Annotated in this window: 50 protein-coding genes (1 of these 50 running past the window's edge); 28 read left to right on the top strand and 22 right to left on the bottom strand. The window is 51.6% G+C overall.

The window, feature by feature from the left end:
- A protein-coding gene (porW, locus tag B036_RS0109280) for a type IX secretion system periplasmic lipoprotein PorW/SprE (RefSeq protein ID WP_169435042.1) crosses the window boundary here: on the top strand, positions 1 to 528 show its 3' end. It extends 2,466 nt beyond the left edge of the window; 528 of the gene's 2,994 nt are visible here — the last part of the coding sequence; its start codon lies off the left edge, out of view; it ends in the stop codon at positions 526 to 528.
- A 274-nt stretch (positions 529 to 802) separates the two neighbouring features.
- Here porW and B036_RS31855 read toward each other — a convergent pair whose 3' ends face one another.
- On the bottom strand, positions 803 to 2,158 hold the full coding sequence (locus B036_RS31855) for a lytic transglycosylase domain-containing protein (RefSeq protein WP_020568432.1): 1,356 nt from the start codon (positions 2,156 to 2,158) through the stop codon (positions 803 to 805).
- Between the two features lie 400 nt (positions 2,159 to 2,558).
- Here B036_RS31855 and B036_RS31850 point away from each other — a divergent pair, with 400 nt between their 5' ends.
- Complete coding sequence (locus B036_RS31850) at positions 2,559 to 3,593, top strand: RHS repeat-associated core domain-containing protein (RefSeq protein WP_020568430.1); 1,035 nt, start codon at positions 2,559 to 2,561, stop codon at positions 3,591 to 3,593.
- A gap of 3 nt (positions 3,594 to 3,596) precedes the next feature.
- Positions 3,597 to 4,142, top strand: coding sequence for a hypothetical protein (locus tag B036_RS28720; protein ID WP_020568429.1), 546 nt, complete (start codon positions 3,597 to 3,599; stop codon positions 4,140 to 4,142).
- Positions 4,143 to 4,423: 281 nt separating this feature from the next.
- Here B036_RS28720 and B036_RS0109255 read toward each other — a convergent pair whose 3' ends face one another.
- Entirely contained in the window at positions 4,424 to 4,858 is a 435-nt protein-coding gene (locus B036_RS0109255; protein ID WP_020568428.1) for a Coq4 family protein, read from the bottom strand.
- A gap of 531 nt (positions 4,859 to 5,389) precedes the next feature.
- On the opposite strand from B036_RS0109255, the gene B036_RS28715 reads away from it, so the two are divergent.
- The 9 genes from B036_RS28715 (at position 5,390) to mscL (ending at position 15,600) form a co-directional block, all read left to right on the top strand.
- Positions 5,390 to 6,283 (top strand): tetratricopeptide repeat protein, encoded by an 894-nt coding sequence (locus tag B036_RS28715; protein ID WP_020568427.1) that lies wholly within the window; start codon positions 5,390 to 5,392, stop codon positions 6,281 to 6,283.
- Between the two features lie 186 nt (positions 6,284 to 6,469).
- Positions 6,470 to 7,639, top strand: a complete 1,170-nt coding sequence (locus B036_RS0109245; protein WP_020568426.1) for a hypothetical protein — start codon at positions 6,470 to 6,472, stop codon at positions 7,637 to 7,639.
- A complete protein-coding gene (locus B036_RS0109240) occupies positions 7,636 to 8,643 on the top strand; it encodes a vWA domain-containing protein (protein WP_020568425.1) in 1,008 nt (335 codons plus the stop codon). Before B036_RS0109245 ends, B036_RS0109240 begins: the two co-directional genes overlap by 4 nt.
- Before the next feature lie 201 nt (positions 8,644 to 8,844).
- Positions 8,845 to 9,345 carry a hypothetical protein gene (locus B036_RS0109235; RefSeq protein ID WP_044102258.1) on the top strand — a complete coding sequence of 167 codons (501 nt, stop codon included), beginning with the start codon at positions 8,845 to 8,847 and terminating at the stop codon, positions 9,343 to 9,345.
- A 174-nt stretch (positions 9,346 to 9,519) separates the two neighbouring features.
- Positions 9,520 to 10,545, top strand: a complete 1,026-nt coding sequence (locus tag B036_RS0109230; protein ID WP_020568423.1) for a VWA domain-containing protein — start codon at positions 9,520 to 9,522, stop codon at positions 10,543 to 10,545.
- 93 nt (positions 10,546 to 10,638) lie between these two features.
- Positions 10,639 to 11,436, top strand: a complete 798-nt coding sequence (locus B036_RS28710; protein ID WP_044102305.1) for a tetratricopeptide repeat protein — start codon at positions 10,639 to 10,641, stop codon at positions 11,434 to 11,436.
- Between the two features lie 199 nt (positions 11,437 to 11,635).
- Complete coding sequence (locus B036_RS0109220; RefSeq protein WP_020568421.1) at positions 11,636 to 13,375, top strand: BatD family protein; 1,740 nt, start codon at positions 11,636 to 11,638, stop codon at positions 13,373 to 13,375.
- 525 nt (positions 13,376 to 13,900) lie between these two features.
- Positions 13,901 to 14,881, top strand: a complete 981-nt coding sequence (locus B036_RS0109215) for a hypothetical protein (RefSeq protein ID WP_044102256.1) — start codon at positions 13,901 to 13,903, stop codon at positions 14,879 to 14,881.
- A gap of 257 nt (positions 14,882 to 15,138) precedes the next feature.
- Positions 15,139 to 15,600: a large-conductance mechanosensitive channel protein MscL gene (gene mscL / locus B036_RS0109210; protein WP_020568419.1), complete on the top strand. Its 462-nt coding sequence runs from the start codon at positions 15,139 to 15,141 to the stop codon at positions 15,598 to 15,600.
- Between the two features lie 7 nt (positions 15,601 to 15,607).
- Here the strand turns inward: mscL and B036_RS28705 are convergent, their stop codons facing one another.
- Positions 15,608 to 16,723, bottom strand: coding sequence for a M42 family metallopeptidase (locus B036_RS28705; RefSeq protein ID WP_157472096.1), 1,116 nt, complete (start codon positions 16,721 to 16,723; stop codon positions 15,608 to 15,610).
- Positions 16,724 to 17,072: 349 nt separating this feature from the next.
- Between B036_RS28705 and B036_RS0109200 the strand changes: the two genes are divergently transcribed.
- Positions 17,073 to 17,396 carry a hypothetical protein gene (locus B036_RS0109200; RefSeq protein ID WP_020568417.1) on the top strand — a complete coding sequence of 108 codons (324 nt, stop codon included), beginning with the start codon at positions 17,073 to 17,075 and terminating at the stop codon, positions 17,394 to 17,396.
- A gap of 226 nt (positions 17,397 to 17,622) precedes the next feature.
- Here B036_RS0109200 and B036_RS0109195 read toward each other — a convergent pair whose 3' ends face one another.
- Positions 17,623 to 19,833: a patatin-like phospholipase family protein gene (locus B036_RS0109195; RefSeq protein ID WP_157472095.1), complete on the bottom strand. Its 2,211-nt coding sequence runs from the start codon at positions 19,831 to 19,833 to the stop codon at positions 17,623 to 17,625.
- A 312-nt stretch (positions 19,834 to 20,145) separates the two neighbouring features.
- Between B036_RS0109195 and tsaE the strand changes: the two genes are divergently transcribed.
- The 4 genes from tsaE (at position 20,146) to B036_RS0109175 (ending at position 24,388) form a co-directional block, all read left to right on the top strand.
- Positions 20,146 to 20,559 (top strand): tRNA (adenosine(37)-N6)-threonylcarbamoyltransferase complex ATPase subunit type 1 TsaE, encoded by a 414-nt coding sequence (gene tsaE, locus B036_RS0109190; RefSeq protein WP_020568415.1) that lies wholly within the window; start codon positions 20,146 to 20,148, stop codon positions 20,557 to 20,559.
- A gap of 201 nt (positions 20,560 to 20,760) precedes the next feature.
- Positions 20,761 to 21,996 carry an alanine dehydrogenase gene (locus B036_RS0109185; protein WP_020568414.1) on the top strand — a complete coding sequence of 412 codons (1,236 nt, stop codon included), beginning with the start codon at positions 20,761 to 20,763 and terminating at the stop codon, positions 21,994 to 21,996.
- A gap of 130 nt (positions 21,997 to 22,126) precedes the next feature.
- Positions 22,127 to 23,512 carry a hypothetical protein gene (locus B036_RS31845; protein WP_020568413.1) on the top strand — a complete coding sequence of 462 codons (1,386 nt, stop codon included), beginning with the start codon at positions 22,127 to 22,129 and terminating at the stop codon, positions 23,510 to 23,512.
- Positions 23,513 to 23,704: 192 nt separating this feature from the next.
- A complete protein-coding gene (locus B036_RS0109175; RefSeq protein ID WP_020568412.1) occupies positions 23,705 to 24,388 on the top strand; it encodes a Crp/Fnr family transcriptional regulator in 684 nt (227 codons plus the stop codon).
- A 182-nt stretch (positions 24,389 to 24,570) separates the two neighbouring features.
- Here B036_RS0109175 and nadB read toward each other — a convergent pair whose 3' ends face one another.
- The gene (gene nadB / locus B036_RS0109170) at positions 24,571 to 26,169 is read right to left on the bottom strand and encodes an L-aspartate oxidase (RefSeq protein ID WP_020568411.1); all 1,599 of its coding nucleotides are present in this window, start codon (positions 26,167 to 26,169) and stop codon (positions 24,571 to 24,573) included.
- Between the two features lie 414 nt (positions 26,170 to 26,583).
- Between nadB and trmB the strand changes: the two genes are divergently transcribed.
- The 3 genes from trmB (at position 26,584) to B036_RS0109155 (ending at position 31,113) form a co-directional block, all read left to right on the top strand.
- Complete coding sequence (trmB, locus tag B036_RS0109165) at positions 26,584 to 27,327, top strand: tRNA (guanosine(46)-N7)-methyltransferase TrmB (RefSeq protein ID WP_020568409.1); 744 nt, start codon at positions 26,584 to 26,586, stop codon at positions 27,325 to 27,327.
- A gap of 89 nt (positions 27,328 to 27,416) precedes the next feature.
- Complete coding sequence (locus B036_RS0109160; RefSeq protein WP_020568408.1) at positions 27,417 to 29,816, top strand: 3-hydroxyacyl-CoA dehydrogenase/enoyl-CoA hydratase family protein; 2,400 nt, start codon at positions 27,417 to 27,419, stop codon at positions 29,814 to 29,816.
- A gap of 124 nt (positions 29,817 to 29,940) precedes the next feature.
- Positions 29,941 to 31,113, top strand: a complete 1,173-nt coding sequence (locus tag B036_RS0109155; protein ID WP_020568407.1) for a thiolase family protein — start codon at positions 29,941 to 29,943, stop codon at positions 31,111 to 31,113.
- Positions 31,114 to 31,215: 102 nt separating this feature from the next.
- Here B036_RS0109155 and B036_RS0109150 read toward each other — a convergent pair whose 3' ends face one another.
- From B036_RS0109150 to B036_RS0109135, 4 genes are all read right to left on the bottom strand, one after another.
- Positions 31,216 to 31,470, bottom strand: coding sequence for a hypothetical protein (locus B036_RS0109150; RefSeq protein ID WP_020568406.1), 255 nt, complete (start codon positions 31,468 to 31,470; stop codon positions 31,216 to 31,218).
- A gap of 76 nt (positions 31,471 to 31,546) precedes the next feature.
- On the bottom strand, positions 31,547 to 31,798 hold the full coding sequence (locus B036_RS0109145; protein WP_020568405.1) for a hypothetical protein: 252 nt from the start codon (positions 31,796 to 31,798) through the stop codon (positions 31,547 to 31,549).
- Between the two features lie 58 nt (positions 31,799 to 31,856).
- Positions 31,857 to 33,473 carry a GMC family oxidoreductase gene (locus B036_RS0109140; protein WP_020568404.1) on the bottom strand — a complete coding sequence of 539 codons (1,617 nt, stop codon included), beginning with the start codon at positions 33,471 to 33,473 and terminating at the stop codon, positions 31,857 to 31,859.
- Positions 33,474 to 33,612: 139 nt separating this feature from the next.
- Complete coding sequence (locus B036_RS0109135; RefSeq protein WP_020568403.1) at positions 33,613 to 34,383, bottom strand: glucose 1-dehydrogenase; 771 nt, start codon at positions 34,381 to 34,383, stop codon at positions 33,613 to 33,615.
- A 234-nt stretch (positions 34,384 to 34,617) separates the two neighbouring features.
- Here B036_RS0109135 and B036_RS0109130 point away from each other — a divergent pair, with 234 nt between their 5' ends.
- The 6 genes from B036_RS0109130 to B036_RS0109105 all read left to right on the top strand — a co-directional run bounded on the left by B036_RS0109130 (position 34,618) and on the right by B036_RS0109105 (position 41,114).
- Positions 34,618 to 35,316, top strand: coding sequence for an SAM-dependent methyltransferase (locus B036_RS0109130; protein ID WP_020568402.1), 699 nt, complete (start codon positions 34,618 to 34,620; stop codon positions 35,314 to 35,316).
- A 280-nt stretch (positions 35,317 to 35,596) separates the two neighbouring features.
- Positions 35,597 to 36,739: a cyclic dehypoxanthinyl futalosine synthase gene (gene mqnC / locus B036_RS0109125; protein WP_020568401.1), complete on the top strand. Its 1,143-nt coding sequence runs from the start codon at positions 35,597 to 35,599 to the stop codon at positions 36,737 to 36,739.
- A 235-nt stretch (positions 36,740 to 36,974) separates the two neighbouring features.
- Positions 36,975 to 38,306, top strand: a complete 1,332-nt coding sequence (locus B036_RS31840; protein WP_020568400.1) for a LamG-like jellyroll fold domain-containing protein — start codon at positions 36,975 to 36,977, stop codon at positions 38,304 to 38,306.
- A gap of 523 nt (positions 38,307 to 38,829) precedes the next feature.
- A complete protein-coding gene (locus B036_RS0109115; protein WP_020568399.1) occupies positions 38,830 to 39,120 on the top strand; it encodes a YiaA/YiaB family inner membrane protein in 291 nt (96 codons plus the stop codon).
- A 99-nt stretch (positions 39,121 to 39,219) separates the two neighbouring features.
- A complete protein-coding gene (locus B036_RS31835; RefSeq protein ID WP_020568398.1) occupies positions 39,220 to 40,149 on the top strand; it encodes a DUF302 domain-containing protein in 930 nt (309 codons plus the stop codon).
- 125 nt (positions 40,150 to 40,274) lie between these two features.
- Positions 40,275 to 41,114 carry a sulfurtransferase gene (locus B036_RS0109105; RefSeq protein ID WP_020568397.1) on the top strand — a complete coding sequence of 280 codons (840 nt, stop codon included), beginning with the start codon at positions 40,275 to 40,277 and terminating at the stop codon, positions 41,112 to 41,114.
- Positions 41,115 to 41,434: 320 nt separating this feature from the next.
- On the opposite strand, the gene B036_RS0109100 is transcribed toward B036_RS0109105, so the two are convergent.
- The 11 genes from B036_RS0109100 to recG form a co-directional block, all read right to left on the bottom strand.
- Positions 41,435 to 42,340 (bottom strand): nucleotidyltransferase family protein, encoded by a 906-nt coding sequence (locus B036_RS0109100; protein WP_020568396.1) that lies wholly within the window; start codon positions 42,338 to 42,340, stop codon positions 41,435 to 41,437.
- A gap of 89 nt (positions 42,341 to 42,429) precedes the next feature.
- Positions 42,430 to 43,089, bottom strand: a complete 660-nt coding sequence (locus B036_RS0109095; RefSeq protein WP_157472094.1) for a hypothetical protein — start codon at positions 43,087 to 43,089, stop codon at positions 42,430 to 42,432.
- Positions 43,090 to 43,567: 478 nt separating this feature from the next.
- Positions 43,568 to 45,286, bottom strand: a complete 1,719-nt coding sequence (locus B036_RS0109090) for a GMC oxidoreductase (protein WP_020568394.1) — start codon at positions 45,284 to 45,286, stop codon at positions 43,568 to 43,570.
- 124 nt (positions 45,287 to 45,410) lie between these two features.
- Positions 45,411 to 46,124 (bottom strand): phosphoribosylformylglycinamidine synthase subunit PurQ, encoded by a 714-nt coding sequence (gene purQ / locus B036_RS0109085; protein ID WP_020568393.1) that lies wholly within the window; start codon positions 46,122 to 46,124, stop codon positions 45,411 to 45,413.
- A gap of 61 nt (positions 46,125 to 46,185) precedes the next feature.
- Positions 46,186 to 46,794, bottom strand: a complete 609-nt coding sequence (locus B036_RS0109080; protein WP_020568392.1) for a hypothetical protein — start codon at positions 46,792 to 46,794, stop codon at positions 46,186 to 46,188.
- Positions 46,795 to 46,902: 108 nt separating this feature from the next.
- Entirely contained in the window at positions 46,903 to 48,066 is a 1,164-nt protein-coding gene (locus tag B036_RS0109075) for a prolipoprotein diacylglyceryl transferase (protein WP_020568391.1), read from the bottom strand.
- Between the two features lie 148 nt (positions 48,067 to 48,214).
- Positions 48,215 to 49,396, bottom strand: coding sequence for a thioredoxin family protein (locus tag B036_RS28685; RefSeq protein ID WP_211217384.1), 1,182 nt, complete (start codon positions 49,394 to 49,396; stop codon positions 48,215 to 48,217).
- Positions 49,397 to 49,452: 56 nt separating this feature from the next.
- Entirely contained in the window at positions 49,453 to 49,704 is a 252-nt protein-coding gene (yidD, locus tag B036_RS28680) for a membrane protein insertion efficiency factor YidD (protein WP_020568389.1), read from the bottom strand.
- Positions 49,705 to 50,152: 448 nt separating this feature from the next.
- Positions 50,153 to 50,995: a metallophosphoesterase gene (locus B036_RS0109060; RefSeq protein WP_020568388.1), complete on the bottom strand. Its 843-nt coding sequence runs from the start codon at positions 50,993 to 50,995 to the stop codon at positions 50,153 to 50,155.
- 193 nt (positions 50,996 to 51,188) lie between these two features.
- Positions 51,189 to 52,013 carry a prohibitin family protein gene (locus B036_RS0109055; RefSeq protein ID WP_020568387.1) on the bottom strand — a complete coding sequence of 275 codons (825 nt, stop codon included), beginning with the start codon at positions 52,011 to 52,013 and terminating at the stop codon, positions 51,189 to 51,191.
- 297 nt (positions 52,014 to 52,310) lie between these two features.
- The gene (recG, locus tag B036_RS0109050) at positions 52,311 to 54,440 is read right to left on the bottom strand and encodes an ATP-dependent DNA helicase RecG (protein ID WP_020568386.1); all 2,130 of its coding nucleotides are present in this window, start codon (positions 54,438 to 54,440) and stop codon (positions 52,311 to 52,313) included.
- A 121-nt stretch (positions 54,441 to 54,561) separates the two neighbouring features.
- Here recG and nadC point away from each other — a divergent pair, with 121 nt between their 5' ends.
- A complete protein-coding gene (gene nadC, locus B036_RS0109045; RefSeq protein WP_020568385.1) occupies positions 54,562 to 55,431 on the top strand; it encodes a carboxylating nicotinate-nucleotide diphosphorylase in 870 nt (289 codons plus the stop codon).
- Between the two features lie 235 nt (positions 55,432 to 55,666).
- Here nadC and B036_RS31830 read toward each other — a convergent pair whose 3' ends face one another.
- Positions 55,667 to 56,161, bottom strand: coding sequence for a single-stranded DNA-binding protein (locus B036_RS31830; protein WP_020568384.1), 495 nt, complete (start codon positions 56,159 to 56,161; stop codon positions 55,667 to 55,669).
- A gap of 65 nt (positions 56,162 to 56,226) precedes the next feature.
- Positions 56,227 to 56,679, bottom strand: a complete 453-nt coding sequence (locus tag B036_RS28670; protein ID WP_020568383.1) for a single-stranded DNA-binding protein — start codon at positions 56,677 to 56,679, stop codon at positions 56,227 to 56,229.
- A 512-nt stretch (positions 56,680 to 57,191) separates the two neighbouring features.
- Between B036_RS28670 and B036_RS28665 the strand changes: the two genes are divergently transcribed.
- Positions 57,192 to 57,671 (top strand): Ser-Thr-rich GPI-anchored membrane family protein (locus tag B036_RS28665; RefSeq protein ID WP_044102246.1); only part of this gene is annotated, 480 nt, incomplete at its 3' end.

Here is a 57,671-nt window from a genome sequence, read left to right as displayed (position 1 = left end):
GGCAACACTCAGGGGCGGCAGGCCTACATAAATGAGCTACGCCAAGTGGTTTCCCAGTTTGAGAATACCCCCGAGCAATCCCGCGCCCGGGAGATCCTGCGCCTGCTGGGGGAGAGCGGCGCCCGCATCCCCGGCCAGGCTGGTGGTGCAATAGGTGGTGGTTTCAAAGAAACAATGAAGGAGTTACACTATATTCTCATTGTATTTGATGACTTCGATACGGACCTGAACGAAGCGAAGATCAAAGTCAGCGAATTCAACGTGAAGTACAACAAGACCGATCGTCTGAGAACTACCAATGTGTACCTCGGGGCCGATAACAAGACGCCGGTTTTGGTCGTCCGCAGACTTAAGTCAGGTGAAACCGCCAAGGCATATGTCGACAACGCGATAAGCAGAGAGAAGGAATTCCTTAATGCTGGCAAGTTTAATTACAAAGTCTACGCTGTCTCCCAAAGCAACTACCGGGAAGTGCTCAAGGCTCGTACGGTGGAAGGGTATGATGAGTGGTACCGGGAGAATTATTAGGGTTCAGTTTTCAGGATTTAGTTTTTTTTGGGCGCGGCCGCAGGATACAGGGGGAGGTTTTTGAAGAGCAAATTACTTCTCTCCCAGGGCTATCATGCACCTCTCCCTCGGTCTCTCTCCCCCGGAGAGGGATGACCCAAGCATCAGTGTTTTCAGGTAAAAGAAAGATGCTCCGTAGCCCAAAACGCAAGTAAAATCTACAGGACTAAGCTAATTAGGCAGATACAGCAAAGCAGTAGCCGTAGGTTAGCCTTTTTTCCTATCCAACATACACCTACTTAAACCGCCCCTTAATCCAGTCCATCAGACCAGCTTTTTTCTCCAGAGTCGCAGGTAATGGTGGGCTTACCGGCGGCAGCCATTCCCCTGGATGTCGGTTAGGGATCCTCACCGGAGTTGCGGGCAGGTTGGCGATGGTTGGCGGAGCTGGGGGGGTGTTGCGGTCCCGCGGGTCGTAGGGTAAATAGGTCCCAACCCGGTAGAAATAAAGGCTGGTGAACTGCTCCAGGCTGTCGAATTCCCCCTGATTACTCCATACTGCGAGTTGGTCTACCGGTAACTGGTAGTTATTGGCCACCTGGCGAAGGGCCGTGTCCTGGCTACCGGGGACGGTATGAAACTGTTCGTAAAAACGTTCCGAGTGTAATTCTCCCCGGTTCAGACGGGGGCTGCTCCAGGGCAGGTTGGCGGCCGTTTCAGGTTGGTCTGCCGAATGCAGAGATAGATAGGTCCGCATGGCGGGCATTACCCGGCTGGGCAGGCGCAGGCGGTGCCCTCCGGGCAGCCCGGGCAGGTAGCCGGCCAGGTATTGCGCGTTGAGCTCAACGACTACATCGGGGCGCAGCCCCGTCACCTGCGCCACCCGGTACAGGCTTAGTTTTCGGTACACGGTGATGGCTTCGGTTAGCTGCATATCCAGGTCCATCGGCGCGGGGACCACGTCGTGGTGGTGGTGAAAAGCCATCACGTAGGTAGCGGCAATGATGTTGGGGAGGTAGTTCCTGGTTTCGCGGGGGAGGTGCTTGCGGATCGACCAGTAGTCTCGTCCGCGGCTGCGCCGCAGCGCTTTGTTGACGTTGCCGGGGCCGCAGTTGTAGGCGGCCAGGGCGAGGGCCCAGTCTTCGTATCGTTCGTACTGAATTTTAAGGTATTCGAGGCCGGCAACGCAGCCCAGTTCGGGGTCGAGGCGCTCGTCCAGGATGTCATTCACCGTAAGGCCCAGCTCGCGGGCGGTACCCGGCATAAGCTGCCACAGGCCGCCGGCGCCGGCATGGCTGGTGGCGTAGGGGCGCAGGGCGCTCTCCTGCACCGTAACGTACTTGAGGCCGAGGGGCATACCGGCGGTGGCCAGTTGCTGCTCGAAGATGGGGAAGAAGCGGGCGGAGCGCGCCAGCAGGCGCGCGGAGGTAATCGGCCAGTTCTCCACGTAATTTATGATGCGTCGCTTCACCGCATCGTCGTAGCGGTGCTCCATGATGGAACTGTCCAGCAACGCCAGCCGGGCTTTGACCATGGAGTCGGCCACCTCCATGATGTGCTCCGCCCGCGCTTCGGCGGGGGAGGCGGCAAAAGCCGTCGTGCTGCAGGTTAGTAGCAGGAGTAGGTAGACAATCCGAAGGGGTAAGCTCAAAATAAGACTGGGGTAAGATTTTGGCTAAGATAGGGTTTGGGGAGGAGAGTGACTCTGAGGGAACCATCAATGTAATGGGCCGTTAAGTAGATATGGGTACAAGCATGGAAATAATCAAGACTGTAGTCCTCGTTGTCATTAGTTGGTTCGCTTCGTTGTTCGTTACCATCTTTGGGGGGTATTTTATCTTCGGCTATCAAGGTTCTGCCACCATGGATAAGTATGAATGGGTTGCCCACCTATTTCATTATGGCTTTTCTATAATATTAATTGGGGGAGGATGCCGTATTTTTCAGCTTCGTATTATTTGGGCTTTAATGCTGTTATTAGTATTATTAATCATTGAATGGTTGTTTTTTTATTGATTTTCAGGTAGTAATGATTGCCTGTTTTTAATCGCATGGAAAAAGTCCACAATAGTTTTAACCATCCCCGCATGATGTTCGCAAACAAAGACAACGATGGCATTATCGAAGAAACAACTGGGGAAATTTTACAGGAACACCACTATTATCCCTTTGGCCTGGAACTCAACGGCCCATGGAACAACTATGGAGGTGACGACTCTCGGTATCGGTATAATGGGAAGGAGTTTTCTGAGGAGTTGGGGTTGTATGATTATGGGGCGCGGTGGTATGATCCGGCGGTGGCGCGGTGGAGTAGCATTGATCCTTTAGCTGAGGAATACGTCGCATACTCTCCATATAATTATGTTTTGGGCAACCCGATTAGGTATTTAGATCCCGATGGAATGAGAGTCGAAGGGGTTTCTAAAGACGATGCTGAACAAGTTGTGAATGACCTGCACGATATTTTTGCGGGTGATAAATTCTCTAATCTTCGAGCTCTCATAAAACGAACTGGCAAAAAAGGTAAAGGAAGAGCGATCGCAAGTATTGGTAGCGATGACTTAACTGCTGCGTTAAATGGAGTAGAGCTGACCAAAGATGAAGCGGCTCTGGTATCTGAAGTGACAGGCGCAATTAATTCAGAGGATGTTCATAAAGTAGAGTACGTGGATTCTGATGAGAGCCTATCTACTGAGGGAGGCAACGCTTTTGTGGATTACATCAACAGTGTGCAAGAAGGGTTTGGAGATGGAATGAGAGGACCAGATGGGAAAGTTAGTGCTCAGGTAATTCTCAACGGCTTGGGAGGAGAAGGCTTTAATGTCCCAACCGGTAAGGGATCGCATTCATATATTATAGAAGGACCTGGCGCTACTCACTCAGCTGGTAGAAGTACTACTATGGGGCATGAGGTTGTTGGCCATGGTGTAGCCAGTGGCAGGGGAGCTAGCAACCAAGCGAATAATACCCGAGCTATTAGGACAGATAATCTAATAAGAAGAGTCAAAGGTCTTCCAACTCGTGATGGTTCCAATCATGCAGGAGGTAAAGTAGTCGACCCGAACGCGTTACCTAAAAGACAGTAGAATATGTATATCCGTCAACTATTATTATTTTTTACGTTGCTGACAGGCATGACGCTTCTTGGTTGTAGAACAACTACTGAGTTTGATTCTGCTAGTCGTGATTCTATCATTAAGTCTGCTGCGGAGGCTGTAGGTATTGAAAACAGCTATCCGTATTTAGGAATGACCCTATCAAGCGATTGGATTATTCTATTGCATAAGGACACTTCCAACACTTTTGTACAATACTTGTTGAGAAGGTCATCCGATGGGACCATGATAAATTTAGATAGAAAGGTTGTTGTCAAAAAGCAAGAACTTATGACTATTGCATTTGACAGAGAATCGTACCACGATGATTTTATAAGTTTTGAGTCCCCCTTTTTTCAAAAAGGTTATGAATTATCGGTTGGTGGAGAAACATACTTTGTATTCTATGACCATACTGGACGCATGTTGGGAGAAAGCGAACTAACCTTGTTTGTAAAACCAAATCCAATAGACGATAAGGTTTACTACTATCTAGCTAATCAGTTAGTTGAGTCGATTAAGAAGTACTCGGGAGAATAGTCTATACACATGCCTCCCCCCCAATGAATAGCTACTCGCAGGTGCCCTAGCACTTGTCGGGTAGCGGCAATTGGGTGACCTGGCTTTAGTCTCACCCTTCTATGTTCGTCACTAATCCTGGCCGAAAGCGAAAAGCGGCTAAGCCCGCGTAGCGGAATAGACAAGGAGAGTGGGCTTGGCTTAGTCGCGCTAGTAGCAGTCCAGCACATTTAGGGAAGCAATGCCCAACAACCTCATCACTAACTATTTAAGCACCTACCCTTTATTCACATCCAACAGTATCACGACAGCACCTGAATATTAAATTCGTCCCTAATTTCAGCAATCGGAGTATCTAAAAACGGCTGGTACGCTAAAAACGGCCAAGGCTTACGCATCCGTTTTGCCCTGACTATTACTTTTGGAATTACCCATAAGTAGCTAAGTAGATTTCTCAATACATGCTGTACACTGTACATCTTAAACAATGTAAAAGCGCTTACTTCTTTATATCCACGCGTTACTTCCCAGAAGCTCAAGGTTGTCCCAAAAGTTGTCCATATTTTCACTACCCCCTCTCCGTATATGGTGGTATCGCATCCGAAAACAACATGAGCTACATCATGACACCTTATGAACTCCTCCCCTTCTTCAGAATATTTTTTATCGGAGAAATACTTCCCATTCCTTTTACGGAACTGATCGATTCCTTGCTGAAGTGTCGTGTTGTCGTTCATAATTGAGGTGGTTTTATCACTTACCCCCTCAATTTACATTGAAAAAAGCACCCTGCCCATTACAACAGGTCTGCGTGTGCATAACGAAATGCACAACCGGTTAGTAATAGTCACTTAGTGGATGAGTTCGGACGCCCGCAGGTCGACCACCCCCCTCCGCTCCGCTTCACGGTTTGGCCGACGCTACGGGGTCCTGAGCGAGTCTAGGACCCCGTGGTGTCCCGTGCCTGAAGCTGCGTAGCAGTGAGAAGGCTAAGGGCCCCGCGGGCGTCCGGGCCGAAAAGCTTCAATTTGTGCAATTTGTTATGCACAACAGGTCTGCGACAATCATATTGAACGACCTTCGGCGGTCAACCAAGTTGTTCTTCATCGCACCTACGCTCATCAGCGAGTTACAGAATGGTCTTTTTTTTGAAAAATCAATTAGCTACTCCAAGCTTTAAACCCTCATTCACACCCATTAACGTTCATTGACACAATAACCCGGCTGCTCCCGATACCTTCACCGCATCACCAATCAATAGTCCGGAAATGATGCGCTTTAACACCCTACTCGTCTTGTTTTTACTGTCTCTCAACTCCTTCGCCCAGCAAACCTACCTTACTGAAGATAAAGTAACCCACTACTGCGGCCCGGTTACCGAAGCGGAGCTGCGGAACGGCGCGTTCGCCGAGTGGTTTACCGACGAAGACCCTGACTTCACCCTCCCCGATACCGCGCCCGCATGGGCCAGTAACCTCAACGACACCAGGGTTGAAGTCTTCCTCGGCACCTGGTGCCGCGACAGTAAAACCTGGGTTACCCGCTTCCTCAACTACTGGGAAGCGGCCGGCCTCGACACCGACCAACTCAGCTTCGTGGCCCTCTACAACGGCGACGAAAAATACAAGCAAGGCCCCGCCGCCGAGGAAAAAGGCCGGAACATCCACCGGGTGCCCACCTTCATTTTTTCCCGGGAAGGGGAGGAATTTGCCCGCATCGTGGAGCATCCGGTTACGGATCTGGAAACGGACCTGGCGCAAATCGCCCTGGGCCACCCCGTAAGGCCAGCCTACGCCGGGGCCAACGCGATGTGGGAACTGCTGGATAGCCAGCCCATCGACAGCATCTACGCCCACGGTAATAAGCACGTAAATGATATCTACCGGCTGGTCAGCCACAGCACCGAACTCAATACGCTGGGCTACGTCCTCCTCCGGGCCGGGGAGCTGAATAAAGCATCGGTCGTCTTCCACTTCAATACTTTCCTCTTCCGCTACGACCCCAATACGCACGATAGCTACGGGGAAGTGCTGGCGCTTGCGGGGAAGACCGAAGCCGCCATCAAAAGTTATGAAAAGGTACTCGCCTTTAAGCCGGAGGATGAAAATGCGCTGGCGCAGTTGGCGGTGCTTCGGGGGAAGCTGGAGAAAATTGAAGAATAACAGAGGGAGAGAATAATTGAAGGATTAAGGAACAGGTTTCTTGTTCCCCGGCATTTATGCCGGAGCAACACTTTCCGGCATAAATGCCGGGGAACAAACCCACTCTTTTTAAACCAGCTCTGGGAAGCCTGCGCCAAAATCGTTAAGTTTGCCATCCTTTAGGAAACAACAGACTTCCCCAACCGAATGACCTCACGCCTACTCCTCTTCGTCTGCTTACTGGTAAGTCAGTTGCTGCCCGCGCAGCAATCGACCAACGATGGGGTACTGGCGCGCGCCAAGCTCGCCACCAACAGCATCGAAATCGGTGACCAGATCTGGCTGCAGGTCAACATCTCTGCACCTCCGGGCACCACGGTTACGGGCCTGCAGGAGGGTTTCCTCAATACCATCGACGGGATCGAGGCGCTGGAAGAAAAAGCGCTGAATACCGTTGCTGAGACACCCGAGTTGCTCCTGGAGCAACGCTTCCTCATCACTAGTTTCGACACGGGGTACATCGCCATCAATCCATTACCCTACGTTTTTCGTGCTGCCGACGGACAACTGGACACCTCCTACACCAATGACCTGCTGCTGCACGTCAACGCCATCCCCGTTGGCGACGACAACGACCTGCGCCCCATCAAACCCATCATCGAGGAGCCACTGAACTGGCTGGATTTCTGGCCGCTTTACCTCCTTGTTGCTCTCGGCTCCGTCGGTTACGCCCTGTACCTGAACCGCCAGCGGCGGCAACGGCAGGCGCCACCTCCCCCACCTCCTCCGCCAGCGGACGTGATCGCCCTGCGCGAACTAGACGCCCTGGAAGAAAAGAACCTCTGGCAGCAGGACAAAACCAAAGAATACTACAGTGAGCTGACCCGCATTCTGCGCGAGTACCTTGAAGGTCGCTTCAACGTTCAGGCCATGGAAATGACCACCCGCCAGATCACCTCTGCTTTAGGGCAGAGGACGGACTTCGGCCAAAGCCAGGGCAAAGAATTGAGCCAGTTGCTGCAGCTGTCTGACCTGGTAAAATTTGCCCAGGCCCGGCCAGCCGTTGAGCTGCACGCCGAAGGGCTGAACCGGGTGAGAACGTTCGTGGAAGAAACGGGCAAAATACCGGAGCCCGATGAAGAAGTCCTTGCTCCCGCACCAACGGGCCTGGCGCTCGACGTCAACGAAGAAGGCATTGCACTAATTAAAGTAGATGCAGCAGGAAAACCGTTGGACGAAGCAACCTCGCCACCTCGCCCTGCTCCTTTAGTCCCCCCTGCACCTGCGACCGCGCCTGAAGAGTCCGGTAGTAAGAGAGTCAGAGAGTCAAGTAGTCAAACAGGCGACGAGTTAACCCGTAACGAAGAAGAGGAATGATAAGCTGGTGGAATCAATTCGAGTTCGTTTTTCCCTGGCTGCTCCCGCTGCTGGTACTGCCACCGTTGATCTGGTACTGGCGGTTCCGGAAGCAAGATAACCAGGAGGTGAGCTTGCGCCTGCCGAGCACCAAGTCGATCTCCGGCCTGGGCAGCTGGCGTAGTACCCTTCGCCCCTTTTTGCCCCTGCTGCGCGTAGCGGCCCTGTCTGCCCTCATCATCGCCCTGGCCCGCCCCCGGCTGGACCTGAGCGAAGAATCCGTCACGGCCGAAGGCATCGACATCGTGCTAACGCTCGATCTTTCTACCAGTATGGGCGCGACCGATTTTGCGCCCAACCGCCTCGAAGTAGCCAAACAGGTGGCCCGCAACTTCGTGAGTCAACGGGAGTTTGACCGCATCGGCCTGGTCGTTTACGCCGGAGAGGCCTACACGAAATCACCGCTGACGGTAGACAAAGAGATCATCGACCGCTTCATCGCCGAACTGCAGATGGGGGAGATTACCGATGGTACGGCCATTGGCACCGGCCTGGCTACGGCGGTCAACCGCCTCAAGGACAGCGAGACGGCCAGTAAGATCATCATCCTGCTGACCGACGGTGAGAACAACGCCGGCTACCACAGCCCCGAACTCGCCGCCGAACTCGCCAAGGAATTTGGCATCCGCGTATACACCATCGGCGTCGGTAGCGGGCAGGAAACCCTGATGCCCAGCAGCCCGCTGGGTGGCGGTCGGTACACCTTCAAACCAACTCGCGGTACCGTCGACGACAAACTCCTCGCCTACATCGCCGAGACCACCAACGGCCGCTACTTCCGCGCCCGCGACACCGAAGAGTTGGAGTCCATCTACGACTACATCGACGAGCTGGAAAAAACGGAAATCGAAACTACCGTTTTCAAACGCTACGAGGAACAGTTCGGGCGATTCCTGCTGATCGGACTGGGGCTGTTGTTGTTTGAGACAGTACTGCGGTATACGGTGTTGAAGACGGTGCCCTAAGTAGAGTAAATAGTGGATAATGAGTAGTGCTACCGCACGGCTTTGCTCGCTGCGCTCGTATGGCAGGCTTCGTTGTAAATCATTTTCTTCTTTTCTTTGTTGCTCTTCAAGGTGCTCAATTTTGAGGCCACAGGCCAGCTAAATTCTACAGCCATTAATCTCCAGTCAGCTCGAGAGCAACTCCATAACGTTTACGCACTTATGCTCATCGATGGCCGGCCTGGCTACGAGCAGGTGGCCTTTCGGGAGCACACCTTTGAGGAATTGCTCACCTTTCTGGCCATGGTGCCGGTGGAGGGCATTACGGAACTCATTTACCGATTATCTGACGGGGTGCCGGCCATCAAGATTGCCGAGCTGTACAATGTTTTGTGCTGGAGCGCGGAGAACCGTGGGGGTATCGCGCTTGAAGAGATACAGGAATGGTTTTACGGTAAGCAGGCCCGGCGGATCGAAATTGCGCTGCAGGTCGATATTTTTCCGAGCAACAGCATGCAGGAGTGCCAGCGAATTCTGGCGGAGATTGAGCAGAAACACCGCCACCTGAAATACCTGTGCCGGGCCGTCGGCAAAGAAGTGAATCACCGGCTTAAGGAGGAAGAAAGCTGGGCGAAGTACCGCCGGGATACCTTTGAGATGCCTAAGGAGATGACGCCTTCGATTATGGGAATAATTAAGGGGATAAAGAAGGGGAAGGAGTAAAAGAATGGGAAAAGGGAGAATGGGGGATTAGCTGCCGCAAGCGCCCTTCGGCCATCAAACGACCTTGTGGTTGCGTCAGGAGTTCCTCAATAATTGAATCAAACCTTCGTACCTTAGCCTTCCCGAAATTCAAGCCGACCGTTGCAACAATTGCAACCCCTGCAACAACTGCCCATGTTCCGACTCCAAAATCCTGAATACCTCTGGCTTTTACTTGCCGTCCCCGTTGTGGTGGGCATCTTCCTGTGGTACTGGAGACGCCGCCGTGTCGCCCTGGAGCAATTTGCTGACCGGGAGCTGATCGAACAACTCGCCCCGGGCATGAACCGGCGTCTACCCTGGACTAAGTTCCTGCTGGTCCTGCTAAGTATCCCGTTACTGTCTTTTGCCATGACAAACCCGCAGTGGGCCGCCGAGACCCAGGAGGTAAAACGACGGGGCATTGACGTGGTGATCGGCCTCGACGTCTCCAACTCCATGCTGGCCGAAGACGTGCAACCCAGCCGGATGGAACGTTCCCGCTATTTTGCTTCCGCATTAGTAGACGAGCTGGTGGGTAACAACATCGGCGTAGAGCTTTTCACCTGTACTTCCCTGATGCAGGCACCGTTGACGACCGACTACGCCTTCGTCAAGTCCGTCATCTCCTCCGCCGGGCCATACCAGATCAGTGCCCAGGGCACTAACCTGGCCGAAGCCATTGAACGGGCAGAGGAAGCCTACGAAGACGAAAGTGCCAACCACCGCGCCCTGATCCTGATCTCTGACGGGGAAGACCACGACGGCTCTGCCGCCGCAGCCGCCAGTAAGGCGAACGACGCGGGCTTGCTTATTTATACCGTTGGCGTGGGCAAACAGGAGGGCAGCTTTATGCCGTTGGATTTGCCCAACGGCCGCAAAGACTACGTACGTACCGGCAACGGTGGCCCCGCCACCACCAACGCCAACCCGGCCACGCTGGAGGCTATTGCCAGCCAGGGTGGTGGCAAGTACTATCCCCTGTCTGGCGACAGCAAAGCGCTGGCCGAGGCCATCCGCGCCCACGTTGACCGGATCGAAAAACAAGAGTTCGAAAGCCAATCTTTTTCCACTTACGACAGTTATTTCTATTACTTCCTTGCCCCGGCGCTATTGCTGCTGCTCGTTGAGTTCAGCATTGGGCGTAAAGACCGGAAGCGGGCGGCGGAGTTGGAGATTTGAGCGCTGGTGGACGCAGGTCCGGTTGCTCTGGTGAACGCTCAAAGATCCCTGCGGGACACTTTGAGGCCCGTCTAAAATGAAACGATTATGATTATGCAATTTAAAAGGTGGCTTTTCCTACCCATATTCCTTTTAGCCTTTACGCCCTTACTCGACGCTCAAACCAGCCACCGGGCTTTGCGCAATGGTAATAAAGCCTATAAGGATCAGAATTTCAACGAGGCCAAATCCGAATACAACCGGGCCCTGGAAGCGGACAATTCGGCCAAAGGAAACTACAATCTCGGCAATGCCCTGTTCGAAGGCGGTGACTATGAAGAAGCCGCTAAAAAATACGAGGAAGCGGCCAGTCTGAGTACCGACCCCACCATCACCTCCAGTGCTTACCGGAACCTGGGCGACGCCCAATACCAACAAGAGAACTATAAGGAAAGCGTAGAGGCCTACAAGCAAAGTCTTCGCATTAACCCCGACGACAAAGAGACCAAATACAACCTGAGCAAAGCCATTCGCCGCCTCCAGCAGCAGCAACAGCAGGAACAACAGCAACAGCAGAATCAGGATCAGCAGGACCAACAGGACCAGCAACAACAAGATCAGCAGGGCCAGGGGGAACAACAAGACCAACAGCAGCAGGACCAGCAAAGTGAAGGGGAGCAACAGCAGGACCAACAGAGCCAGCAGCAGCAAAACCAGCAGCAGCAGGATCAACAGCAACAGGAGAGTAACCAAAACCAACAAGGCGAACCGCAGCCGAATAAGGACCAACCAAAGATGAGCCGCGAGGAAGCAGAGCGACAGCTGGCCATTGCTGCAGAGGCAGAAAAGGAAACGATGAAGAATTTGCAGAAGGGGGCCCGGTCCGGGTGTAAGGACGGGAAGGATTGGTAGTCGAGGTATCGGGTTGTCAAAGTGTCGAAATATAAAGTTTTCCCGTTCTCTCGTTATCCTGTTCTCAGGACGTTCATAAGATTTCCAGGGTGCGAGACACCTTGACAACCCGACAACTTGACAACTAGATAACCCGACAACCCGACAACTTGATACTCCGACAACTTGACTATAGCTTTGATTTGACTAATTTTGCCCAATGCGTCCAGCTTTATTTATCCTCTTTCTCTTTACCTGTTTTTTCGCTACCAAGGCGAAAGCCCAGCAACACCAGGACATCACCTTCAGCGCGGAGATGGACAAGGAGAAGATGTTACTGAACAGCACCGTTGAGTTCCGGCTGGTCCTGCGCAACGCGCAGGGCTCCGACCTTCAGCCACCGCCTTTTAGGGACTTTAACGTCCTCCGTGGCCCGCTGCGGAGTATGGGGACAACCATCATCAACGGAGTAGGCTCCAGCCACATTACCCATACCTGGCAATTGCAGCCCAAACGGCTTGGCGAACTCACCATCGGCCCAGCCACCATCCGCACCTCAGGGCGAACCTACCGCACCAATTCCCGGAAAATACAGGTGCTGGAAGTTGACGCCGCTGCCGCCTCCTCCTCTCCCGATGATTTTCTTCGGGCGGAGCTCTCCACCGATACGGCCTTTGTGGGCGAACAGATCATTCTTAACCTTAATCTTTACTCCAGCACCAACGTTATTTCCCGCAACCTCGTCCAGGAGCCAGATTTCGATGGCTTTTTCGCCCAACCACGGCGGCAGTATGATGGCCGCCCACGCGCGGTCATCGAAAACGGGCGGGAATATCAGCGTCGTACCCTGGGTAGCCTTGCCCTTTTCCCCACCAAGAGTGGCCGGATCACCATCACGCCGTACCGCATGGTATTGGGTGCGTTGCGGTACCGGAGCAACAGTACCTTTTCCCGTCGTTTCACGGAGCAGATACCACTCAACACCGATAGTCTGTACGTAGTCGTGAGTGAGCTGCCTCAGCCCCGGCCAGCCACCTTCAGTGGTGGCGTAGGTACCTACCGCCTGCAGGTACAGGCCGACCGCGACCAGATGACCACCGACGATGCCCTAACCCTACGCATTACCGTTACTGGCGAAGGCGACATCGAACGACTGGACGCCTTTCCGCCGGTAAGCGATAAAGATTGGGACATTTACGATCCGGAGATCATCCAGGAAGAATTTCTGGACAGTCCTACGGGGATGCTGGGCCGTAAGATCTTCGAGTATAAAGTCGTTCCGAAGCGCGCGGGCAAGTATGCCCTTAAGCCAGGACTCACCTATTTCAACGTCGACAGCGCCCGTTACATCACCGACGCCCCTTCCTCCTTCAACATTACCGTAACGGGAGGAACCGGAGCCGCCACTTATGACGTAGATACCACCGCAATTCTGGAGACCAAGCTGACCCTACTTCCCGTTACCGAGTTACCCAACGGACGGTCTTACGGCAGTGCTCTACCCAGCAGACCATGGTTTTGGGGACTGTTCTTCTTGCCGTTGCTGCTGGCTGGTGGTTTGATTGGCCTTCAGCGCTACCGCAGCCACCTTGACGCCCGCGACCCCATCGAACTGGCGCGGGAACGTGCCGCGAAGGCAGCGACCCAACGCCTCAAATCTGCTAAAATCCACCTGGACCAGGTGCAGGCCCGCCCGTTTTACGATGCCGTTGAAGGTGCCCTGTTCGGTTACCTCCGGGATAAGTTTCAACTACCGATGGCCGAATTAAACCGGCGCAACATCAAGGATCGGCTGACGGCTGCCGGAGCCGACGCTCAACTGACCGATCGCTATGACAAATTGCTCCAACGTTGTGAAATGGCCCTCTACGCCGGGCAAGACAAAGCTGACGATCTCGCCGCTGCCTACGAAACGGCCCGGGAGCTGATTACGGATACGGAACGGCAGACTGGGGCTTAGTCAACAGCCAGCCTGTGCTAGTATTAATCAAGCGCTGTGAGGGTGGGTATTCGCGTTGAAAACACCTCAACAAGCTTAACGACGAGGCCAGGCAGAGTTTCTCCGGGGTTAACGCACCTTCAAATTCTTCTATACCTGAACAACTAGTAAGTTAGGTTCAAGACGGCTTCGACAGGCTCCGCCAGCGGTTGAACTGAGTGTAGCCCGTCCCTGAAATAAAAATCTCGCCAACGCAAACTGCGACTGGCGAGATTAAATAGTAGGGAAACTTCATAGAATCTCAAAACGAGTACATGGGATTAAGCGAACAAGTACATGGAATTAAACTAACAAGTCAGCTGTGTAAGCTTATTATTGGGCAAAGGACGATTTACTTCAGGACCTGACTTTCCTCTATGACGGAGAAATTCTTACTTTAGGACCTCGCCTGGAAAATATTTCTTATTTTTTTTGCTCCAGGCCGTTCTCTCCGTGATGGAGTCCCCTTCAAGCTATACCTTTAGATCTTCAGACCCCCTAACTTACGTGCTTTCCCTTTTTCGAACCAATCAGGCATCTGCCGGGCTATTTCTGTTTTTATACGCCCTCATTTTACAGCTCCCCGTAATCTTTGGCTGGGTGGAGGCTGCTCCCGCTTTAGCCCAAAGCGGCGTTGGGGGCACCTGGTTGATGCAATGGACAAAAGGTCAATTTTATCTTTCTGCTCTTCTCCCCGTGCTGTTCGTCACCATCCAGGGCATCATTGCCAATGTGCTGGTCACCCGCCACCGGATGTCACGCAAGATCACCCAGTTTCCAGGTTTATTCATTATCCTGTGTTGGGCCATCGTGCCTTCTTTTCGGGCCCTGCATCCGGTTCAACTCGCCAATATATTATTACTTCTTGCCCTTCTTTCCATGGGGCGACTGTATAAGAATGAAGAACCAGCAGTGCCGTTGTTCAACGCCGGCGCCTGGCTCGGTGTGGCCGCGCTTTTTTCACCAACCTATTTGGTGCTCCTTCCTGCCTTCATTATTGGAATAGGCATTCTTCGAAGAATAACGTTCAAGTCAATTTTTCAACTCCTCACTGGCACCGCCGTCATTCTCTCGCTGGTATTTTCTTATGCCTACATTACCGGGGCGCTACCTGCCGCACTAAGTATTCAATTTTCGGCGCTGGGGTGGTGGCAATCAACCTCATTCCCCTCCCTTCAGCTCCCTGGCCTGATCACGCTGGCGGTCTTGCTCTTACTGTCCATAGTTGCTTATGGGATTATTGTACGACTGCTTAACATCGAGGGGAAGAAAAACGTCGGTATTCAATATTGGATGCTCTTATTTTTGCTCTTGAGCATCTTGGTTAGTGGGGCATCCGAAATCCCCTACTTTCAGGCCATCACCGCTCCATTAGGTGTCGTCCTTGGGTTGCGGTTCATCCTGCTTTCCGATGGTAAAGCTGAATTTTATCACCTCGTCTTATTTACCGTTGCAATGAGTGCCACTATTTGGACGGTATTTAGCTAGCGTTTTTTCAGGTGGCGCGCACGCAGGTGCAGAGAAGCGTTGAAGGGAACAAAGAAAGACCGCCGCAAGCAGGTATGGTGGGTATCCAGTTATTGAAGACACCGTGATCTTTGTGGCAAAGCTGGCCTGACAGGGCTGCAATGGCCAATTAAATGGACAAATATTTATGCCTTCAGCCACCAGCCTAAGAAAAAAAGGCAACGATTGCACATCATGACAAACTCTTGGTTATAGCTTAGGAAAAACTAAATGACCCTATGAAGAATTTCATCCAAGAGTTCAAGAAATTCGCTGTTAAAGGCAACATGATAGACCTTGCTATAGGTGTAGTCATCGGAGCGGCCTTTAACAGGATTGTTGATGTGCTGGTAAAAAAGATTATTACTCCTCCCCTGGGGTACCTGACGGCCGGGGTAGATATTGCCGATATGAAATGGGTGTTAAAAGAGCCCGTAAAGGCCGCCGACGGCACCATCACAGATCCTGGCGTTGTGCTCGGGTATGGTGCCTTTATCGAAGCGATGATGGACTTTTTCATCGTGGCACTTACCTTGTTCATCGTCATCAAGGCGGTCAATTCTCTTAAAGAGAAGGCTGAAGATGAAGGCAATAAGACCGTACCGACGCCAAAAGATATACAGCTCCTCTCCGAAATCAGAGATGAAATGCGCCGCATGAACGGGGGAGCCGCAAAAGAGAGTCCGGCAACCAGCGAGTAGGTAAGAATTAGAGCCAGTCGTATCCCCCTGAAGCAGATTTGCCAGCATCCTGATGTTCGCCCTGACCGTGCTGACCGCTGAAGTCCCAGTCGTACGTATCTAATCGGCCGATGCCAGCTGCCAGTAGGTTAATGGTATGCTCAATATCTTCCTGATGCGCCATTTCTATGCTCTGGTGCATGTTGCGAAGTGGGGTGGAGATAGCTCCGGCAATCGCTCCTTTATTGCCATAACGCTGGATGGCTGCCGTGTCGGTCCCACCGGCAGGGAGTAGTTCCATCTGGGTCTTGATACCATCAGCTTTAGCCACCTCTTTGAGGTAGTTCACCATCCGGTAATCAGAAATTACGGAACCGTCGAGAATTTTTATCGCCGCTCCTTCTCCCAGGCTGGTCACCGATTCATGCGCGCTGGACCCAGGCACATCGTAAGCAATGGTAACGTCGAGCCCGAAACCGAAATCCGGATCGATGTGACCAACGCTTCCGATGGCCCCTCTCAGGCCAACTTCTTCCTGAACGGTAAACGTGGCGTAAAGATCGTAGGGCAAATCCTGATCTTTCAGCCGGCGCAGCGTCTCGATCAGGATAAAAACCGACACCCGGTTGTCCAGCGATTTACTGGTGACACAGTCACCAATTTCAATAAGCTCGCGTTCGCGGGAAATAGGATCCCCGATCCGGATCCATTTTTCAACGTCCTCTTTGGTCATGCCCGTGTCGACAAAGTACTCAGAGATAGGAATTACTTGTTTACGCTCCTCTGGCTTCATGATGTGGATGGGCTTGCAGCCCAGTACGCCAATAACATCTTTGCGGCCATGGATAATCACGCGCTGTGCCGTCAGTGTTTTAGGGTCAAAACCACCAAGTGGCAAAAACCTAAGGAAGCCTTTTTCGTCAATGTGGTTAACGATAAAGCCGATTTCGTCCATGTGGGCAGCTACCATTACCCTCTTGGGGACTCTCCCTTTCATGATGGCAATTACGTTGCCCATATTATCCACTTTCACTTCGTCTGCCAACGATTTGACTTCCCGCAATACCAGCTCCCGAATACGGCGCTCAAACCCGGAGACCCCGGGAGCTTCACAAATAGCTTTGAGTAAGGATAAATTTAACATGATGTCTCTGTGATATTTAATTCCGGCGAAGGTAAGGTTTGGCCGGGAATGCGGCATCAAGTAGGTGCGTCTGTTAGTTTTTTAAGGAGGTTCGTTTAAAGTTTACACCAAGGCATTAAACTTATTTCATATATTTGCGTCAGGGCTTGCTGTTCGCCTTTTCAACACTCTCATCAATATTTTCTTATTCCACCTACCTTTCTTCTACTGGAAATAGGATGCTTTTTAGATTTATTTTACAACACAACACAAGGCTGTACGCTGTCCACGTAAGTTTCTCGAATAAAAATTTGCCTTCGTCCCTCCCGGGCGGAAATCACCATTTTTTTATCCCAGATACTATAACAACATGAAGTTCATTTTCTCATCCTTACTACTAGTCATTGGCTTATCTGCCAATGGCCAAACGACCATTAACCTTAGCGAAGACCTCGTGTTGACCGAGACGCTGGAAATCAGTGAAGACGTCACCTACAATGGCAATGGTTTCAAACTTATTTGCGAAGGTTGCAATCCTGCAATCCGCGTAACCAATGGTGCCCGTGTACATTTCGAAGACGTAAAATTCGTCAAGTCCTATGCTAAATGGATGCTGGTCGAAGGCGGTCCTTTAGGCAGCGTTACCTGGAGCAGCAACAGAATGAAAGGCTACATCCGTCGCGGCGGTGAGTAAAACGAGCCTGCTCAGTTCAAAAACAATTACAACACTTTCATTGGGATTTTAATAAACAGTTTTTAGATAGCCAGTTACAGCCAATCGGCTGTAACTGGTTTTTTTATCAGCACACTATCTCCAAACCGTAAGGTTTGGGATACCGATGACTTGAAATCAGTAGCGTTTGCAGGCGCTCAGCACCAGGCAATTCCCTAAACCACTTCATGATCCGTATATCCAGGTCTTAAAACCAGTAACCCAGGTTAAAGTATAGTTCCTGCCCAGCATTTCCGTGCGCGTAAGTCAGTTCAATTGGCCCCAGTGGAGAACTCAGGCCGTAGGTTAGCCGGCCAGCAACCAACCAGTCTTGCCTTATGGAGGTAGGAAGGCCTTCAGCATTTCCCAGTCGGGCAGCCCGGCACCCCAAAGTAAAATAATGACCACCTCCGGGGTGGAAGCGGGAGAAAAGCTCCCCCATCAGGAGGTTATCGCCCGAAGCCTCCCCCAATTCCAGACTTGGGAATAACTTAAAATTATTCATCAGGTTGCGATTATTACTACCGAGATAGTACCGGTAGGGCAAAGAGGAACTATCCAGGAATCCACCTGCGTTCAACTCCGTCCCTAAACTAACTTTCTTACTTAATGGAAATAGCAGCAAGGTGTGAAAATCACCATTAATGGCCCAATCACTACCTTCTGCCTCTGGCTCACCTATATTGATAATGGCCCGGGTTTTGGCATCAATACTAAAACCTGACATGGGGAAATGGCGATCATCGAGCTTGTCGTAGAGAAAATAAGCGTTCGGTACGAAGTAGTTATCATCTCCCAGCCGGAAAAGAGAAGAGGAATCGGCCGCAGCTAATTGCTCGGAGCTATTCTGGTAATACTTGATCTCTGCGGCAATCCCGGTAAAAGAGTTGTCCGTTTGCCGGAAGTCCCAGTACAGCTCTGCATTCAGGTCGTTGAAGTGAAAGTCCAGCCGCTCAATAAGTAGTCCTCCAGGAGTTCCCATTATCTCTGGCAAGTCGAATCCGATATCGGCATAATGTAACCTGCTTCGTAAACCGAAAGCAGAGCCATTGACCCGGTTCACACGAAAATCCGCCCGGTATCGAAAGCGGCTTCCACCAATCAGATCAATTGTCGTCTGGGTATTATCGACGACCAGATCGCTCAGTGTGAGGCCGACCAGGATATTTGACCGGTATTCCTGATCATAATGCAGTCCCAGCCTTAACTGCTGGCCAAAATCAGGGGATTGTTTGAGGTCCAGTACTAATTTGACTTCGTCTCCCTTTCCTGGTATATCCTCCCAGGTATAATCAACATTATCATACCGGCCGGTGGCGAAAAGCGCGACCAGACCGTCCCGAAAATCAAGCCAGTCTATTCTTCCGGGCAGGTCCCCATCAAAAAAGCTGAGTACCTGCCGACGGCTCAGGTCTTCGTTTCCCAGAATTTCAACGATTGTTGCATTCAGGCTTTCCGGCATCGAGACTGTGTCTGCCGGCGGGCGGCTTTGCTGCTGGCGGACGATGGAATCCAGCGTAGCCAGTTGTGCCTCAGCGGCCAACCGACCAGCCTTTATGAGGTCGTCAATGGCTTCAAAACTCAGCTGACTATAGTCTCCCAAGTCTGGTTTGATGTCGATGTCCGTAATCTCATACTGTTCGATGTTACGTCGGGTAGCCTGAAAGAAGGCAATCTGCAGTAGTAATTTATCGAGGGAGTTGATTTGATCCGCCGAATAGGGGTCCTGTTCTACCGTTATACCGATCACGTAATCCATCCCTTTATTCTTTACCTCTTCTGCGGGGTAGTTGTTAGAGACTCCGCCATCCGTCATGATGTGGCCATTCATCTCATACGGCGTTATCACGCCCGGCAATGCGGCACTTGCCCGCATCGCATCGGCCAGCGTACCGGTTTCAAGTACTATGGCCTCACCCGTTTCAATATCAGTACCTACACAGAGGAAGGGCGTTGGCAGCTTACTGAAATCAGTGATGGTGTGTACATTGGCCGTCCAGTGGCTAAACAGATCATGAATGCGCTGACCGTCGGATAGGGCAGTAGGTAACTGAATGGCAAAGTCCTTGAGCGACAGCCCAATCAGGTAATGCTCATTATAGAGCTTCTCGTAAATGGTTCGGTTTTCTCTACCAATAGCATCCTGCAACTCAGCCATGATGTCGGTAGCATGCAACATTTTCTCCAACTGAAAAGCAGTATAGCCGGAGGCGTACAATCCACCAACGATTGAGCCCATACTCGTTCCTCCGATGTAATCTACCCGGACACCCGCCTCTTCCAATACCTGAAGGGCACCAATGTGTGCATACCCGCGGGCTCCGCCACCACTGAGCACCAGCCCTACTTTGAGGTCTTTGGCCTGAGCGGATAACAAAGCAGCACCAAGTAGCAAGAGAACCAGCATTATATTTTTCAAGGGACGGAGAGTTTAGCCAAGACAAAAGTAGTTGTTATCTCATCGTCTTTAGAGAATGGAAGAAGGGACGAATGGGAGAATAACTACCGAAACCAGCGTTTCCAGTGTGGTGAGTCGGTGAGTCGGTAAGTTAGTGAGGCGCTGAGTAGCTACCACAAGGGCCGTTCGCAGCGCTTCGCTTGCTCCCTTAAGTGAGTTGCTGTGATGTGTCGCCGAGTTGCTCATCCGGCGAACAAGTGAAGCGAGTGGTAACCGCGGCAGCGACTCAGTGACTCGCCAACTCAGAAACTCACTCACTATCTTCGCCCCCGCATGAAGTACACCACCACCGACCTACCAAAAGTTGCTGCCGACCTCCTCGGGAAGTACGGCCACCAACGGGTCTACGCCCTGTTGGGCGAATTGGGCGCAGGCAAAACCACATTAGTTGCTGAGATGTGTCAGCAACTAGGTGTTGCGGAGTCTACCAGTAGTCCGACCTTCAGTATCGTCAATCAATACGATGGAGACAAGGGGATAATTTACCACCTTGATTGCTACCGGTTAAATTCTTTAGAGGAAGCCATTCATGCTGGTCTCGAAGAGTTATTGGCCGAAGCAACAAGTACAGTATTCATAGAATGGCCCGGCGTCATCGAGGCCCTGCTACCTGAAGATACCGTAGTCTTGCGCTTAAGTCATAGTGAAGATGGCGCTTCCAGAACGCTGATCGCTGAGCCCTTATAATAATTACCGTAGGTGCCATTCTTTTTTCCCTTTGCTCTTTTCGGACCTTACATTGCACCTGCGGCCGCGCCCTGAAACAAAGCGCTAAGTACGCGTTTAAACACAATACGCCTCAAATATTCACCAATCCCAACTCCTGCATACAACCTGAACCCTAAAAAGGCGTTGTTCTAAGACGCCCGGTAATTACCCACCCAAACGATGAGCAGTAAGGACAAGAAAAAAGTATCTCTACCCGAGGAACTAACGTCTGGCTACGGCCAAACACAGACCGAAACACTCGCCGTGGATCACAAGCAGGAATCCCTGTTTATCGGTATTCCCAAAGAGACCACTCTCCAGGAAAAACGCGTGGCGCTGGTCCCCAGCGGCGTGGCCAACCTGACGAGCCGTGGACACCGCGTCCTGATCGAAACGAGTGCTGGCGTACAGAGTAATTTCAGTGACCACGCCTACAGCGAAAGCGGCGGCGAGATCGCCTATTCCGCGCAGGAAGTATACCGCAAGGCGAAGGTCATTCTGAAAGTCGCTCCTCCTACGTTAGAGGAGATCGACATGATGCAGCCCGGCACCGTGCTCATCAGTCCGCTGCAGCTTCCCACTATTTCAGCAGAGTACCTCTACCGGCTCAAGAACAGGCGCATCATCGCTCTGGCCATGGAGTACCTGCAGGACGAGGAGGGCTCTTTCCCCATCGTTCGGATCATGAGCGAAATGGCGGGAATTTCCGCCATTCAGACGGCAGCAGAACTCCTGTCTTCCAGCCAGGGAGGACCCGGTGTTTTACTCGGCGGTGTTTCTGGCGTTCCCAGTGCTAAAGTGGTCATCCTCGGCGGTGGCATCGTCGCCGAATACGCCACCCGGGCCGCCCTCGGTATGGGGGCTGAAGTTCGAATTTTCGACGACAACATCAGCAAACTGATGCGCCTGCAAAACAGCGTCGGCCGCCAGCTCTACACCAGTGCCATCAACCCCTTGTACCTGCGCAGGGAACTGGTCACCGCCGAAGTAGCCATCGGCGCCATTCATGCCGAACACGGGCGTGCACCCGTGGTCGTAAGTGAAGAAATGGTGAGTCAGATGCGTCCCGGTTCGGTCATCATCGACGTAAGTATCGACCAGGGCGGCTGCTTCGCTACCAGCGAGTTGACCACCCTCGACAAACCGACGTTCCGCAAGCACGACGTGATCCACTACTGCGTGCCGAACCTCGCCAGCAGGGTTGGCCGTACGGCCAGTATTGCCGTTAGCAACGTCTTGGTGCCCATGCTCCTCAAGGCTGATGGCGCGCGCTCCTTCGAACACTTTATCCTGCGCCGACCAGGGCTGCGGCACGGCGTTTATACTTTCCGTGGTTGCCTGACCAATCCTTACCTCGGCAAACGCTTCGAGATGCGGTGTACAGATATTGATTTGCTGATGACCAGCGGGTTGTAGTAGATAGTCTTGTGGTCTGGTAGGTTGGTAGGCTTGCAGATATGCGTGACGGTACTACCAGACTATCGAATTACAAGACTACAAGACTACCTACTAATTCCCTATCTTGGGCGGCAGAGAACCCATACTTATGAACGAATTCTTTGATCAACTCGACGGTCTGTTTTCCCTCCTTTCCGGAGAGCAAGCCATCTGGGCCGGATTTCTGGCCGTACTGATTTTTGCCCTTGGCATCATTATCGGCTGGATCGTGCAGGGCAGTAAGACCCGCCGGTATAAAAAAGAATTGCTGTTGTTGCGCAAGGATCGCGATGAGTATGAAGTACGCTACCGTACCGGAGAAACTAAGCAAAAGGCCCTGGCGAAGGAGTTGGAGGCCGTTAGCCGGGAAAAGGTAGACGCCCTGGATCGGGCACAGGGGCTGAAAAGTGATCTGGCGCAGCGCGATATTACCGTGCAACAACTACAGCAAGAAAAGGAAGAATTGAGTGCTTCCAACCAGAGTTATTCGAGCACCATCGAATCGTTGAACGACCAGGTGATCGGCCTTAAAACGCAGAACGAGCAATTATTAGCAACGGCCGCAGCAGCGCCTGTGCCACGAGGTATAGATACGCAGGGCGGGGCCGCAGGTGCAGGGCAAGGACCAGGGAGCAACGAAAGCCTGAACGCCTACATTCTCGCTTCGGAGTCGAGGTTTCAGCAACTCGAGGCGCGCCTAACGGCGCTCCACCAGGAAAACGCTACGCTTAAACAAACCGCCCCGACTGCTCCTGGCTCCCCCTTCTCCGGCCATCAACCAATCATGGATCCGACGCTCGGTGCTACCGGCAAAGCCGCAAGCTCTGAGCCACTGGTGATCCGGGCAGACACGACCGACGCTGGTGCAAGAACCGGTAATCATGGAGATACGAAAGTCATTGTACAAACAACCCCTTCGGTCCACATTCCAATCATTGCTGAAAACAATGAAGGTGACTACGACGACCTGACCAAAATCAATAATATCGGTCCCTTCTTACAGGGTAAGCTCTACGAATCTGATATATACAGTTATGAACAGATCGCTAACTGGTCAGAGGCCGACATCGTTACCTATACCGAATTGATCGGCTATATCCCTGGCATCATACAACGCGACGATTGGGTGGGACAAGCCAGGGACCTGGCAGACGGGACCGTGCCCGCCGCTACAGAAGCGGAGGAGGGCGATGACTATAACCCAGATCCGATTCCGGCTGCCGTAGTCAACATCAACGATGCGGACCATACTAACCTTAAATTAATTGAAGGCATCGGCCCCAAGATCGAATCCGTGCTCAAAGATGCAGGTATCAGCACCATGTCGGTGTTAGCAGATACACCCATCGAACGGCTAAGTGAGATCCTGGAAGAAGCTGGCACCCGGTTCAAAAGTCACGACCCGAAAACCTGGCCCGTACAGGCAGGGCTGGCAGCAGATGGTAAATTCAAGGCGCTTAAGGCCTGGCAAAAAGAAATGAAAGGAGGAAAGTAGTTTGGACGGCTGGTTTGTTAGTTCCTGCTGCGGTTAGCACCCTCCCCCCCCTGCGCAGTAATCTGTTCTGCATTAACTGGCATAGCAACCTACTATCCTTCAACTCATCACCATTCCGTGATACAAACGTTATAACTTCTCCACAACCCAAAGGGAAGGGTAATTGTCTTCATGTGACAACAACGTTTAATTATGGCCGATCAGCAATTATGGTACGTCGAGAATATTGATCTGAAGCATGTTTTTTGTCCCCAGAAAATGGGCATGGGCATGTTGGATAAAAAGGATCACCTCAGTTTCGATACCAATCAATACATTTATCTGCCGGAAGAACCAGCCCGCAAAATATTTCTGATCAACGAAGGCCGCGTAAAAATCGGCACTTATGGTGCTGACGGTAAAGAGGTAACCAAAGCTATTCTTACGCCCGGAGAAGTGTTCGGTGAACTGGCACTGATCAGCGACGCAAGCCGGCGGGATTTTGCCTTTAGTCTCGAAAATACGAGCCTCTGCGTTCTGGAAAAGGAAGACCTGAGTATCATGCTCCGTGAGCGCTCTGAATTACAACTGTTCTTCATGCGCCTGATCGGTAACCGCACCCTTAAGTTGGAGCAGCGACTGGAGAACCTGATGTTCAAAACCAGCCGCAGCCGCATCACGGAGTTCCTGCATACCCTGGCAGAAACCCGGGGCAGGGCCGTTGGCTACGAACGGGAAGTCCGTAATATGCTCACCCATAAGGAAATTGCTGACCTCACTGGTACCAGTCGGCAAACCGTAAATGCCGTGCTTAACGATCTCCGCCGTCAGAATATCCTGACCTTTGACCGGAAGCGGATGCTGGTTCGGGATATGGAGCAGTTGGCTACGGCTTAAGGACAAATATCCTAATCACCAGGTGTACGAATCGTACACCTGGTGATTAGGATGCTGGCTACGGCTTAAGAGGTAATGGGTTGGCTCTGAGACTCAACAAGTCAAGTGTTTTGCGCAAAATACTTAACATCAAAAAGAAGAGAGACTCATTATAAGTTCTACCACCTCCTAAAGCCTCTTTCCTACAAAATACTATACTGCACAAAATCAGCCTTCTCCGGATAATCCGTAGTGTAATGTAGCCCCCGGCTTTCGTGCCGCAGGTTAGCGGCCTTTGTTACCAGGTATCCTATAGTGATCAGGTTACGCAGCTCACAGAGCTGCGTGCTGACGAGGCTTGTCTTATAGAGGTCCTCCGTTTCTTCGGTAAGCAACTCCAGGCGCTTCCGCGCTCTTTCCAGGCGCTTGTTGCTACGCACAATACCTACATAGCTCGACATCACTTCTTTCAGCTCCTTCGTACTTTGGGTAATGAGGACTTGCTCGTCAGGCTTAGCGGTAGCCGTGCGGTTCCAGTTCGGGATGTCGCCCCGCACCTCGGCGTTATCTATGTTGGCGGCAATGGAGTGCGCAATGCGGTGGCCAAAGACCAGGGCTTCGAGCAAACTATTACTGGCCAGGCGATTGGCCCCGTGCAGGCCGGTGCTGGTGCATTCGCCGCAGGCGAAGAGGCGGCTGACCGACGATTTTCCGTATTCGTCTACCTTCACTCCGCCGCACATGTAGTGACAAGCCGGGCAAACGGGAATCAGGTCTTTTTTCGGGTTGATGCCGATACTCATACACTTCTCGTGGATGGTTGGAAAGTGTTTGAGGAAGTGCTCTTCGTCAATGTGTGTACAGTCGAGGCACATATATTCCAGGCCGGCCATTTTCATCTCATTGTCGATGGCGCGGGCCACAATATCCCGGGGTGCCAGGGAGCCACGTGGATCATAATCGTGCATGAATTCCGTACCATCAGGCCGCTTCAGAATCGCCCCTTCGCCCCGCACGGCTTCGCTGACGAGGAAGGCCTGGGGGTCGAGGCCAGGGTTGTACAGCGCCGTGGGGTGGAACTGAACAAACTCCATGTTCTCGAGGTGGACCTTGGCACGGTAGGCCATGGCGATGCCGTCTCCGGTAGCGATGACGGGGTTGGTCGTACTCCGGTAAATCTGGCCATTACCGCCGGCCGCGAGGACGGTGTTTTTGGCCAGAATTTTGTCGATCTCTCCCGTTTTCCGGTTCAGGACGTAGCAACCGTAGCAAGTGACGTCGGGCGTCAGCTTCGTGACGATGTAACCGAGATGGTGCTGGGTCAGGAGGTCGAGGGCGAAGAAATGCTCGTGCACCACAAGGTTGTCCAGCGTAGCTGCTTTGGCACTAAGAGCACGTTGGATTTCCCAGCCGGTGAGGTCTTTGTAATGGAGGATTCGGTTTTCGGAGTGGCCGCCTTCGCGGCCGAGGTCGTATTTTTTGAATTGGTCGGTATCGAACCGGGTACCCCATTCGATGATTTCCTCTACCCGAACCGGGCCTTCTTCCACTACGATGCGGACGATGTGTTCATCACACAACCCGGCACCTGCATCGAGGGTATCAGCGATGTGCTTTTCGTAGTTGTCAGCGCCGTGGTCCCAAACCGCCGCAACGCCACCCTGGGCGTAGCTGGTATTGGATTCCCGTTCGTTCACCTTGGTGAGGACGTCAATCTTTAGGTCAGGGCGCAAAAGTGCGAGTTTGATGCCGGTGCTCAGTCCCGCGATACCGGAGCCAATGATGAGAACGTCGGTTTGCATAATCCTTAGGGTACTTGGTTTACGGGCTAAGATATGTCGACTTTAGTGAAAGGAAGAAGGGGCTACCGCAAGTGCCGTTCGCAACGCTGCGCTTGCTCACCCGGCGAATAAGTGCAGCGCAATGAGTAGAAGCCGCGGTAGTCGTTCACTCATTCAATTACTGTCCCATGCTCTATTTGGCGCGGCCGCAGGTGCAGGGGAATGATTGAAGGAGATGAGCTACCAGAGATACCGTTCGTGGTGCCACGCCTGTTCACCCTGGCGAATAAACGCACCGCAATGAGTGGAAAAGCGGTAGCCATTCTATTATTCACTCATTCTACTATTCTCCTCATTGCACCTGCGGCCCCGCCCCCTAAAAACCTCCCTTGAACCAACTATCTTTGCGGACCCAACGAACCAATAGACCACCCAATGGCTACCCGCAATAAACTTCAGAAATTCGCAGAAATTCTCCAGCTACCCAACGTCTATGAGAATTTTGACCCCCGGAACCCGGAACTGATTGGTAAAGGAGGCCTGCCCGTAGAACGTAAAGGGCAGTGGGCCCAAGCACACTTCGGGAACAACAACCCGATAACCCTGGAACTTGCTTGTGGCCGTGGCGAATACACCGTGGACCTGGCCCGGCAATACGCTAATCGTAATTTCATTGGGGTCGACATCAAAGGCGCGCGCATCTGGAAAGGAGCTAATATTGCCATGGAAGAAGGCTTAAGTAACGCTGCATTTCTCCGTACCCGCATCGAGATCATCGCGACCTTCTTTGCTCCCGGAGAGATTGACGAAATTTGGATCACCTTCCCCGATCCCTTCCTTAAAAAAGGTAAGGAAAACCGCCGGCTGACCGCCGCTCGCTACCTGAAGCAGTACCGCCGCATACTGAAGCCGGGGGGCTTGGTTCACCTAAAAACTGACAGTCGCGAGCTTTACAACTGGACCCAGGAATCGTTTGCCAAGCAGCCTGCCGTGGAAGTTCTTTATCACGACCACGATATCTACTCCAAACCACTGGCTGTTCCCGAGTTAAGCACCGAAACTTATTACGAGAAACTGCACAAAGGCCTGGGAAAAACCATTACCTACACCCAGTTTCAGTTCGGCCCACCGGAGGTAAAGATCATTGGTGGCAAAGGTGTCCCTGGTTTTGATTTGTAGGTTATCTTTCCAACCATAATTGTAAGTCCAGCGTTAACCTCTTATCTTCGCCAGCGAATTTTCGCTAAATTTATTATTCAACCCAGATCATGCAACATCGCATAAAGAAAGTAGCCGTCTTAGGCTCCGGCGTAATGGGCTCGGGCATTGCTTGTCATTTTGCCAACATCGGCCTTGACGTATTAATGCTCGACATCGTCCCCTTCAACCTATCCGAAGAAGAAAAGAAGGACCCCGTGAAGCGCAACAGCCAGGTGAACGGAGCACTCGCTGCGGCCCTGAAATCTAAGCCTGCACCACTCTTCAAGAAAGACTTCGCCAGCCATATTACCACCGGGAATTTCGATGATGATTTTGAAAAGATCGGCGACGCTGACTGGATCATCGAGGTCGTCGTTGAGCGCCTCGACATTAAGCAGCAAATCTTCGCACGGGTGGATAAGCACCGGAAAGCGGGTTCTTTGGTTACCTCCAACACTTCAGGTATCCCGATCACGATGCTGGCAGAAGGACGGTCTGACGATTTCCGCAAGCACTTTTGCGGCACGCACTTCTTCAACCCGCCGCGTTACCTACGCCTTTTCGAGGTCATCCCGCATGAGGATACTGACCCCGGAGTGGTAGACTTCTTTATGCACTACGGCGACGTTTATCTCGGTAAGCAGACGGTGCTCTGTAAAGACACTCCCGGTTTCATCGGCAACCGCATCGGCGTCATGTCTGGCGTACAGATGATGGACCTAACGGTGAAGTACGACATGACCATCGAAGAAGTAGACGCCATTACCGGCAGCCTCATTGGGCGACCGAATACCGCGACCTATCGCCTGCAAGATCTTGTAGGTATAGATACAAGTGCCAAAGTTTCTGGCTTTGTGATGAGCAATGTCTCTGACGATGAGTACATCGAGCTGGTAAAGGGTAAGAAGCAGCCGGAATTTATGGCGCACCTGCTCGACAATAAATGGTTCGGCAATAAATCCGGTCAGGGTTTTTACAAGAAGACCGGTGAACGTGACGAAGCCGGCAAGAGCATTATCCATGCCCTGAACCTGAAAACGCTGGAATATGCGCCAGCTACCCGTCCCCGACCGGAGATCGGAAAAGCTAAGATGATCGACGACATGGGACGTCGGATGAAAGCCATCGTAGGCGGTGACGACAAGGAAAGCAAGTTCCTCCGGGAATACTACGCTGGCCTGATCGCCTACTCGGCCAATCGGGTTCCCGAAATAGCTGACGACCTGTACAGTATCGACGATGCTATGCGCACCGGCTATTTCTGGGAATACGGACCGTTCGAAACCTGGGATCAGATCGGTTTTGCCAACGGCATTAAAATGATCACCGAAAACGGTGGCAAGGTTGCTGACTGGGTGAAGGAAATGTCTGAGAATGGCCACGACACTTTCTACAAGGTCGAAGGTGGAAAACGGATGTTTTACGATCAGGCGACGAAAGCTTACAAGCCCGTCCCCAGCCTGGAGAACTACATCATTCTGGACACGCTACGTGACAGTGCGCCAGTCATCAAAAACGATTCCGCCACGGTCCATGACCTGGGAGACGGGGTAATGTGCGTTGAGTTCACCTCCAAGTCGAACAGCATCGACTACGACATTGGTCAGGCGGTGTCTGACGCAATTGATAAGGCAGAGGCAGAAGGTTGGGCCGGTATCGTGATCGGCAACAACGCCAAGAACTTCACCGTAGGTGCCAACCTGATGAACGTCGGTATGATGGCCATGGGCCAGCAGTTTGACGAACTGGAGAAGTTGATCGACGGCTTCCAGCAGATCAACATGAAGATCAAAACCTGTAAAGTACCCGTAGTGGTCGCAACGCAGGGCTACGTATTTGGTGGTGGTTGCGAGATCAGCATGCACGCCGATGCTGGCATTTACGCTGCGGAAAGCTACATCGGCCTCGTTGAGGTAGGTGTTGGCCTGATCCCCGGTGGCGGTGGAACAAAAGAGATGGCGCTGCGCGCTTCCGATAAGTTCTTCGAAGGCGACGTGATGATGCCAACGCTGATCGATGCTTTCCAGACCATCGCTACGGCCAAAGTCTCTACTTCAGCCAGCGAAGCCTTTGACTTCGGGTACCTGATCGAAGGCAAAGACTTTGTGGAAACGAACCTGCAGCGCAATATTGGCGAAGCCAAGCGGAAGGTTCTTGAGCTTGCCCGTGAGTACGTGGCCCCGAGCATTCGTGAAGACATTACCGTACTGGGCCGTGCCGGCCTGGCCGCCCTTTACACGGCCATCAACGAATTCAAGCTCGGCAAGTATATTTCTGAGTACGACGGCATCGTCGCCGGACACGTAGCCAATATTCTTTGTGGAGGTGAACTGACGCAGACGCAACAAGTCGGCGAACAGTACCTGCTGGACCTCGAACGCGAGGCCTTCCTCAGTCTGCTGGGCAACCAGAAGACGCTGGAACGGATTCAGTATACCCTTCAGAACAATAAGCCACTGCGCAACTAGTGAATGAGTGAAGGGAGGAAAGAGTGAATGCCGCACAGGCACCGCTCTTTAATCCTTCCCTTGCACCGGCGTCCGCGCCTCATTATTCACTCATTCTTTCATTCAACAATTCAAGCATTCAACCATGGAAGCTTATATCGTAAAAGGATTCCGTTCCGCCGTTGGCCGTGCCAAAAAAGGAGGATTCAAAAACTATCGTTCCGACGATCTCGCCGTTGATGTCATCAAGCACTTGATGAGCACGGTGCCGGATCTGGACCCGAAATTGGTCGACGACGTCATCGTCGGCTGTGCGAACCCGGAAGGGGAGCAGGGCCTGCAGGTCGGCCGCCTCATTGCTGCGCGAGCGCTTGGCAAAGAAGTTCCCGGCATTACCATCAACCGTTACTGTGCCTCTGGTCTGGAATCCATCGCTATGGCGGTGGGTAAGATCAAGGCCGGTTTTGGCGACATTTACCTAGCCGGTGGCGCAGAGAGCATGAGCCAGATCCCGATGACGGGCTATAAACTCGCCCCCAGCTACAAGGCAACGATGGAAAACGTTAATTACCACGTCAGCATGGGTAAAACGGCAGAGGCCGTAGCCAAAAAGTACGAGGTAACACGGGAACAGGCAGATGCCTTCTCCGTGCGCAGCCACGAGAAAGCTGCCGCCGGTATCGACGCTGGTCATTTCGACGGACAGATTGTACCCGTTGAGGTAGAAGATATTTTCGTTAAAGACGGTAAGATGGTAAAGACCAGCCACACCGTAAAAATGGATGAAGGTGTCCGCCGCGGCACCAGCATGGAAGGCCTCGGCCGTCTGCGCGCCGTATTTGAACAGGGTGGGGTAGTTACCGCCGGTAATTCCAGCCAAACGTCTGACGGTGCCGCCTTCTGCCTCGTGATGAGCGAGCGGATGGTCAAGAAACTGGGCCTGGAGCCGATTGCCCGCCTGGCCTCTTGCTCCGTTGGTGGCGTGGATCCGCTGTACATGGGTATTGGTCCGTGTGTGGCCATCCCCAAGGCCCTCGAACGGGCTGGCCTCAAGCTTGGCGACATCCAGCAGACGGAACTGAACGAAGCCTTCGCCACCCAGGCGCTGGCCGTCATCAAAACAATGGGCATTGATCCTGAGACAGTGAACCCCAACGGCGGAGCCATTGCCCTGGGTCATCCGCTAGGTTGTACCGGTGCTAAGCTCACCATCCAGCTCCTCGACGAAATGCGCCGCCGCGATCAGCGCTACGGTATGGTAACTGCCTGTGTGGGTGGTGGTCAGGGTATCGCCGGGATATTTGAGCGGTTGAGTTAACTGTTCCGCAGCATTTATGCTGCGATGGATAAAATTGGAAAGCCCCGGAACTTGATTGTTTTGGGGCTTTTTTATTTTCCTCTCGGTATACAATACTTAGAACTATAGGCGATCATCTCCGAAGAATAATTCCCAGTATTTTTTATTTAGCTTAAAAGGTGTGAAATGATGTATTATTTCCTGTTTAGTCCACCCCAGATAAATCATCCGCCATACGTAAAGTAACGGTATGAATAAGAAGATCGTTGATCCGGTTACTGGTATCTGAATGGAATCCGGCCAATTGAAAATGCGGGGCAAAATGAGGGCGGTAATTATTGCCAGACCGAATAAAAAAAGGAATAGGCTTCTGTTCATGGTTCGAGTAGTATTATACTTTCAACTGCTTATTAGCAATTATCCTCCCTCAGTTCTTTTGAAATGGGTTGCTTCCTCAATTTACGGTACTATTCATTCTGGCAAACGCATTAGACTTAGCAATCCCGATGACGTACTCCGCTAAGAGTGCATTGTAGAGTTCTTCCTTTTCTTCTTTTATAATTGCCCCCTCATTCTTCAAGTTGGCAAGGTAATCAACACGTTCTTCTTCAGCTTCAGTTGCTTTGAGCGCAATAATCGCTTCATCAGTAGGCTGGCTACTAAGTAAACTGATGACCCGACCGAGAATTGATATTTCAGCGGCCATAAATTATTTTTGGTGTCACTAAGATTACGCTTTTCACCCAATAAAAAGTTGTCCGACTTCAGCTTCTGGCCTCAGCCTGAAGCACCATCTCCGCCCCCCGCTCAGCAATCATATAAACCGGTGCATTGGTGTTCCCGCTCACGATCGTCGGCATAATACTGGCGTCGATCACCCGAAGGCCTTCTATGCCGTGTACGCGTAACTGATCGTCGACCACCGCCATATCGTCGTGGCCCATTTTGCAGGTCCCGACGGGATGATATATTGTCTCTACTTGCTTTTGAATATGAAGCCAGATGGCATCATCCGAGCTGATGTCCGGTGGGGAAAAGCGACGTTTCAGGAAAGGCTCGAAGGCGGAAGCTTCCATTACTTCGATTGATTTTTTGGTAGCTTCGATCAGTACCTGGCGATCATCTTCGTGCGCGCAGAAGTTTGGTTGAATCACCGGGTGGTCGTTCAGGTGGCGCGAACGCAGGTGCAAGGTTCCTCTGCTCTTCGGCCGGAGCAGGGAGGGAAGGATGGAAAAGCCATCTCCGTCGGTCGGAAAAGTTTTATAATTATGGAAATCTGAGTCGTAGCCCTCGCCAACGTGGAAGGAGGAGAAGTGCAATTGGTAATCTACCCGATCCGGGCTGACGGAGGTGGAGCCGAAGGCCACGGCCTCCAAAGGGCTGCTGTTGAACACTCCCTTTCCCCTTAGAAAATAATCGATCGCTGCCAGGGTCATCGATAACGGGCGGACGTAGTGGTTCTGCCCTTCCTGCTGTTTTGATAGAGCGCCGATGGGTACGAACAGGTGGTCCTGTAAGTTCTTTCCTACCCCCGGCAAATTCCGCGTAGAATCAATTCCATGCTGTTTCAAATCTTCCGGATCTCCGATACCGGAAAGCATCAGTAATTGCGGGGAGGCAAAGGAACCGGCAGAAAGAAGTACTTCCCGGCTTGCACGAAAAGCCTGCGGCGTTCTCCCCGGCTTTCCGGCAAATACACCGACGGCCCGATCTCCCTCGATCAGGATTTTGCGGACCTGGGTATTTGTCAGCACCGTCAGGTTTTTTCGTGACAGGACCGGCTTCAGAAACGCGGTGTAGGCGGAGTGGCGTTTACCGTCCTTAATGGTGAATTGAAATAAGCCGGCACCAGCTTGCTGGCTCCCATTATAGTCGTCGTTACGGTTAAATCCGGTTTCCACGCAGGCTTCCACAAAAGCGGCGGCGAAAGGGGAGCGGTAGCGGCTCGGAAATTCGACGTTGAGTTCACCGTTATGGCCATGGTAATCGTTGTCGATATCGACGTTATGTTCGTGCCGGCGAAAGTAAGCCAGGATATCCTCGTAGCCCCAACCGGCATTGCCAAGTGCAGCCCAGTCGTCGTAGTCCGCCCGGTTACCGCGTACGTAGGCCATGGCATTGGTGGAACTGCTGCCGCCCAACACCTTACCCCGGGGCAAGTATATCTTTCGGTTCAGGAGTTGCTCCTGGGGTTCAGACCAGTAGCCCCAGTCTACCGACGTTCGGTGCAGCTTAGGATAACCCGCCGGGATGATAATGTTGGGGTTTCGGACCGGTCCGCCGGCTTCGAGCAGTAAGACCTTATTGCCAGGATCCGCCGAGAGGCGGTTGGCTAACAGACAGCCGGCGGAGCCGGCACCGACGATGATGTAGTCGTACATAATAGTAGGTAGTAAGTAGTAGGTAGTGGGTAGTACTTTGTCCGATGCGCTCGTAGAAGTCCGCAGTTAATAGTGAGTAGTACCGTGTTGCAGGCTTGACGGGCCCTACAGACTATCGACTACAGACTACCTACTAATTTCAGGCAATCATATACCCACCGTCGGCCGTAAACACGCCGCCGGTAGAGAAACTTCCGGCACTGGAACCGAGGTAAAGGGCCAGCCCAACCATTTCTTCTGGCTGCGCCATTCGTCCTGCAGGAGTTTGGCTGACAAAGTGGTCCAGTATCTGTTCGTTTTGCCAGAGTGCGGCGCTGAATTTCGTCTGGATCAATCCGGGGCAGATCGCATTGCTGCGGATTCCGTCGCTCCCCCATTCCCGGGCCTGGCTCTGAGTTAACATGATCAAGGCTGCTTTGCTGACGGAGTAGATACTCATCATTGGAGAAGGCTTCATGCCCTCTACCGAGGCAATATTGATGATGGAACCGTGGCCGCGTTTGGCCATGCTGGGCTTACACAGGTTGGCCAGTAGCATGCAGGCCCGAACGTTGACGTTCATGACTTTGTCGAACACCTCGCCGGTCATCTGCTCAATTGGGCCGAAGACGGGATTGGTCGCTGCGTTATTGATCAGGATGTCTACCCCACCATATTTTTCGGTGGTTTTATCTACCAGGTTTTTAAGCTGGTCTTCATCCCCTACATGACAAGCGATACCCGTGGCTTCGAAGCCATCGGCCCGAAATTCTGCGGCGACTTCGTCGACGGCTTCTTGTTTCCGGCTACTGACGACGACGCTTGCGCCCTGTTCTGCCAATCCTCGGGCAATGGCTTTGCCGATGCCTTTGGAGGCGCCGGTAATGACGGCCACACGGCCGGTAAGATCGAATTGTTGAGATATGGACATGAGCTTTTTCTTGAAAAGTGTAAAGTCGGGAATTTTTAGCGAATTTTCGCTAAAAAGGAAATGAGAGAATTAGAGAATGGTAGAATAGCTGCCGCAGGTACCGTTCGCAAAACTGTGTTTGCTCACCTCGGCGAATAAGCACAGCGCAATGAGTGGCAGCAGCGACAGTCATTCTCTCCTTCAATTAATCTCCCATTCTCTTATTTCCCCATTCTCTCCTGCTACCTTTACGCCATGAAAGGCCACCTCTACCTCATTCCTTCTCCTCTCGGCGAAAACGCCCTGCACACCATACCGCAGGCTACGATCGACATTATTTTGCCCATCCGCCACTTCGTGGTAGAGACCGGAAAAGTGGCCCGAAAGTTCCTGAAAGAAGTGGGTGTTCCGCTTCAGGAATGCGAATATTACGACCTTAATAAACGGACAGAAGCGCGGGACCTTCCCGAGATGTTGGAGGCGACGGCGCGCGGGTACAATGTGGGGTTATTGAGCGATGCGGGAGCGCCGGGGGTCGCTGATCCGGGAGCGAAGTTGGTACTGCATGCCCATCGACTCGGCATTCGGGTCATCCCCCTGGTTGGTCCTTCGGCCATTCTGATGAGTGTGATGGCCGCCGGGCTCAACGGTCAGTCTTTTCTCTTCCACGGTTACCTCAGCCCCAAACGCCCACAACTGGCCAAGGACCTTCGGAGGATCGAAGCCGACAGCCGCAAAACAAAAACTACCCAACTTTGGATCGAAGCCCCCTACCGCAACCAGGCCACCGTGGAAGTTGCTCTCGAAAACCTGCACCCCGAAACCTTCTTCTCCGTTGCCTGCGATTTGACCCTGGAAAGCGAATTTATCTTCACCGGTAGGGTGAAAGACTGGAAGAAAGGGGTGGGCGCGGAACTCCAGAAGCGGCCAGCGATGTTTTTGTTATTGGCTTGAGCGACTAGGTTTCTTTTCTGAGTCTAACCCCGCATTTAAGCTTGATGATCTTGCCTTTCAGTCAGACGAATTGAATGGTCTTGTTTCCGTTGTAAGTTGGCGCGGACGCAGGTGCAGGAAAAGTGGACAAAAGAGCGAACAAGGTCTCCGGCAAAACAGGCCGTTCTAACTGTTCTTAATCTCTCACCTTGAATATTCCTCAAAAAAACTTTCAGTGAAAAATGAAAGTTCACACAACCAGTACCTCCCCTTGTTGTTTCAATAGCCTAAATCGATGTCCATGACTGCTCCTGATCTGCTAGAACGCGCCCTCAATAAAGAATGGCTCACCGCTGAAGAAGGCGTTTTTCTGCTTGAGAACGCCGACACGGCCGACCTGATGTACGTAGCCAATCAGCTGCGCTTTCAGTCTGTTCCGAAAAAGGATGTTACCTGGATTATTGACCGAAATTCGAATACGACCAACGTCTGTATTGCCAACTGTAAGTTCTGCAATTTTTACCGTCGGCCGGGCCATGACGAGGCCTACATCACCACCATCGAAGAATACAAGCAGAAGATTGAAGAAACCTTCGCTTTTGGCGGTGAACAGCTGCTGCTGCAGGGTGGGCACCACCCCGACCTGGGCCTGGAGTACTACTGCAAACTCTTCAGTGAACTGAAGGCACTTTACCCCAACCTGAAGTTACACGCCCTCGGCCCACCCGAGATCGCCCACGTAGCTAAGCTGGAAAATAAGAGCCATTACGATGTGCTCAAAGCCTTGAAAGAAGCCGGGTTGGACAGCTTGCCGGGTGCCGGAGCGGAGATACTGAGCGACCGGGTGCGTCGCCTAATTTCCAAAGGAAAATGTGGTGGCGAAGAATGGCTGGACGTGATGCGCGCAGCGCATCAGTTGGACATCACCACCAGCGCGACCATGATGTTCGGCCACATCGAAACCAACTGGGAACGGATGGACCATCTGGTGCGCATGCGCCAGGTGCAGAGCGAAAAACCCGCCCACGCCAAGGGCTTCCTGGCCTTCATCCCCTGGCCGTTCATGGACGAAGACACCATTCTCAAAAAGATAAAACGCGCCCGTAACACCGTTACCGGTGACGAGTACATCCGCATGATCGCCCTCAGCCGCATCATGCTGCCGAACGTGACCAACATCCAGGCGAGCTGGCTCACGGTTGGTAAAGAAGTTGCCCAACTCTGCCTCCACTCCGGTGCCAACGACTTCGGCTCCATTATGATCGAAGAAAATGTTGTTTCTGCCGCTGGTGCGCGTTGGCGCTTTACGGCCGACGGTATTCAGGAAGCGATCCAGGAAGCTGGTTTCCGGCCTCAATTGCGGACGCAGCAGTATGAATACCGGGAGTTGCCGGAGCATATGGTGCAGCAGGAACTTGTGGGAGAGGGGATGATTGTGGATTAGAGCGACACTGTACAATAAGACTATAGAGGTTGTGTGGTTGCTGGATATTTCCTGCAACTATCTAACTTTATTATTTATTCTATTTTTTTTGGGGCTGGAGTGTTGTGTTTTTTTGGTAATTTTGAGTGTGTGGCAGCGTATGTCGGTTGACTGCTATTCACCTTCTTTATTGTGGCCATAAGATCACATAACAAATTTGATCACGATTGTTACCATACAACAACCCTATTTTACAATGAAATCCTTCCTTCTGCACATTTTCATGCTAGCTTGTATCAGTCATGGTATAATTGCTCAAGACATTAACAATTCTTTACATTTTGAGTCTGACGACTATGTTGATTTAAGTTTAATTGCTCAAGATATAAATGGTCTAAATGAATTTACGATTGAGTTTTGGGTCCAGTTTGATGCTCAACAAAATATCGATTATAATGTCTTCTACTCTGTAAATTCCAGTGATTATCGAAATAGGTTTTTAATTCGATGCGCAGGACCTATTGACGGTGTAGCTGATGCAGCCGTTGTATACATAAATGATGGATCGAATCAGTACATAGTTGGAACCACTCCTATTGGTGATAACAAATGCCATCACATTGCCTTTACCTACGACAATGGAGTATGTTTACTTTACGTTGATGGTCAGCTAGATGGTTCAGGAAATTACATTTTTGAAACTCAAACATCTGACTTATTCTCATTGGGACAGGAATACGATAGATTTCCAATTTCAGCAACTGCATTTTACAATGGAAAATTAGACGATTTCAGAATCTGGGAAGTTGTAAAATCGCAAAGTGAGATTGAATCTTCAAAGGACGTCGAACTTAATGGAAATGAAGCTAACCTAGTTACTTATTTCAACTTCAACCAAGGTCTTGCAGGTGCCAACAATTCCGGCATAACTAACCTGAATAATCTTGCCCAACCAAATAAGGATGGAACGCTGATTAATTTTAATCTAAATGGATCGACATCAAATTTCATATCAGGCTCTTGTTCGAATACTTTACCCGTTGATTTGTATTCTTTCGAGATAGATGTCACAGAAAAAACTGTTTCCCTAAATTGGCAAACAGCTTCTGAATTAAACAATGATAAATTTGAAGTTGAAGAGAGTAGAGACGGGAGTGAGTTCCAAAAAATTGGAGAGGTAAAGGGAAGTGAAACAACCCTTACGCTAAAAAACTACACCTACAAAATTCAATACCCTCAGGTTGGATTAACCTATTATCGCTTAAAACAATTAGACTTCGACGGTGAATTTGAGTACAGCAAAGTGGTAAGCTTAATCTTAGAAGGAGAAAACGAACAAGTTGGTAACTTCTACCCTAACCCGAGTGAATCTGGTGAATTCAACTTAAACTACACTTCTACAAGTATAGAAGATATTAATATCACAATTTTTGATCTAACGGGGAGAATAATTCTAAGTCAGAACTATTCGGTTTCCACTGGAAGAAACATTCTTAGTTTGAATTTTTTAACATCAAATGAAGGGGTTTTAATCGCTAGAGTGGACAACGGAATAAAACAGATTTATCGTAAATTACTCATTAAGTAAGACCAGCGTTTAAAGTATGGTCAATGATAATAGAGTAAAAAGGAGTAATTAAGGTTAATTGTCTCGGCCGCTACGCATGGGACATAAATGCCTTGCCCCCCCCTCAATAAGCATACCAATCAGCCCCCCAGCAATCAACTTCTCCTTCAGCCGGTCCACCCGCCGCTCAAGCGCGGACCCACGCGCCAGTTCCAACTGGCGATTCAGCGCCTCCTCCGACACGTTTGTGCTAGCTTCGTTCGAATGGATTGCCCTCGAAGGCAGTGTGCTACCTCACGCGGTAGCTTACCTACTACCGAGTTCGCGAAGCGAACGTCCAATCGTGGCGCGGGCGCAGGATGCAATAACCGTTTTCGATGAGCAAAGGAAGTCTTTATTTACTCCTCTAGCGAATTTTCGCTAACATTCGTCGAAAGCTCACCCCTATTTATCTATCGCCTCCCACTCTTAACAGAATTCGGTCGGAGTTTTGCCCCGAACCAGTGGAGCGGCCGTTGTGCTAAACCACGCAAAACACTGAATAATGAGTCACACCATCATCGACCATTCCAACAGTAAGTCTTTCTTTAACATGGCTTGGATCGCTTTTGTCCTCGCTACCTGCGGTACCCTCGCCGGCATCGTCCTCCTAGAAAGCACACTGGCTACAAAGGGCTTCCTCGCCATGGGCTTCGTCTTTACCGTCAGCGCTTGTTTCACGCTGGCCAAGGTGACCAGGGACCGTCACGAATCTGAACGCCTCTACAATAAAGTAGAACGGGCCAAGACGGAGCAGTTTCTTAGTGAGAAGGAGAATCCGGGAAGTAGTTTCTAACCGATTGTTCAAGTAGAACGGGCTATTTGCAAATACCCGATAGCGAACAAAGACTTGCGGGGTTCGGGTTATAAACCTGAACCCCGTAAATTTTACCAAATGAAAAGCTTTAAATTCCTTCTCTTATTCGTGCTTGTTTTTTCCTTTGCTGCCTGCCAGGATGATGATGACGGAAACCTGTTTGACAACGAAGAACCCGACGACGTCGTAGGCCTGAATTACACAGAAGCCGATAATGCTGAATTTGCCACGACCTATCAAAACATTATTACCGCGCTGAATGGTGTCCCTGCCATTGGCATCGTAGCTGAAGTCAATCATTCTAACAACGCCTCCACCGCAGGGCTGAGCCTGGACCCCACCCGTGTGGTACTCTTCGGCAACCCGAATCTCGGGACTCCGCTGATGCAAGCGAACCAGCGTGCTGGTCTTGACCTTCCTCAGAAAATGCTGGTATACCAGGCAAGCGATGACGACATTATCGTTGCCTATAACAATACCGACTACCTCGGTAAACGGCACGGTGTAGAAAGCGTTAGCACCCTCCCCATGATCGCCGGTGCACTGAAAAATTTCGCGGAGAATGCCAGCGGAGAAACCATTAAGACGGCCGACGACAATAACGTGGTGTTGGATGAAGGGATCATCGAAGTGACCAGCAATCGACCGGTTGATACCGTATATAACCAGTTGTTAGCCGCCCTCAACGCCAACCCTAACCTAATTGTCGTTGCCGAACTGGACCACCAGGCTAATGCCGCATCAGTTGGGATGGAACTGCGCCCAACCAAACTAGTCGTATTCGGCAACCCTAACCTCGGTACTCCTCTGATGCAAAATCAGCGCAGCGTAGGCATAGACCTCCCGCAAAAGATGCTGATCTATGAAGCAGCCGACGGTACCACCAAATTAATCTATAATGATCCAGCTTATTTGGCGCGCCGTCATGGCCTGGACACGAACCTGGAGCAATTAACGACCATCACCGGTGCTTTGAGTAATCTGGCAGCTGCTGCTACCACGGAATAAAGCTTCCGCTGATAAGTTCCGACATTCTCTCTCGTCAAAGAAGCAAGCACATTTGTAAATGTGCTTGCTTCTTTATTATATGTATATGATGGACCAAATCTCCAGTTAGTAACTAACTTTGACCAATGCACACCACCATTATTTCCGTTGCAGAGCTGGCCAACCTCCCCGCTGCTGACCGACTGATTTTCGATTGCCGCCACGATCTCTTCGCGCCACAATTCGGCTTTGAAGCCTACCTGGCCGGCCACCTTCCCGGTGCCTATTACCTGCACCTCGACCGGGACCTTTCCGGTGAGATCATCCCCGGTAAAACCGGTCGGCACCCATTGCCGGATATGGCGGACTTTGCCCGACGAATCAGCACCTATGGCCTGAAGCCCACCACCCAGGTGATCTGCTATGACGATAAGGGTGGCGGCATCGCCGCCCGCCTCTGGTGGATGCTGCGCGCCCTCGATCACGAAGCCGTTGCCGTACTCGACGGCGGGTTCCAGGCCTGGGAAGCTGCCGGAAAACCACTTGAAACGGGAGAGCGCGCACCGGCTTTTCCGGAAGTATCCGCCGCATCACACCTTGCTTCTAAGCCTATATTTCGCACCTGCGACCGCGCCCAAGTCGACAATATGCGGAAAAACCCGGCCCAACGCCTGATCGACTCCCGTACAGCTCCCCGCTACCGCGGCGAAGAGGAACCCATTGACCCCGTTGCCGGCCATATTTCCGGTGCCATCAACCTACCCTGGCCCGAGAATCTCCACGACGGCAAGTTCAAGTCCCGGGAAAAACTAAAAATCCGCTTCGCCGAACTTGTCGACGAAGCGGATCAGAATGTTTTCTACTGCGGTTCGGGCGTTACCGCCTGCCACAATATTCTCGCCTATACCTACGCTTTTGGCGAAATGCCGGGGCTTTACCCGGGGAGTTGGAGTGAATGGCTTACCAGCCTTAGGCCGGAAGCATAGTCTTGTAGCCCCGTGTAAGATGCCCGCTTTCCGCTTGTGAGGCTACTACCTCTCTTACGAGCGATAGCGAACTCCTTTTGCGGTAGCGACTATTTGACTTTCAACTATTAAACGCGAGTCAAGAGCTAAAGTGAGTCTTTTTACTTTACAACTAGCTTGGGATTCAGCTAATAATTGAGTGAGAGAATAATTGAAGGAAAAAATACGCTACCGCAAGTACCGTTCAATTATTTTCTCCTTCAATTATTCGTCATTTGATTGCTGACGCGACTGTTTCAACAGTTAAGTACTTATTTTAGCTCTTGATTCGCGTTATTAGACTAAAATAGCGGACTGGGGTAAGTATTCTCCGCAACCAAAAACGCAAAAGCTTCCTGCACCTTCGGCTTATCTTCCTGGTAAGTTACCCCGTACCATTTGTCGTCAGTTACCAAAACTTTCACTTTAGCGGAACCGTCTTTAATCATTCCATCAACGAGTTCTGGAATGAGGTATTCCGCACGTGGATTGTCTTTGTTGGCCCGCGCAAATTCGGCAAATCCTTTTTCAATGGTCTCGAAAATCGAGGGATGGAAGCCCCAGAAATTCATGGAAACGACGTCGTTATCGCTCAATTCATACCGGTGTCCATCCTCACCAAGGTAGGATACTTTTTTGTCTTCACCCCGCTGAATTTTCAACCGTTCGTTCACGTCTTTAAGGAGGTAATCTTCGGCAACTACGGCAACACCCCGGTTGACTGTACCGTGATCGGAAAGCGTACGGTGTAGGACGTAGCCGCACATGCTGAACAGTTCCGGGCTGGCTTCAGCCACCAGAAAAGAGGCCATTTTCTGAAAGCCCTTGACGCCGTAGTAGTCGTCCGCGTTGATGACGGCAAAAGGTTCGTTACAAACGTCTTTGGCTACGAGCATCGCATGGGTAGTACCCCATGGCTTTTCGCGTTTGGTATAGTCTACGTCAGACGGAACAAAGCTGTCCATACCCTGAAAGGCGTAGGCCACTTCGATCTGATCGCCAAACTTACCGTCGAATTTTTCCCGGAATGGGGCTTCAATATCTTTACGAATGACAAAAACTACTTTTCCGAAGCCGGCGCGAATAGCGTCGTAAATGGAGTATTCGATGATGCCTTCTTCGCTGGGGCCAACACCGTCAATTTGCTTGAGGCCGCCGTACCGGCTGCCCATACCTGCGGCAAGGATTACTAAGGTGGGTTTGCTCATTTTTTGCTAAGTTTAATTTACAAGGTAAGTTCAGACCACAAGTTAGCGTATTCCTGTGTGCTCTATATTAATTCTAGCGTCAATTTAAGCTATTTGTTCGGTTGTTGCCGTTGAAAACCGAAAGCTTCCCAATGCGCACGCCAATACGCGAAGCCGTAAGTCGCCATAAGCGCAATGCAACCACCCCCAAAAACGGCAAGGGTAGCCATACGTACCGGCTGCTCATATATCGGTTGAAAATTGGCAATAACGATCAGGTTGACGGTGATCATAAATGCAGCCAACAAAATGCACAGGATGAAACTGGCGCGGCCAAACTGGAGCAGGCGTGGCCGGCTTTTGAACAACGCAATCCGGAGAAAACGAGCGTAGTGATCCCTTTTAGGGTTTATCCGAATAAGCTCTCTGGCAATGTGGGTGGTTAACGCAAAATCCCGCAGGCGGTAGGCACTGGCCCCTTTTTGGAAAAGAAGGTATTCGAAAACGTCGCCTTCAATGTCGTCCACCTCCTGGATGCTGTGGCGTATGCTTCCTTCAATCACCAGGTCCACCATCATCAGGTGCTGGCGGTAAGCACCGGTGGCAAAAAGTGCATTGACGTAGTAGACGGTGAGTTCGAAATTTTCCAGTACGTCGAGCCGTCCGATCTCGTCCTCCCGTTCCTCGTACATTCGGATGATGCGCTGGTAATCCTCGGGATCGAGGTCTCGGAGGCGGCGGTAGGTTTGGGAGTAGTGGCGAGGTTGCATTACTTTATAAAGATAAATCAACTTGCCTTTGTTGTTGAAAAACACCGGGTTTTTGTCGCGATTCGGTAAGTTTTTTTGGCGGAGGACGCGGGTGCAGGAAAAGGGTTTAAGGAGCAAGGGGGGTTGTGGATATCACGTTGTCACCTGAAACTATGTCGCAGAGCGATTACTTCTGGAATTGCCTGGGACAAATATTTACACGCCGTTCTAACATATAGTTAACTCCAGAAAACTCTGACGACGCTGCGCGCTATGGTCTATACTCTTCTTTAAATAGTCCCTCACAGTCCATGATTTTACGCCTCCGAGGTGTCGAGCTGGCGCAGCCGCGAGCCCCCGGAGGTGTGAAACGGCGGTCTGGATCGCTAATGTAAACTTGTGGGTATACCGTAGCGCTACGCGACATATCCAGATACCGGTTGTTCGTTACCCAGGACTTCGTCCAAGGTAACAATTGAGTATTCGCTCCGCGCGCGCCCTAAATATCCCGCCGATTCAAACTCTCCACTGCATGGTCCGCCGCCCTGGCAGTTAATGCCAAATAAGTAAGGCTGGGATTAACGCAACTGGCACTGGTCATTGCCGCACCGTCGGTCACGTAGAGGTTTTGACAGTTCCATACCTGGTTGTGGGCATTGAGTACGCTGGTCTTGGGGTCACGGCCCATGCGCGCTGACCCCATTTCATGGATGGAATAGCCGGGATAGACTTCCTGCTCGAAGGGACTAATGTTTTTAGCCCCGGCGGCTTCCAGCATTTCCATGGCGTAGGTTTTCATGTCCTTACGCATCGCAGTCTCGTTTTCGCCGAAGGCGACGTCCATGATCAGGGTGGGTAGTCCGTCGGCGTCGAGTTTGTCGTAGTTGAGGGTGACGCGGTTATTGGGATTAGGCAGGGATTCTCCGAAACCGGACATGCCAATGCTCCAACCGCCGGGTTCGGCGAGGGCTTCTTTTAGTGCTGGTCCTGGAGCAACGGAGAGTTCCCGGACCAGCCGTTGCCAATTGCGGCGGCTACCGCCGCCCTGGTAGCCGAAGCCCCGAAGGTAATCCCGCTTGCTATCTCGGTCACCAAGGTTAACAAAACGAGGAATGTAGAAGCCGTTGGGCTTCTTACCTTTATAGTATTTGTCTTCAAAACCCTCCAACTGTCCGTTGGCACCAACGCTGTGGTGATGGTCCATAACGTTGCGCCCCACCTGGTCATTGTCGTTTCCCAGCCCGTTGGGCTGGGTGTCCGACTTGCTGGCCAACAGGATGGCGGCGGAGTTGAGCGCAGAGGCGCAGAGGAAAATCACGCCCTTAGTGAAGTATTCCGTTTCAGTCCCCGTCTCCGTCAGTTTTACCCGGACACCGGTGGCCCGCTTTTTATCCGCATCGTAGATAATTTCCCGTACGGCAGCGCCATTGACCAGGGTCATGTTACCAGTAGCCTCAGCCACCGGGATCGGGCCGGAGTTACTGCTGTAATAGCCGCCATAGGGACAGCCGCGGCGGCAAAGATTACGGTACTGGCAGTTGCCGCGGGTACCGAGGTTGACGTCGGGGTCGTAGGCCGTCAGGTGAGCGACCCGCCCTTCGGTCACCACCCGACCACCCAAAGTCGCTTTGACGCGGTCACGTAGGTGGGCCTCGACACAATTAAGCTCCATCGGCGGTTGGAAGGGGCCGTCGGGTAAGTGCGCCAGGCCTTCGGCCCGGCCAGACACGCCGACGAATCTGGTCGCGTAGTCGTACCAGGGTTTCAGGTCTTTGTATCGGATGGGCCAGTCGACGCCGACACCCTCCCGGGCGTTGGCGGTAAAATCCAGGTCACTCAGCTGGTAACACTGCCGGCCCCACACCAGGCTACGTCCCCCGGTCTGGTACGCCCGGATCCAGTCAAAACGCTTCTTCTCGGTGTAAGGATGCTCGCTGTCTTTGACAAAGTGATTGATGCCTCCCTGCTCCATGATGTAGCTCTTCCGGCTGAGGTATTTATAGTCGCGGGCTTGCTCCTCTTCAGGAATTCGCCCTTGGTGGGGCAATTCCCATTTATCCAGATTTGCCGTAGGGTAATCGCCGTGCTTGATGTCCCGGCCGCGCTCCAGCACCAGGGTTTTCAGGCCCTTTCGACAGAGTTCCATGGCCGCCATTCCGCCGGATATTCCGGTACCAATGACGATGGCGTCGTAGGTGTTTTGATCTTTATAACTCATGAAGGGTAAGTTATATCATTCTATCATAAGGGCTGTCCTGTACAGGTAAGGCGTTAGTGAGGTAAAACCTTCGACGTCTCCTTTAAAGCAGTTCGACATCGCACTCGTTTTTTTGAGAACCGGCTTAAACTGTAGCCCCCTCAATTACCTCAATCATCCCGGCAAAGATGGCCCGGCCGTCGGTATTACCCACAAGTGCTTCGCTGGCGCGCTCCGGATGAGGCATCATACCGAATACATTACGGCCGGCATTACAGATACCCGCGATGTTTTGGATACTGCCGTTGATGTTGGCCTCCGGCGTCGCTTCTCCGGTGGCGTCGGTGTAACGGAAGAGAATCTGGTCGTTGGCGATTAGGCCAGCGATGGTTTCTTCATCAGCGTAGTAACGACCTTCGGCGTGGGCGATGGGGATGTTGATCACGTCACCAACTTCCAAAGCAGAAGTAACGGCACTGTTGCTTGTCTCAGTGCGGAGGTAGCAGTTTTTGGCGATGAATTTCTGGTCGCGGTTACGTAGCAACGCGCCAGGTAGCAGGTGAGCTTCGCAGAGGATCTGGAAACCGTTGCAGATGCCAAAGACGTAACCTCCCCGGTTAGCGAAATCAATGACCGATTCCATGATGGGGCTGAAGCGGGCTACGGCTCCGGCACGGACGTAGTCGCCGTAGCTGAACCCACCAGGAACGATGACGCAGTCGTCGGTCGTAAAGTCATCCAGGGCGTGCTTGTCTTTGTGCCACAGTTTAACTGTTTCGCGGCCCATAACGGTACCGAGTACGTGTACCATGTCGTCGTCGCAGTTACTGCCGGGAAAGAGGATTACGCCAAATTTCATCGTTGGGGGGAGTTTGTAAGCGGCAAAGATAGTTTACACTGGGGTGTAATGAGAAAGCACTTCAATATCTCTTATACAAAATTCGCTCCACCACCCCATTCTTCTCCGATGCCCGCATCATCAGGTAAAGGCAAAGTCCGGTAAGTGGCAAAAAGATAAGCGCATTGAACACTACGCCTAATTCCGCCAGACCGATAAACAGGCCCATTATCCCAGGGTTACTACCTTCAACGGTGTAGTAATTACCCTGCATGGCTTCCCGGATAAAAAAAGCAACACCCCCTCCAAAAATTAAGAGGACCAGCAGGGCAATACCCGGTTTACGAATTCTCGCAAAGAGGGTTTTCCTTTTAGCCTCATAGGTGTGCTCGCCTGTATGTGCCCGGAAGTATTCGAATATTTCCCGGCGGAGTGGTAGATCTGAAACCAGGATCTTATCTTCTGTCTCCTTTCCGTAGTGTAAACTTAGGACCGGTTCCGTCTCCTGGAATTCGACGTAGCGCAGGTAGCTTTCCGGCACGCCCATAAATTTATCGTTGACACGACCTTTGTCCAATTGTTGGCGGATATCGATTATTTCCTCGGGCTTTGCCCGAAGGCGATAAATCTTCTTATCAGCGTGGACAATGAAGGTATGCTCTTTGGGAGTCCTGTTGATCCAGTATTTCATAGTAGGTTTAGTAAGATAGAAGTTTATTCCCTGGTGCTTGTGCCTTATTTTAATCAACCGGCACAAGTACCGGGGAACAACAGCGCCTCCCTTTGCTTCTTTACACCCTTACCCTGCATCCTGCGTCCGCGCCCTTCTGATGAACCACCACCCGGAAACCAAGCCCGCCAGCATGAAGCAGATGGCGATAATCTGGGCCTGACTTAATGGAATGCCCAGCACATCGTACCGGTCGTTGATACGTGCGAACTCAATAAAGAAGCGCTCAACACCATTGAGGAAAAGGTAGATCGAAAACAAAAGGCCCGGTAGGCTGGTCAGCCGCTTGCGCAGCGACCAAAGAATGGCTCCGATGGTGAAGGCCATCACCGTTTCGTAAACAGAGGTGGGGTGCACGCCTTCGGCCAACTGCGTGCAATACTCCAAATCACAGCCGGGGATGACCTCGCCGCGGCCCAGAACATTGTGCGGAAAGCGGAAACTCCACACCCAGTCGGGTAAGAACCACCAATCGGGTTGAGCACCTGCGGCCTTTCCCCAATCCCCGTCGCCACTAAGCTGACAGCCAATACGGCCAACACCGTAGGCCACAATGAGGGCAGGAGCCACGGCATCGAGCACGGGGATCGGCTTAATCTTGTACTTACGCAGATACAGGTAAACAGCAATTGCTCCGCCAATTAGCCCACCGTAGATCGCCAGCCCATCACCACTCAGCAATACGCCTAAGGGATCAGCCAAAAACCGGTCCATGTACTCAAGAATGGCAAAGGCTTTCGCACCCAGAATTCCGCCAAGGGCAGCCATCATTGTGATTGGGCCGATCCTACTACTGGGAAAAACGTCTGCTTCGTAAGCCTCGGTTTGGGCCAAAGGCTTTTTATCCTGCGCGTAGTAGTAACCTACGAAAGCCGCCGCCCCGAGCAGGCCGCTCCACCACCAACCTTCGGTAGAAAGCAGTACGCCAGCCGCGTCTTGCTGCCATTCAGAAAAATGGGCAATAGCGTAGGGAATTTTATAGCCCAGAATAAACCCGAACACCCCGTTGAAGAGGTAGTCCCAGATGGTAATGCCGCTACCGGGCATGACCATTACTGTAGTCGCCTCCAGCTGGCCGATGGCTTCCCGCCTTTTCAGCTCCAGTTTTAGCAACTGAGCGGCTACAAGGAAGGCCAACAACAGAAAAAAACCAAAGGTTTTAAAAATGCTGAGCCAGTTGTCCTGCTCGGTGCCGAGCAGGTCGTGGAAGAGGTAGGAGAGGTCTGGGTACAAGGTATATCAGGTAGTTAGTCGTAAATAGTGGGGTAGTGAAGTAGTTTCTAGTAGGTAGTTCAATAGTCTATAGTGAAGTAGCCTGAAGTTCATAGTCCCTACACACGTAACTAGACTACGCACTATTGAACTGCAGACTATGAACTAACTATCTCGCTTCTTCGATGCGTTTGATCAAGCCCTGAATCGCCCGTTCGTAGTTGGCCTTGTTGGCGGGCAGGGTCTCCAACGCACGATTGGCGTAGGTAAGGGCCATATCGGCTTTACGCTGCTTTAGTAAGAAATCGGCAATGCGATAATACTGCTGGTAGCCGGTGGCTTCATCGGCAGCAGCTGCCGTTGCTCCGGCATCAATGGCCATCTCCAGGACCTTTGGATCTTCGATAAATTTGGATGCTGCGGCGACCGTATAGACTGATTGCATCCGGACCATATCTCCATCCACCCCTTTTTTGAGGTAGTTTTTCATGGCCTTGGTGAAGGCTTTCAGGTCAGTACCAATGGCGGCCATTTCGTAGCCGCCTTCCAGAGCCAGCAATTTACCGGCGGCGGGGTCTACGGCAGAGAGTTTCTTAACGGCGGTTTCGAGCAAAGAAGCGTCTTTGAACTCCATGGCCTTTTTCTTGGTGGCTTTTACGGCCTGTTGGACGGAAGCATCGAAGGCTTCTTGCCCATTGAGCGCTACGATTCCTGCCTTGTTTTGCATCAGCAGGTCAAAAATCCGACTATCGGCTTCGGTGGCGGCCACCTGAATGATGTTGAGGTTTTCTTTCGTCGTCAGGTCCTGCTGGTCGCGGAGGTAGTCGTTAGCTACCCGGAGGTGATTCTCTCCCCGGCGGACGAGCGCGCGGATGTAAGTGAAGGCTAAGCTTGGGCTATGGTCGCCCGCCTCCCATTCAGCCGTCAGGGCCGGCAGATCGTCTTGCTTAGCAATGGCTTCATTGGCTACGGCGATGAGCTGAGCCACCTGTTTTCCACCAACACTCATGTGGACTGCGTCGTTTTTGCCGTTTATCCAGAATAAGGTTGGGTAGGCCCGAACGCGGTGGACTTGCCGGAAGGCCACAGACTCTTCCTTTTCCATGTCCAGTTTCACGTTGATAAAATTGGCGTTGAACACATCGCCTACCTCAGCTTGCGGAAATACGTTGGCGCTCATCGCCTTACAGGGACCACACCAAGTGGTGTAGGCATCAACAAAAATTAGTTTGCCTTCCGTTTCGGCTTTGACCAGGGCTTCTTCCCAGGTACCGTGGAAAAATTCTATGCCCTGGGCAAAAGTGCTGAGACTCAGGGTGAGGAAAAAGGCGAAGAGAGATAGTTTACGCAACAACATGGGGAAGTTTTTTGGGAATGCTAAGGTAAGCGCTTGTTAGGAAATCATTGTTACTCCAAATTCTTTGCCGGATCAGGTTTCGTTTTTTTGGGCACCGGATCGGGGCCGAAGCCCCCCCAGGGGTGGCAACTGCCGATGCGTTTGGCGGCCAACCAGCTCCCTTTCAGGATACCCCACTCCTCAATGGCTTCGATGGCGTAGGAGGAGCAGGTCGGTTGGTACCGGCATTTGTTAGGACCGAGTAAGGGCGACAGGGTCACCTGGTAAATCCGGATGGGGAGAATGAGGAGCCACTTTAGCATGATGAGCACGAAGGAACTAAAGGTGAAAAATTGGAGAAAAGAGTTGACCTTCGGAACAAAGACATCAAAAAGGTGTGAAGTTAGTCGGCTTCGATACCTTTAGTTCCTGCGTGAGGCGCGCCGAAAGATGATCTTTGAACGTCCTCTCCCAGCTTGTTGGGACTAATTACACAAACGACCGGGGGACTACTTGGGTTGTATGGGGGGGCGTTTTTAGGGGCGCGGCCGCAGTTGCAGGTATTAGAAGCAAAGTCGCGGTGCTCCTTTGCTTGGTAGATGGCCTTCAGTCTCGGTAGTGGCAACAAGGTAGGCTACCGCATGGGGGTACTCACTTCATTCGTTTGTGGTAAACGAAAACGATGGGCTCTCTTGATCCTTCGGATCGGCGGTCACCCCTCGCTACGAGAGACGGACCTCCGGCCCTGAGAGTTAATCCAGGTGCTTGTCATTAAATAGCCCGCATCAACTCAAACACCGTCACCTCCGGCCGAACATTAAACCGGACCTGGAAACTGTGCCCCAAAGCCCGGTTTATGTACAGTTGCCGGCCATCGCCCAAGTCGAAGGCTCCAGCGGTGTAGCTTCGGTTTTTTACTGGAAGTAAGAGTGGCTTCAGAAAGGGCGGTTTGCACTGCCCGCCGTGGGTGTGGCCGGCCAGTATCCATCCCTGGTAGCCATGCCAGACATCCATATCACAAACGTCGGGATTATGGCAAAGCAACAGATTAGCCTGATCTGCATCATGTGTAGCTAATACTGCAGCGGGGTCGAAATTAGTTCCCCACAGATCGTCCAGACCGATTAGATTTAAACCGCCAATGAGCTTTTTTTCATTACGTAAGACCTGAACACCGGCGCCGGCAAGCACGCTACAGATCGCACTGTCCACACCCTTTTCCTGCCAGCCTTTTCCGTAATCGTGATTCCCCAGAATACCGACCGTACCAAGCTTTCCCTTAACTGCATATTTCATCACCTTCCGCAGCTGGTCAATCTGTTCTTCGGTTTCGTAGCTCACGTAATCACCGGTATAAACAACAATATCCGGATCATAAGCAGCGGCTTCCTGAAATGAATCAATGATGAACTGATGATCAAATCGGTTCCCGATGTGGATATCACTGATTTGCATGAGGGTTTTGCCCACCAATTGGTCTGGTAAATGCTGAATCGGAAGTTTGCGCTTCACGAATTCCAGCCAGAAAGGCTCCACCTGCCAGGTGTATACGCCGGCCAGTAAGCCGAGTCCGGTAAGTTGCCGGGCACGTTTGAGGAAGGTGCGTCTCTTCATTTGTCTAAATACTTTTATTTTCAAAGTACTTTACAAACGATGTTTGTCGCAAATTAGTTTGCCCTAAACAGAAAATGCTCCAGGCGTAGAAGGAAGCTTAAAGCCACCCTCCCTGCCTGGAGCATTTTTTTGGTTCATAGTTTAGAAGTCCGTAGTTCATAGTCTAAATTGTTCGGACTACTGAACTAGTCTACTAATTCCCTCCACCAAGAATCAATGGCAATCCGCCGTTATCACTACCACCAACAACAATCACTTTACTGTTGGGTGATTTGGCCAATTCAAGGGTTGCCTCGATGCCCTTATCCTGTAGAATCTTTTCGGAAAGGCTCGCGGAAAGAATACGGTTGGCATCGGCCTTGGCCTGCGCTTCAATGAGGCGCCGTTCCGCTTCCTGCTTTTCGCGGGTCAGGATGTACTCGTATTTAAGTGATCCCTGCTCAGCCTCTAGCTTTTCCTCAATGGCGGTCCTTACTTTTTCAGGGAGTTCGATGTCCCGGATCAGGATGGCCCGCAGGTCGATGTAGTTTTTGGCCAGCACGTTGGTAAGTTCTTCGGTGATCAGGGTCTGTACTTCGTCCCGTTTGGTGGAGTATAGCTCTTCGGGGGTAAACTTACCGATGACCTGGCGGACGGCGGAACGTACTTCCGGGCGAACGAGCCGTTGCATATATTCTCTGCCAAAAGTTTCGTGGATGTTTCCGATCTGATCGTAGTTGGGTCGGATACGGGCAGTAACGTCCACTTTGATGTTCAGACCGTTGCTGGAGAGCACCTCCATTTCTTCCTCGAGCTGTTGCTCCCGGACTTCGTAGACAAACATAGTATTCCAGGGTGCCACCATATGGAACCCGGGTTGATATATATTTTCTTTATCGAGGCCTGAGCCAAACGTCCGGAACAGCACGCCGCGTTCGCCGGAGTCGATGGTCAGAAAAGTCGCGTTGCTGAACATGATGAGCACGATCAGCAGGAAAAAGCCGACGATGCCTAAGGTCATGAATTTCTTCTGGTTCATTATTTTGGTATTTATGAATTCGTAAGGTACCTATTAAAGGGGTGAAGCCTTAATTTGGTTGTCTTTCAGGATCGGGTACCTACTTGTTTTCGACGAACGTCCGGGTATCGCTAGTCGTCTCTCGAGGTAATTTGCCATATCATCTACGAGGCTTTCCTACTACGTTTCTTTTTTCTCCGCGCAACTACTCCACTCCTTTTCTCCGCTTGAGAATGGTACGAGTACTCGCGCGGAAAGGAGAAATTCGGAGTACAATGCAAGGCTGGGCTAACTAACCATTCGTTATCAAGCAGACTATTAGCTAATCCTCCCCCAACCAGTTATCCCCTTCATATACCGATCGAGATGTATTTTCAGCGTCTGATGTTCCGGCTTTTCCAGACGGGGGTCAGTTTCCAGAATATCTTTGGCCCGGTCTCGGGCGACGGAAAGTATCCTGCCGTCATTTGCCAGATCGGCAATCCTCATTTGTAAAAGCCCGGACTGTTGGGTCCCATCGATCATCCCAGGTCCGCGCAGGCGAAGGTCTGCCTCGGCGATCTTAAATCCGTCGGTCGTATCCACCATGGTTTTGATCCGCTCCTTGCTTTCTTTGCTCAGCTTCACACTTGACAATAAAATACAATAAGACTCTTCCGCTCCCCGGCCAACCCGGCCACGAAGCTGGTGCAGCTGGCTAAGCCCGAAACGTTCGGTATGGACAATAACCATGATCGTGGCATTCGGAACATTCACCCCGACTTCAATCACCGTGGTGGCCATCATGATGTGCGTTTCTTTGTTTTTGAACCGCTGCATTTCCGCATCTTTGACGGAAGGTTTCATTTTGCCATGAACGATGCTGATCTGGTATTCTGGTGGTGGAAACTTATCCCGCATCTCGTCATAAGCTTCTTCCAGCGCCAGTAAGTCCAGTTTTTCGTTTTCCTCAATCAGGGGGTAAACGATATAAGCCTGTCGTCCCTTGGCTATTTCTTCACGGATGCGGCCAAAAACCCGCTGGCGCCGATGCTCCGTAAAGTGAACGGTTTGTATCGGAGTCCGCCCGGGTGGTAGCTCATCGATCACACTAACGTCAAGGTCACCATAAGCCGTCATTGCCAGCGTACGCGGAATAGGGGTGGCCGTCATTAGCAAGACGTGGGGAGGGTATGGTTTGTTTTTTACCCAAAGTTTCGCCCGTTGCTTTACTCCGAAGCGGTGTTGCTCATCAATGATGGCCAGCCCAAGATTTTTAAATTCCACCCATGGTTCGATCAAAGCGTGGGTGCCAAGCAAAATATCAATTTCTCCAGCCAGCAGCCTTTCTAGAATGGCCTTCCGGGCTTTTCCTTTGATACTTCCGGAGAGGAAGGCTACAGTAATATCCATACCCTCCACATATTCGGTGATGGATTCATAATGCTGGTAGGCCAGAATTTCAGTTGGCGCCATCATGCAGGCCTGGAAACCGTTGTCAAGCGCCATCAACATGGACATCAGCCCGACCATCGTTTTACCAGAGCCTACATCGCCCTGAAGCAGCCGGTTCATCTGAATACCGCGGCCGAGGTCCGCACGAATTTCTTTCAATACCCGCTTTTGAGCACCGGTTAATTCGAAGGGGAGTTTGGTCTGAAAGAATTCATTGAAAATACTACCAATGCTCCCGAAGCTGTAACCGGCCACTTGTTCCTCCCGCACGACCTTCAGCTGAAGCAGTCGCATTTGCAGCAGGAAGAGTTCTTCGAATTTAAGACGGCGCCGGGCGCCGTCAAGCTCCGCCTGATTCCCGGGTAGGTGAATAGCGCGCAGTGCTGGTCCACGGGCCATCAATCTAAGTTCCTGCATCAGATAAGCAGGAATGATCTCTGGCAAATCCGCCTGCTTAAGTTCCAGAAAGAGTGCCCGGATCAGTTTTCGCCGTCCCCGCGGATCAAGGCCACGGCGGTTCAATTTTTCAGTACTGGAATACACCGGTTCAAAGGTGGCGACTTCCGTCGGGGCTTGTCTTGCCAATTCCATTTCCGGGTGCGTAATGCTAAGCCGGCTATTAAATTCCTGCACCGGGCCGTATACAATGTATTCCTCACCAACGACGAACATGTTCTGCAATACGTTAATTCCCCGAAACCAGACCAATTCCAGGCTGGCGCCGCTGTCGTCCCGTATCCTACCCACCAGCCGCATCGCCCGACCAGCTCCCTTCACGTTGAGTGCTTTAAGTTTACCTTTTATCTGTACAGCGCCTTCGTTGGGAATAATGTCAATGATGCGGTGGAACTTAGTCCGGTCAACGTACCTAAATGGGTAGGCATGTAATAGGTCACCTAAGGAATGAATATTCAATTCCTCTGCCAGCAGGTTCGCTTTTGCCGGTCCGATACCCTTTAGGTAAGCTACGGAGCGGTCGAGAATATCCACCTTATTTCGGTCAGGGGAAGACATAATTGCAGAAGAAACAGTTTTCAAACAAATAAGTGTGAATGTAATAAGAATAAAGCTATCAAAGACAACCTATGGTTTCGTGCCATTAAAAGGACTAACTTTGCGGCCAAAATCAGCGATTATGCCAGATACACCAATAACCGAAACGCTACGTCAGCGCATTCTGCAGTTTATCAACGAGGCGTTGGCGGAAGACGTTGGGCCCGGCGATTACACAAGCGAAGCGACAATACCTGCCAGCAACCGGGATACGGCGCGCCTGTTGGTAAAAGACGTCGGTGTACTAGCTGGGGTAGCCGTGGCTAAGATGATCTTCCTCGCCGTTGACCCTACCGCCGAATTCGATCAACGCATGAACGATGGAGATTTGATGCACGTAGGAGACGAAGCCTTTTTCGTTACCTGCAACTCCCGTGCCTTACTCCAGGCCGAGCGCCTTGTCCTGAATACTATGCAGCGGATGAGTGGCATTGCCACGCTGTCTAACCGCTACGCTTTTGAAGTCGAAGACCTTCCGGTTACCGTACTGGATACCCGTAAGACCACGCCAAACCTTCGCTTTCTGGAGAAGTGGGCCGTCCGCTTGGGTGGTTGCGACAATTACCGCGACGGTCTTTACGATCGCATCATGATCAAGGATAATCACATTGATGCCGCCGGAACAATTACCGCTGCGATCGAGGGTGTACAGACCTTTTTCAAGGAGAACAATATGGAGCTTCCCATTACCGTGGAAGTCCGTAATCTCGTTGAACTGATGGAGGTACTCAAGGTAGGTAAGGTAGACCGGATTATGCTTGACAATTTCGAAGTACCGATTCTGACGGAGGCCGTAGCCCACATCAATGGTCGGTTTGAAGTAGAAGCAAGTGGTGGCATCAACCTAGAAACGATTCGGGAAATTGCGAAAACCGGAGTAGACTTTATTTCCGTCGGTGCACTTACTCACTCTGCTACCAGCCTTGACCTTAGTCTTAAGGTAGTTAAGTAGTTTATACCCGGTAGGACATAGTCCATAGTACCTCGCAGTATCCATTCTCGCTTCCCAACCAAACAACCGGCCCTTCTCCCAACGGGTAAAAGGCCGGCTTGAATTTTCCCCGCTTTTTCGAAAGGCGTGCTACGGATTCACGATGAGTGCATCGGTGGAAAAATCCTCATGGGGTGCAAAAAACATTCGCCTCCATCAACACCTTGTTAAGTGATTGAGGATTAGAAATAATCGTTTAGAACGGTAGGTCCTGGTCGGCGCTTTCGAGAATAGGCTCTTCTGCAGCGGCCGTCATCGCCCGACGATTTCGGGATTTAGCCTCAATGGCTACTGCGGCATCGGGGAGCGGTTCGGCAACCAGGCTCGCTGAATTTCCACGATCAGCCTCCGCGTTTCGGTTCTGGGAGCCGATGAAGGAAAAAGAGTCTGCGACTACTTCCGCAGCCGTTCGGGTCTGGTCATGCTTATCGATCCATTTACGGTAGCGCATAGAACCCACAATGCTCACTTCTTTACCCCGTTCGAGGTACTGATCAAATATCTCGGCGAGTTTTCCGTAGGCTTTCACACGGTGCCATTCGGTTTTGGTCTGTCGGTTACCGTCCCGGTCCCGGTAATACTCGTTGGTAGCCAGGGAAAACTCTGTTGCGGTAGTGCCACTTGCCAGGGTGGCTGTTTTGGGGTCGTCGCCAAGCCGGCCGATGAGGTTGATGAAATTGCTGGTATTCATTATGGAAGAAAATGAGCTGCTCCGGCTAAACTCCGGAGCAGCAGGTGTTGGTAATCAGGTGTCGGTTAAGCGTCGATGGTTTGGGCCGTGGCTTTTTTGGTGCGCCGACTGGTCGTTTTCTTTGCGGAGCGGGAAGGCTCGGGCTCGGCCACCATGGCGGGAGCCATGGCTGCCTCTTCACTGCGCTTGCCACCGCCGAGGAAGGTGAACTCTTCGACAATCACTTCGGCAGCGGTGCGGCTTTGCTCGAACTTGTCGGTCCACTTGCGGTACTTCATGGAGCCAACAATCGAAATCTGGCTGCCACGCTGCAGGTACTGATCGAACAGTTCGGCTAGTTTACCGTAGGCCTTTAAGCGGTGCCATTCGGTTTTGGTCTGGCGGTTGCCATCCCGGTCCCGATAGTACTCATTGGTGGCCAGGGAAAATTCGGTGGCGGTCGTACCGCTGCTGAGGGTAACGGTTTTAGGGTCAGCGCCGAGGTTACCGGTGAGGTGGATGTGGTTACGTACGTTCATAACTAAGCATTTTAGCGGTCGGCGCGGGAAGGTTGGATTGCGCCGACCGGATGAGTAATACGCCACTTCAGCAGAACACGTCGGATAAGACAGCCCTTGCTTTCGGTGACGATGCAAAGGTGGGGGCACCGCCAAACGCTAGTCGTTATTTATGCGCATACTTACGTTTATATGCGTTTATAAACGTTTAATTACGGGTAACAAACCCTTAACTAACTGATTTACAGCAACTTGACGAAATATCTCTTTTGATGCTTTTTTGGCGCGAACGCAGGTGCAGGGTTGGATTTTAGGTTACCGGGCCTGTGGCTTGGGTTGAATATTGGGTTAATGACGATTACTTACCTAAGGATAAAAGCAAATTGCGTTGATATAATTTTTTCCAAAATCAGCAGCCCAGTACCTTCCCGCACTCAGTTTCTTAAGGTCAGGCACAGCTTCTTCTAAAAAAATAAGCTTATGTTTGTTAGCATTAGCTCCCTGTTTACAAATAGTTTAAACCTCTCATTAAGATGACACCTGAAACATTTTCCTTTTTTCCTGCAAAGTATTTTTTTATAGTTCTGGTGATTTTCCTGAGTCAATCGCTAGTAGGCTTAAATGTTACCCAACCAAATGGAGGTCAGATCTTTGAACAGGGAGATTTAATGCAGATCCGATGGAATGGTAGCGCAAGCCAGGTTTCCATTGAGCTGACTAGGGGTACATCAACTACGGTACAAGAGGTAATTGTCGACGGTACGGGTAATGATGGAGCCTATAATTGGAGTATTCCTTCCAACTTCAGGACTGGAGCTTATCGTATCAAGATTTATGAGACCGGTACTGGTACAGGAGTAGATTACAGTAACTCAACCTTCCAGATCGTTGAACCGGCTCCCCTCGCTAACCTCACCGTGACACAACCCAACGGTGGAGAAACTTTCGAACAGGGGGACGTAATGCCAATCCGGTGGAACGGTAATGCCAGCCAGGTTTCCATTGAGTTAACC

This window comes from Neolewinella persica DSM 23188 (genome assembly GCF_000373105.1).
Classification (GTDB): Bacteria; Bacteroidota; Bacteroidia; order Chitinophagales; family Saprospiraceae; genus Neolewinella; species Neolewinella persica.
This window is presented reverse-complemented; position numbering and strand designations above follow the sequence as displayed.

What these genes read in the sequence shown, in the direction of transcription:
- B036_RS0109150 (WP_020568406.1), bottom strand. Translation starts at nt 31,470, where the DNA reads ATGAACAGAAGCCTATTCCTTTTTTTATTCGGTCTGGCAATAATTACC.
- mscL (WP_020568419.1), top strand. Translation starts at nt 15,139, where the DNA reads ATGAAGAATTTCATCCAAGAGTTCAAGAAATTCGCTGTTAAAGGCAAC.
- B036_RS0109060 (WP_020568388.1), bottom strand. Translation starts at nt 50,995, where the DNA reads ATGAAGAGACGCACCTTCCTCAAACGTGCCCGGCAACTTACCGGACTC.
- B036_RS28710 (WP_044102305.1), top strand. Translation starts at nt 10,639, where the DNA reads ATGCAATTTAAAAGGTGGCTTTTCCTACCCATATTCCTTTTAGCCTTT.
- B036_RS31830 (WP_020568384.1), bottom strand. Translation starts at nt 56,161, where the DNA reads ATGAATACCAGCAATTTCATCAACCTCATCGGCCGGCTTGGCGACGAC.
- B036_RS0109220 (WP_020568421.1), top strand. Translation starts at nt 11,636, where the DNA reads ATGCGTCCAGCTTTATTTATCCTCTTTCTCTTTACCTGTTTTTTCGCT.
- B036_RS28670 (WP_020568383.1), bottom strand. Translation starts at nt 56,679, where the DNA reads ATGAACGTACGTAACCACATCCACCTCACCGGTAACCTCGGCGCTGAC.
- B036_RS31850 (WP_020568430.1), top strand. Translation starts at nt 2,559, where the DNA reads ATGGAAAAAGTCCACAATAGTTTTAACCATCCCCGCATGATGTTCGCA.
- B036_RS31840 (WP_020568400.1), top strand. Translation starts at nt 36,975, where the DNA reads ATGAAATCCTTCCTTCTGCACATTTTCATGCTAGCTTGTATCAGTCAT.
- nadC (WP_020568385.1), top strand. Translation starts at nt 54,562, where the DNA reads ATGCCAGATACACCAATAACCGAAACGCTACGTCAGCGCATTCTGCAG.
- B036_RS0109115 (WP_020568399.1), top strand. Translation starts at nt 38,830, where the DNA reads ATGAGTCACACCATCATCGACCATTCCAACAGTAAGTCTTTCTTTAAC.
- B036_RS0109240 (WP_020568425.1), top strand. Translation starts at nt 7,636, where the DNA reads ATGATAAGCTGGTGGAATCAATTCGAGTTCGTTTTTCCCTGGCTGCTC.
- trmB (WP_020568409.1), top strand. Translation starts at nt 26,584, where the DNA reads ATGGCTACCCGCAATAAACTTCAGAAATTCGCAGAAATTCTCCAGCTA.
- B036_RS0109175 (WP_020568412.1), top strand. Translation starts at nt 23,705, where the DNA reads ATGGCCGATCAGCAATTATGGTACGTCGAGAATATTGATCTGAAGCAT.
- B036_RS0109105 (WP_020568397.1), top strand. Translation starts at nt 40,275, where the DNA reads ATGCACACCACCATTATTTCCGTTGCAGAGCTGGCCAACCTCCCCGCT.
- B036_RS0109100 (WP_020568396.1), bottom strand. Translation starts at nt 42,340, where the DNA reads ATGAGCAAACCCACCTTAGTAATCCTTGCCGCAGGTATGGGCAGCCGG.
- B036_RS0109140 (WP_020568404.1), bottom strand. Translation starts at nt 33,473, where the DNA reads ATGTACGACTACATCATCGTCGGTGCCGGCTCCGCCGGCTGTCTGTTA.
- B036_RS28715 (WP_020568427.1), top strand. Translation starts at nt 5,390, where the DNA reads ATGATGCGCTTTAACACCCTACTCGTCTTGTTTTTACTGTCTCTCAAC.
- yidD (WP_020568389.1), bottom strand. Translation starts at nt 49,704, where the DNA reads ATGCTAAAGTGGCTCCTCATTCTCCCCATCCGGATTTACCAGGTGACC.
- B036_RS0109055 (WP_020568387.1), bottom strand. Translation starts at nt 52,013, where the DNA reads ATGAACCAGAAGAAATTCATGACCTTAGGCATCGTCGGCTTTTTCCTG.
- B036_RS28705 (WP_157472096.1), bottom strand. Translation starts at nt 16,723, where the DNA reads ATGTTAAATTTATCCTTACTCAAAGCTATTTGTGAAGCTCCCGGGGTC.
- B036_RS0109255 (WP_020568428.1), bottom strand. Translation starts at nt 4,858, where the DNA reads ATGAACGACAACACGACACTTCAGCAAGGAATCGATCAGTTCCGTAAA.
- nadB (WP_020568411.1), bottom strand. Translation starts at nt 26,169, where the DNA reads ATGCAAACCGACGTTCTCATCATTGGCTCCGGTATCGCGGGACTGAGC.
- B036_RS0109235 (WP_044102258.1), top strand. Translation starts at nt 8,845, where the DNA reads ATGCTCATCGATGGCCGGCCTGGCTACGAGCAGGTGGCCTTTCGGGAG.
- tsaE (WP_020568415.1), top strand. Translation starts at nt 20,146, where the DNA reads ATGAAGTACACCACCACCGACCTACCAAAAGTTGCTGCCGACCTCCTC.
- B036_RS0109230 (WP_020568423.1), top strand. Translation starts at nt 9,520, where the DNA reads ATGTTCCGACTCCAAAATCCTGAATACCTCTGGCTTTTACTTGCCGTC.
- B036_RS0109145 (WP_020568405.1), bottom strand. Translation starts at nt 31,798, where the DNA reads ATGGCCGCTGAAATATCAATTCTCGGTCGGGTCATCAGTTTACTTAGT.
- B036_RS0109245 (WP_020568426.1), top strand. Translation starts at nt 6,470, where the DNA reads ATGACCTCACGCCTACTCCTCTTCGTCTGCTTACTGGTAAGTCAGTTG.
- B036_RS31835 (WP_020568398.1), top strand. Translation starts at nt 39,220, where the DNA reads ATGAAAAGCTTTAAATTCCTTCTCTTATTCGTGCTTGTTTTTTCCTTT.
- B036_RS0109185 (WP_020568414.1), top strand. Translation starts at nt 20,761, where the DNA reads ATGAGCAGTAAGGACAAGAAAAAAGTATCTCTACCCGAGGAACTAACG.
- B036_RS0109155 (WP_020568407.1), top strand. Translation starts at nt 29,941, where the DNA reads ATGGAAGCTTATATCGTAAAAGGATTCCGTTCCGCCGTTGGCCGTGCC.
- B036_RS0109090 (WP_020568394.1), bottom strand. Translation starts at nt 45,286, where the DNA reads ATGAGTTATAAAGATCAAAACACCTACGACGCCATCGTCATTGGTACC.
- B036_RS0109135 (WP_020568403.1), bottom strand. Translation starts at nt 34,383, where the DNA reads ATGTCCATATCTCAACAATTCGATCTTACCGGCCGTGTGGCCGTCATT.
- B036_RS28720 (WP_020568429.1), top strand. Translation starts at nt 3,597, where the DNA reads ATGTATATCCGTCAACTATTATTATTTTTTACGTTGCTGACAGGCATG.
- B036_RS0109080 (WP_020568392.1), bottom strand. Translation starts at nt 46,794, where the DNA reads ATGAAATACTGGATCAACAGGACTCCCAAAGAGCATACCTTCATTGTC.
- B036_RS31845 (WP_020568413.1), top strand. Translation starts at nt 22,127, where the DNA reads ATGAACGAATTCTTTGATCAACTCGACGGTCTGTTTTCCCTCCTTTCC.
- B036_RS0109200 (WP_020568417.1), top strand. Translation starts at nt 17,073, where the DNA reads ATGAAGTTCATTTTCTCATCCTTACTACTAGTCATTGGCTTATCTGCC.
- B036_RS0109160 (WP_020568408.1), top strand. Translation starts at nt 27,417, where the DNA reads ATGCAACATCGCATAAAGAAAGTAGCCGTCTTAGGCTCCGGCGTAATG.
- purQ (WP_020568393.1), bottom strand. Translation starts at nt 46,124, where the DNA reads ATGAAATTTGGCGTAATCCTCTTTCCCGGCAGTAACTGCGACGACGAC.
- B036_RS0109130 (WP_020568402.1), top strand. Translation starts at nt 34,618, where the DNA reads ATGAAAGGCCACCTCTACCTCATTCCTTCTCCTCTCGGCGAAAACGCC.
- mqnC (WP_020568401.1), top strand. Translation starts at nt 35,597, where the DNA reads ATGACTGCTCCTGATCTGCTAGAACGCGCCCTCAATAAAGAATGGCTC.
- B036_RS0109095 (WP_157472094.1), bottom strand. Translation starts at nt 43,089, where the DNA reads ATGCAACCTCGCCACTACTCCCAAACCTACCGCCGCCTCCGAGACCTC.
- recG (WP_020568386.1), bottom strand. Translation starts at nt 54,440, where the DNA reads ATGTCTTCCCCTGACCGAAATAAGGTGGATATTCTCGACCGCTCCGTA.